The following is a 57,671-nucleotide window of genomic DNA, read 5'->3' as shown; positions in this document are numbered from 1 at the left end:
TTCTTTAGTAATAAAACGTAATAAAGGACGGGCTCCATAAATCGGATCATAACCTTTATCCGCTAGCCAATTGATGGCTTCTGAGGTTAATTGGAGTTCAATTTCTTGATAAGCCAAACGATGACGTAAATCTTTTAAGAATTTCTCTACTACACCTTGTAAATCTGCTCGAGTTAAAGGTTTAAAGAGAACGACATCATCAATTCGGTTGAGAAATTCAGGTTTAAAGTGGTTGCTTAAGGCTTGATTTACTTGTGTTTCTACTTCAGCTAGAATTTCTCCCTTATCACTCACTCCTTCTAATAATAAATGAGAAGCAATATTAGAAGTCATGATTAAAACAGTGTTTTTGAAATCTACAACACGACCTTTAGAATCAGTCAGACGGCCATCATCTAAAACTTGTAAAAGAATATTAAAAACATCTGGGTGAGCTTTTTCAATCTCGTCTAATAAGACAATGGAATATGGACTACGTCTTACAGCTTCTGTTAATTGGCCACCTTCTTCATAACCAATATAACCTGGAGGGGCCCCAACTAAACGAGAAACGGAATGCTTCTCCATGTACTCAGACATATCGATTCGAACCATGTGGTTTTCATCATCGAATAAGACTTCGGCCAAGGACTTGGCTAATTCTGTTTTACCAACACCGGTTGGACCTAGGAAGAGGAAGGAACCAATTGGTTTACGTGGATCTTGCAAACCAGCTCTTGATCTTAGGATGGCTTGTGTTACTTTTTCTACCGCTTCATCTTGCCCCATCACTCTTTGATGAAGCGTTTGATCCAAGTGCATTAACTTGGTTCTTTCTCCTTCAACTAAGCGACTGACTGGAATACCAGTTAATCTTTCAACTACTTTGGCTATTTCAACGTCAGTCACACGTTCTTGAGTTAACCGTTCAGTATCAGACTGTAAAGTTTCTTCTGCTTTAGCCTCTAACTCTTTTAATTCTTGCTCTAAATGCGGAATTTCGCCATGCTGTAAGCGAGCCGCTGCTTCAAGATCATAATTACTCTGAGCTTCTTCTAACTGTCTACGCGCATTATCTAAGGCTTCTCGCTTATCTCTTAAAGCGTTAGAAGCTTCTTTTTCTACTTCCCAACGCATTTTCAGTTGATTGGCTTCTTCTCTTAAATCAGCCAATTCTTCTTGAAGATTTTCTAAACGTTTCTTAGAAGCCTCATCAGATTCTTTTTTCAAGGCAGCCTCTTCAATTTCTAATTGCATTAACCGTCGGTTGACAGCATCCATTTCAGTTGGCATAGAATTCATTTCTACGCGAATAGTAGCAGATGCCTCGTCAACTAAGTCAATTGCCTTATCTGGTAAGAAACGATCGGTAATATATCGATGTGATAAGGTTGCAGCGGCCACTAAGGCATTATCATGGATATTGACCCCATGGTGAATCTCGTAACGTTCCTTTAGACCTCTTAGGATAGAAATAGTATCTTCAACTGTTGGTTCTTGGACTAAAACGCGCTGGAATCGACGTTCTAAGGCCTTATCTTTTTCAATGTTTTCACGATACTCGTCTAAGGTTGTCGCACCAATACAGTGCAATTCTCCCCTTGCTAGCATCGGTTTTAACAAATTACCAGCGTCCATCGATCCTTCTGTCTTACCTGCACCAACAATGGTATGAATCTCATCAATGAAGAGTAAAATTCTCCCTTCGGATTCTTTTACCTCTTTAAGAACGGCTTTTAAACGTTCCTCAAATTCTCCACGATATTTTGCTCCTGCTATTAAGGAGCCCATATCTAAGGAATAAAGTTCCTTATCTTTTAAGTTTTCGGGAACATCTTTGCGAACAATTCGATGGGCCAATCCTTCGATAATGGCTGTTTTACCTACACCTGGCTCACCAATTAGAATCGGATTGTTCTTGGTTTTTCTAGATAAAATTCTGATAACATCACGAATTTCTTCATCACGACCGATTACTGGATCCAGCTTATTATTTTTAACCGCATCATTAAGATTCGTTGCATATTTATCTAGAGACTCATAAGTCTCTTCTTGGTTTTGTGATGTCACACGATCTCCCCCTCTTAATTTCTCAATTCTTTCTCTTAGTAGGGACTCATTAATAGCCTTTTGGTTTAACCATTTGGTCAATGGATTATTTTTTTGCTTATATAAAGCTAGTAGAATCACTTCAGTGGCTAAGTATTCATCCTTATATTTCTTTGCTATTTGACTGGCGTCATTCAATAACTGAGTAAATCTTTGACTAAAGTGTTGGCCATATTGAATATTTTGACCGGCAACTTGAGGTAATTGATCAATTTCTCCTTCAATCACTGCTTGAAAAGCCGACCGATCAACACCTATATCTTCATATAATTTTGCAGCATAATGGTCTGCTTGAATAAATATACGCCATAAATGCGGGATATCAATCTCTTGATGCTGTCTTCTAATAGCAATTTGTTGCGCTTCAGCTATGGCGCTTTGCAAAGTGGTTGTCATTTTTTCTATCATATTCTCACTCCTTAAGGTCAGAATTGGTCAAATTATTTAATCTATATTAAAAGCTCTCTCAAAGAGCTTAAATTGAGTATAACCTATTGGTCAGGAATGGTCAATAGGTTGGAGCAAAATTTTTAGGAAAAAATAAACTTCTACTAAATTACTTAAATTATTTTAAAAAGTAATTAATTTCCACTTGTATAGAATCTAAATCAATCAATGAATGATCCTGATAATATTTCTTAATAGTCTTTTGACTCTGATCAATTATAAAATTTAATTGATGCCAGTCTGAGAGGTCAAGTGCATATTCTTCAATTAATAGAGAAATTCGTTGTAAGACTATATCCTTAATTCGATTCCTTTCGATACTGATTAAGAGTGGAAAGCCACTACGAATATCTGTGGCGATCATTGAGGAGGGTAAAAGAAGAATCAGTTTGAAAACCAATTGATTGATTTGGTCTTGGCTAACTTTTTCAATATAAGAACTTAAATCCACCCGATGGTCTAACCATTGTTTAGTTTTTTGCAAGCAATCACCTTTCTTATTATTCAAAAAAATCTTTTCTTTCTAAAGATAGTTTTTCTACGTACTCCCATATCTGATCGGTCTCTTTAAGAGAAGCTGCCTTTAAAAAGCTGGCCATCTTAACAATTTCTTTAAATGGAACCCGATGATAAGCAGGTTCGTGGTTGAAGTATGTATTTTGACTATAGGGTTGATCGATGATGGATTCCACAAATTCTACCGTATCTTGATAAGGAACAAGCGGATCATTTTCGCCATGCCAAATATATAAAGGGCGATTGGCTATCTTTTCGGCTTGCTTACTTAAATCTGACTGATAAATAATGGCAAATTCTTTATGTGTTTCTTTTAAAAGTTGATTATTCGTTAGACTTTGATTAGATGATGACTGGTTATTAATAATATTTTGATCAATCAACTTAGAAATGTGCGCACTCCCCATTAAGGAAACGGCTGCTGAAAGAAATGGGTGTCTACTGAGTAAAAGTAAAGTGGTCATTGCTCCCATTGACATTCCCGAAACTGCCACAAAATTATCCTTAGTCGTCGATTTAAAATGGTCGAATAATAATGGAAATTCTTCTATATTAGCTCGAAGAGCCATTAAAAAACCTTGCAATTCTAGCGACTTTCTATCCCCTCTTTTCCCATGTAAATAGGCATCTGGCATGACTACTCGAAAGCCTTGTCGGGCAATTTCCATACCAAAATGTAAATGTTCACCAGCTGAGTTGGTCCATCCATGATAGAAAAAAACAAGTGGTAAGGGCTGATTCACTTGCTCACTAGGAGATAGAGTCCGTCCTGGAAGAGGGCCAAATGGCCCATCTTCAATCACAAAATCAGAAACCATGACATCCATTACATCACTCCTAAAGCTATCTTGGCATAGCGTGATAATTTATCTAAAGACCAGGGTGGATCAAAAGTAATAGTAACTTCAACATTATTAACTTGAGGAACATCTTCGAAAGTTCCATTTAATTCATCCACAATAACATCTGCCATTGGGCACATTGGAGTAGTTAGAGTTAATAAAATCTTTAAAATCCCCTCTTCAGTTAAATCGGCTCGATAAATCAAACCTAAATTAATTAAATCGACCCCTAATTCAGGGTCAATCACATTCGATAAACGATCCACAATCATACGTTCTTCATCATTTAAACTTTTTGTGTCGCGCATTTTTTCTAAATCCATTCAAACGCCTCACTTTCTTTGTTTTCATTCTACATCAATTCAAGCTTTTAGCCAATAATCATGAATAGTTGCCCTTAAGCTTTCATCTTTGCTATAATCGAAGCAATCTCTAAAGGAGGCGAATTAATGAGCCAACATATGATTGCCATTGATTTAGATGGCACTACTCTAAACAATCAATCCAAACTTACTCCTTTAACGATTCAAACATTGCAAAAATTAGATCACATGGGTCATTTAGTTTGTATCGTTACTGGAAGACCTTATCGGACTAGTAAAGAAATTTATCAAGTCTTAAACCTCGTTACACCTATGGTTAATTTTAACGGTGCCTATTGTCACTTCCCTGACCGACCTGAGTGGCTAGCAAGTTACTACCATGAGTTAGATCGTGAAATAGTCTTTGATTTATTTAACCGGCAAGATGAATTAGGCATTCAGCTAGTTTGTGCCGAAGGTAAGGAGCGTCTTTATACTTCCTCAATGAATCTTCCTGAGTCACCCTATTATCCAGCCGAAGACGCAAGCTATCAAAAACTTTCTCGACAAACTCTCATTCATAATCCGATTGCTGTAACCCTTTTCACTTCGGAAGCAGACCAAATACCTATTCAAAAGAAAATCATGGCTAGCTATCCAAATCAAGTTTCTGTGCGAACTTGGGGGGGTGAAATACCCGTTTTAGAAGTGGTTAGTAAAAATTTACACAAGGCAGTGGGTGTTAAAACCATTGCTGACTTCTATCATATTCCTCGTCAAAATATTCTAGCCTTCGGTGATGAAGATAACGACTTGGAGATGATTGAATTTGCAGGTCATGGCGTGGCAATGAGTAATGCCATCCAACCCCTCAAAGATATTGCTAACGATATTACTGAGCATTCCAATGATCAAGATGGTCTGGCTCATTATCTTATCGATTATTTTAATCTTTCTTTTAATTAATAATAAGTTATTACTTTATTTCTGACTTCACTTTGATATAATTTATTTGAAGAGAATATTCTAATCTTGCTTATTGAAGGAGGCGTTATGATGTTGAAGCAACTTTTCAGTTTGAAAAAATTCAGAAGCTGCATTCAATCACTCTTTCTGAATAGAAACTCTTCCACTCAGCCTGCATTTCTTGGAGGTAACTTCTCAATTAAAATAATCAACTCACATACCCCCTAACCAATTTTTGGTGGGGTATTTTATTTTATGTCAAGTAAGTGCAGAGACTAATTTGTGAAAGGAGTGTTGGGATTGTCATTAACTCAAACTAAAAAGAAAGGTTAAGGTGATCCAAATGCTTAAAATGCACGTATCTCGCTCCTAGGCGTTAATAGGAATAAAGTAAACCATCCTTTTAGCAAAAGTAATCAGAAACTAAAAAAGAGCAAAGGAAGAATGTACTGACTCCCTAAAGTTGGATTTCATGGTCCAACTTCTTGGGGTCACTATATCCCTTGCTCTTTTACTTTGTTTAGAAATCGTCATCCTCATGCTCGATTCCATCATATAATTGATCAAATTCCATCGGCAGGTTGAAAAAGCTAAAGTCTTCAGATTCCTCTTCTAATGGTCTGTCTACTTGAACTTGTTTCCTCATAGCCTTTTGTTGGTCTCTACTAAAGAAATGACCTACCACTTTATTCGAACGAATAAAGTTAATAAAAGCTTTAGGGTCTGTTTGTCGAATGGCTTGCTCTAAGGGGAACATTTCATAGCGGTTTAAAACAACCATTAAGACATCTCGTTTATCACGCGAGTAGCCACCTTGTCCTTCAAGAATAGTTACTCCTCGAACAATTGACTTATAAATAGCGTTGACTACTTCATCCGTATTATTAGTCACTACTAAAGCTGTAAGGCGTTGCTCATTGGTATGAATGGCATCAATTGTTTTAGCTAAGGCATAAATGGAGATCAAGGTATAAAGGGCAAATTCCCAATCATATAATAAGCCAGAAGCTAAAATAATTAATGAGTTGATGGCAAAACCAATGAATGCCACATTCATATCAGTAGCACGAGAAATTACCAAAGTAATAATATCTAAGCCACCACATGACATACCATATTTAATAGTTATCCCAGAACCAATGCCACAAATCACTCCACCTATAATCGCATTAAGCAACGGATTAGAAGAAATGACTGTTAAAGGAATCATATTAGTTGCTAAGGAAGATACAAAAACAACAATTAAGGTCCAAATAGTAAACTGCTTTCCTAATTTCACCCATGAAAGAATAATAATCGGAATATTAAATAGAAAATAGATATTCCCTACTGTCATATAAGGACCTATAACTGGGATATTCACTGCAAAGTAGTTTAAAATTTGTGCTAAACCAGAAGTACCTGATGAGAAAATATTTCCAGGCATTAAAAAGAGTTTTAAGCCAATACCTATACATAAGGCAGCTGTTAAGGCCACCGTCAGTTCAAATAAAAAGTTTAGCCAAGGTCTTTGTTGTATATATTCAATGATCAATTTATTTTTCCTCCATTAAATCATTGGATTAGCAGATTCGCCTAATTTCTTTTCCAGTTCAACAAGTAATGCACGCGCAATACTAGAACCCATTACCAATACTTCATAAATTAAAGTAGGGTCTTGAGTGGCTCTTAGTAGGTTACGCAGGTAAATTTCACCATCTCCTGCCAAATAAAGGTTATAATAACCTGTTTTAGCTTCGTTTAATTCATTGATTGCTTCTAATGCTTCAGGGCGCTGATTATAATCTTTTAATAAATGAACATGACGGTAAATAATCTGAGCATCTAAATGAGCGCCTTTAGCATTTTGAATAATCACTTCTACAACAAGTCTACGCTCTTTACTCACCTTAAATTGAAAACGATATAGGTGGTTTCCGTCTTGAATTTCTTGGTAATTAGCAGGTAATTTCTTTTCTTTTAGTAAAGCATCAAATCTTTCTTTAAATTCTGACATTAATTTCCCTCTTTCCTCACAATAAGTGTAATCGAATTTAAGTATATCAAAGTTTGACTTTGAAACAAAGGATTGACTTTCACAATTAAATTGCATAGCTTATAGATAGAATCATAAAAAATGTATATTATTTGAAAAGAGGTAGGAAATGGATAGATTAGAAAAAGCTCAAACTGTTGAAGATTTAATCGAAATTATAAATCTTGAGGCTATTAAGCAGTTACCTAAAGCAACCGAACATTTTATTTCCGATTTACATGGTGAATTCGAAGCCTTTGATCATTTGCTACGGAACTGCTCAGGTGTTATTTCAATTAAGGTCGATGACCTTTTTCATGATACTCTAACTAAAGATGAAAGGTTAGAATTGTGTTTCAATATTTATTACCCAGAAGACTTGATATTAAATGCCAAAAAAACAAAAGATGAATGGATGACACTCCTAGATCAATTAGTTCAAATTACGCGCCATGTTTCTAGTAAGTATACCCGTTCCAAGGTAAGAAAAGCTCTACCAAAATCCTATGCCTATATTCTAGAAGAACTTATTTATCAATATGACGAAAAAGATAATAAGTCACGCTACTACCACACTATTTTTAACACCGTTATTGACCTCAATCTTGCTGACCACTTTGCCATGGCTTTAGCTCAGTTAATTCAACGTTTTGTGGTTGACCACCTCCATGTATTAGGAGACATCTACGATCGAGGACCAAATCCGGATAAAATCGTAGACCGCCTAATGGAAATTCCTTCGCTTGATATTCAATTAGGTAACCATGATATTATCTGGATTGGTGCCTATTCAGGATCATTAGCTTGTTTGACCAATGTTATCCGTATCCAGCTGCGCTATGGTCATAGTCAACTCTTGAAAGATTATGGAATTGACTTAAGTCGCTTAGCCAAATATGGCCATCGCTATTACCAAGACAATCCAGCCTTTCACCCTCGCGGAGATAATTCCGAATTAAGCCAAGAGGAAATTGATGAAATCACACTCATGCATCAAGCTATTTCGATTATGCAATTCAAAGTGGAAAGTCAAATTATCCAACGGCGTCCTGAATTCAATATGGAAGAAAGACTCTTACTGGATAAATTATCCGCTGACCGTCAAAGTGTCGTGGTTGAGGGCGTTGAATACCCAATTAAGAACGGTTGCTTCCAAAGGGTCGATTCTGCAGAACCCTTTGAACTGACTTTAGGCGAGGAATTAGTACTCTTAGACTTATTGCATCAATTCCAAAATTCTGAAAAGTTACAACGTCATATTAACTTTTTAGTCTCAAAGGGAACCATGTATAAGTGCTACAATGGCAACTTACTTTTCCACGGCTGTATCCCCACTCATCAAGACGGGGAATTTATGAAAGTCACCCTAGATGGTAAAGAATATAGTGGACGCAGTTTGATGGAAAAGTTTGGCGAATCGATTACACGAACTTTTCTAGATAAGAACTCTATGGATGATTTTGATACCGATTTAGTATGGTATTTATGGTGTGGTCCTGTTTCTACACTCTTTGGTAAACATGCCATGAAAACATTTGAACGTTACTTCCTTGAAGATAAAACAACCCATAAAGAAATTCAAAATCCATATTATGAGTTAAGGAATGATGAAGATTTTTGCCTAAAAATGCTGGCAGAGTTTGATTTAGAACCGACCGGCTATATTATTAACGGACACACACCTGTTAAAGCCGTTGCAGGTGAAAAACCGGTTAAAGCCAATGGAAAAATGTTAGTCATCGATGGTGGCTTGGCAAAACCTTATCAAAAAGTAACCGGCATTGCCGGCTATACCTTAGTAGATAATTCATTTGAAATTTATATCTGTGCTCACCAGCCATTTACAAGCAGAGAAGATGCTATTGCCTCACGCTTTGATATCCTACCAAAGAAATATGTAGTGACTGAAAAACCAAAACGTTATTATGTTGCCGATACTGATATTGGATTAAGCTTGACTCGGCAAGCTAATGAATTAAAGAAGAACTTACCTACATATCGCTCGGATATCTTTGAACAATAAAATAGTTTCTCATTTAAATGTAGAGAGGAGACCCTCAAAAGAACGTTTTAAACGCTAACTTTTGGGAGTCTCCTCATGTTTATTTTAAATGAAAAAAATTTTCCTAACAAAAAAAGAAAGCCTACAGAATAGGCTTTCTGGGTCTTTTCTAACGTCCGCGTTCTCTGATACGTGCTGCTTTTCCAGACAATGAACGGATGTAGTATAACTTAGCACGACGTACTCTACCTTTACGTGTTACTTCTAATTTAGCGACACGTGGTGAATGTACAGGGAATGTACGTTCAACACCTACTCCATTAGAAATTTTACGAACAGTATATGTTTCACTGATTCCAACACCACGACGCTTAATTACTAAGCCTTCAAAGATTTGAATACGCTCACGTTCACCTTCAACGATCAGGGCATGAACACGAACATTATCTCCAGGACGGAAATCAGGAACATCATCACGTAATTGAGTTTGGGTAATTTTATCGATTAAATTACTCATTTTCATTTCTCCTTCCAACAAATATTCTTAAATAGTCTTTCTATTTAGCGGAATATCGTTAATTCGGGTCAATAGACCACTTAAACAATTATACAAGAAATAAAACACTTGTAAAGGCTCAATTGCTTAATTTTGAGCCAAATTTTTAAATTCTTCTAGCCACTGCTCTTCTTGCTTACTTAAGCTACGTTTTTTTAACATATCGGGTCTTCTTTCAACTGTTTTTCTCAAACTTTCTTTTTGACGCCATTGGTCAATTCGCTCATGATGACCACTCAATAAAACCTCTGGCACTTCCATTCCGCGAAAATTTTGCGGTCTTGTATATTGAGGGTATTCTAACAAATGATCTTGAAAAGACTCACTGACAATGGATTCAGCATTCCCGACAACTTCCGGTATTAACCTTACTGTCGCATCAATCATCACCATAGTCGGTAACTCCCCGTTGGTTAAAACATAATCACCTAAGGAAACTTCTTGAGAGACATAAGAACGGATCCGTTCATCAAAGCCTTCATAATGGCCGCAAATAAAAACCAACTCATCTTTTGTCGACCACTCTTGCGCCATAGTTTGCGTAAAGGGTTCGCCAGTAGGATCCACCAAGATAATCGGTGTCTTTGAATCTAAGTCGAGACTTTCTAAACACTCCACTATCGGTTCAGGACGCAACAACATACCTGCTCCACCACCATAGGGATAATCATCAACATGACCGTGCTTATTAACGGCAAATTGGCGAAAATCAAGGGTGGAAAACTCAAGAATCCCCTTATCTTGAGCAGCCTTCATTAATGACTCCTGCATAGGGGCAAACATTTGCGGAAAAAGTGTTAATACTTTAACCTTCATCAACAAGTCCCTCCATTAACTCCACCGTTACTTTTCCTTGAGCTAAATCCACTTCTTTAACAACGTCATCAATAAAAGGAAGTAAGATATCTTTTTGCTTAGCTTTTTCAGCTTTAACCACCCAAACATCATTAGAACCTAAGGCCATGATTTCTTTAATCTTTCCTAATTTTTCACCTTGATTTGTATATACACTTAAACCAATAATTTGGTGGTGATAATAAGCCCCTTCTTCTAGTTCTTGCTGATCATCAGCAGGAATAGCTAAAGTTAGCCCTTTAAAGCTTTCAACTTGATTAATATTACTAAACTCTTTGAATTTTACAAGATAAGAACCCTTATGTTCTTGGAAGGATTCAACAGTCACTTGCTGGATACTTTTTCCGTCTTTCATTACAAATAAACGATTCTCTTTAGCAAAACGTTCCTCTATGAAGTCGGTGTCCATCAATAATTTTAATTGCCCTTTAATACCAAAGGTATTGACAATCCTTGCAACTTGATAATATTCCATATGTGTTCCTCCTGTAAATTCATTTGTAAGTTAAGGGTATAAAAAGTTGTGTTCTTTGTCTAAAGTTTTGAGTACGAGTTTACTCAGGGCACATACAAAAAGACACTAACTTAAGTTAGACTCAGTTTAGTGCCTTAAGATGGAATAAATAATAAGTTACCCTATTATTTTACTCTTCTTCATTATCATTGAGGTCATCAGCAATGACGATACGTGAGCGTTTTTGATCACGTAGACGAACACTGTAAACAATTGTTCGAATTGCTCGAATGACACGGCCTTTTCTACCAATAATTCGTCCTACATCATCAGGATGTAAGATTAAATGATACTCCATAAATTCTTCAGTATCATGAAGTTCAATTTGAAACTCCTCTGGGTGGTCTATTAAAGGTTCCACAATAGTTTGAATTAAACGTTCAATTTTTTCTGTCATTGAGAGCACATCCTTATCTTTTGACGCTATTGATTAGGCTATTTGCTTAATTTAGATTCGTGGAATTTTTGCATAATTCCTTGACTGGATAAAAGGTTACGAACGGTATCTGAGGGTTGTGCCCCATTTGCTAACCATTCTAAAGCCTTCTCTTCATCAATTACTAATTCTCTTGGTTCTGAAACAGGATTGTAAGTACCGATTTTTTCGATAATACGACCGTCACGTGGAGAACGTGCATCTGCTACCACGATACGGTAGAAAGGACGCTTCTTAGCTCCTGAACGCTTTAAACGAATTTTAACTGCCATGTATTTCACCTCCATAAGTTCTATCACAGTTATGAATAATAACAGAAAAAAAACAATCTGTAAAGGGTTTTTCCTTTACAGACTAAAAATTTATTTACGCTTGCGTTTTTTCTTCAACAGACGGGCAATTTTCTTTTGTTCTTGCTCTTTTTGAATCTGCTCTGGCGATTGTATTTTACCCAAAGAAGGTATGCCCATATTTGGCATTCCACCCTTTTGTCCTCCTTGTTGCAATTGATTCATCATTTTGTTCATGCCCCCCATTTTACCATTGGACATTTGACTCATCATTTCACGCGATTGGTTGAATTGCTTAATTAATTGATTAACTTGTTGTAAGGATTGACCACAGCCAGCCGCAATCCTGCGTCGACGACTTTGGGAAATGACATCTGGATTGGTTCTTTCATAAGGAGTCATGGATTGAACCACTGCTTTGACTCGATTCATCTCTTTATCATCGATATTAAAATCTTCCAGACCAGGAATTTTATTCATACCAGGGATCATCTTAAGTAGGTCTTTAATAGGCCCCATTTTACGAACTTGATCCATTTGATCAATAAAATCATTAAAATCAAAGGAAGCATCTTTAATTTTATCAGCCATCTTAGCTGCTTGTTCTTCATCAAAATCTTGTTGAGCCTTCTCAATAAGGGTCATCATATCGCCCATACCGAGAATTCGTCCTGCCATACGATCCGGATGGAAAGGCTCAAGTGCACTTAATTGCTCACCTTGCCCGGTATATTTTATCGGTTTGTCGATAATGGCACGAATAGAAAGCGCGGCTCCTCCTCGTGTATCACCATCTAATTTGGTAATAACAACACCGGTAATATCTAGCGAGTCGTTAAAGGCCGCTGCTACGTTTACAGCATCTTGACCGGTCATAGCATCGACGGTTAAGAGGATTTCATCGGGCTGAACAGCTGCTTTAATCTGACGCAGCTCTTCCATTAATTCTTCATTTACGTGAAGACGACCCGCCGTATCGATTAAGACCACTTCGTTACCATTTAAACGCGCCTGTTGAAGAGCTTCTCTAGCAATCTCGACCGGATTTGCTTGCGTTCCTTGACTGAAAACATCAAAACCAAGTTGTCGACCAATCGTTTGGAGTTGGTCAATGGCTGCTGGACGATAAACATCCCCAGCAACTAGCAAGGGTTTCTTTAAACCTTGCTCTTTTAAATGTTTCGCCAATTTACCCACCGTAGTTGTTTTACCAGCCCCTTGCAAACCAGCCATCATAATTACGGTTGGTGGTTGCTTAGAGATATTAATCGGAGTATGCTCGCCCCCCATTAATTCGGTTAATTCTTCATTAACAATTTTAACCACTTGTTGAGCCGGTGACAGTGAGTCTAGGACTTCTGATCCGAGCGCTCTCTCATTTACTTTCTTTACAAAAGTCTTCACTACCTTGAAGTTAACGTCCGCTTCCAGTAAAGCAAGTCGGATCTCACGCATCATTTGTTTTAGGTCGGCTTCGGTAATTTTTTCCCCTTTACCAACAAATGAAATAGAATTCTGTAATCGTTCGGATAATGCTTCAAATGCCATAATACTGCTCCTTTTTAGCTTTCTAATTGAATTAAATAGTCAATTTTTTCTAATATGTCATCTTGATCTGCCACCATTGAGCGGATTTCTTTTAAATGTTTCAGTCGGTCATTGCTTTTGGCTAAAATACGTAACTTTTCCTCATAGCTTTCTAATAATTTTTCTGAACGTTTTAGAATATCATGCACAGCCTGGCGACTAATCTCATAATAGTCTGCGATCTCCGATAATGATAAATCTTCTTCGTAATAAGATTGCATCATGGATAATTGACGATCCGTTAGGAGAGAACCATAGTAGGAAAGTAATTGATTGAGATAGATTGTTTTTTCAAGTGACATCTTAAGCTCCCCTATTGATTAATAACTAGCTAGAATAAGTAACAGTCTTTAAAAAAAATACTTAACATTCAATCGCGACTTTTAAATAAATTTACTCCTCCTATTTTAGCATGATTTCAGCCGTCTCACAAATCGATAAGTGAAAAGCTGGGATTAAAGAAAAAGATGTCTTCTATAAGTTGCTTTGGCTTTCTAAAACTTAGATAATGTCTTTCTTAAAATTATTTCTTTACTAGATGTTCCATGTTCAAAGGCCTTATAAAAACGGCTCGCCGCTTGATTCTCTGCCTGGATTAAAAAGTACTGATTTATTTCTTCTTGTAAGCAAATATTCTCAAATGCTTTAAATAATGACTGAGCCACTCCCCTGTGTCGATAGTCTGGCAGTGTATAGACCCAATTGACATAGGCCATCCTATAAGAATCTTGAATGCAAAGATAAGAATGAAACTCCAACCTACCCACAATCTGATGGTCCTCATAAGCTAATAAAGAACGACTTAGTTCGTTGGGTTGATTGGAAACCACTTTAATTATCGCTTCTTCATCTATATCATCCGTTGTCATCCTATCCGGTTCTATTGCCAATGCTTTGTTCAAATAAATGATAAACTCTTCTACGTTTTCTTTTGAAAGTTCTTTGATTTCCATTTTTCTCCCCTTAATCTATAAATATACTATGCTGAATCATCTCTCTATTTTATTAAAAACTATCTGTCCTTAAGACTGTTGTCCATAAACTAGATTCAATCAAGACTTCATCTGATAGCTTAAGCTTAACAGAATAGTCTTTGTTAAACAGTAAAAATAAAGATAAAATAAAAAGAATAGAGCAAAAAACGAACTCCATTCTTTAAGATTCCATTTATTCAACTATTCAGTCTGTTTTAAGAAGTACACCGAAGATCAACACCTACTTAAATTAGCCAAAGTAAAATAACTCTTCAAATTTTTTATCTAAAGCAATGCAAATAATAAGCGCTAATCTTGCGGATGGATTAAATTGTCCTTTTTCGATAGCACTAATAGTTTGTCGAGAAGCCCCCACTAATTTGGCTAATTCTTCCTGAGTCAAACTTTTCTCTGCTCTAGCAACTTTTAAGCGATTTAGTAAAACTAATTCTTCTTTTTTTCCCATATTTAAAAAACTCCGTAACTACTTAATAATGAGGCAAAGCCTAATATAATAGCTAATATAGCTATGATCCCACTTACCAAATAGAGCTTTTTATCTGGCATTTTAGAATACTGATAAAATGAAGCCGCAGCTACTTGAGCCATTAAGATTATCATAATGTCTATGGCTGATTCATTAAAGATAACCCTCAAAACAATAAGAAGTAACATTACAACCGATACTCCTACCCACCCAATTTGAAAAGCTTTCGTATTAATGGCTTCGTCCCTTTCGTCTTTTTGTGCTCGCTGTGCTTTTTTTAAAACATCCTCTTTTTCCATAGTTTGCTCCTCCTTTAACTATTATCTAAATAATAACATTCCAAAAGAGATATGTAAAGTATTGTTTTCACCTTGTAAAGTTTAATTGCTTTTGTGTTTTCACATTATTGTCTTTTATGTGGTAGATTGCAAAATTCTATCCATATCGCCTAGTATTTTAACCATAACCCTATAGCATTAGCTGGGCTTTCAAACAAAAACAAAAGAACAGAGTTAGAACTAGCTCTATCCTTAACGGTCAATTGATTCAGTTGTTCAGTTGATTTTAAGAATTAGATCGAAGATCACTCAGAAATTAAAATGGGTATTGAATTTGATCAAGGTGACTACTTTTAATCATTAGTTCTTTATACAAACGATAAGCCAAAATTTCGCCTAAATAAGCAAAGGCTGAAGACAAAGGCATTACAACAAGGATAGCGTTAAGAGGTAAGATGAGTATGAAAAGACTCATCATTTTTCAGTTAATATGGACTAGACAGTTCGCAAGTCGAGGGAAATAGATTATTCCTATTAAGACAGGTCATAACATTTTCTTAACTAAATGTTCTGGGGCTTGTAGAAATAATGTGATATCAAGTGGCGTCAATAAGCTGATCACTAACAGTTTTCTTTTTGTGTTCTTCATAAAATTCTCCTTGTTTAGTCTGCCAACTTCCTACTCTCTATAATATACGTACCATTCAGATACACTACCCCCTTTCAAGATTGACTGTCATCTTTAAAAGAGTTTATAAATCAGCCAGTTTGACAGCTTAAGTTGTTTAATTTACTTTTTCTTGGCAAATAAAACAAAAAAAACAACTACTTCCTAAGTCTAAAAGTAGATTTAGAAAAAAGTTGTTTTAAGGATTATAAATAGAATGACTAAGGATTAACTAATTACCTTTAAATAAACTTGCTTCATTGAAATAAACGATTTAGGGCATAAAATGCCCCCACCCTTTTCCAATTGCATAGCCGGCACCATAGAAAAAAGTAACAATCAGTAACCCATAAACGATCATTTTTAAAATCTCTGTTATTTTTTGGTATTTTTCCAATTCATTTGCATCTTTTTCAACTTTTTTCATCAGATCAACATCCCCTCTTAACATATAATCTATAGATATTTGATAAAAATTACTAATCTTAATCAAGGTTGGAATATCAGGAAAGCTTTTTCCTACTTCCCAACTAGACAATGTTTGTCGTGTGACATTCAACGAATCAGCAACCTGCTGCTGAGTAAGTTTAAGTTCTTTTCTCTTTTCCTTTAAGATCTCATTGAGCATCGTCTTCACCTCCTAAATTTAAGATAGGCTTTATCAGAGTTTTGGCCTAGCAATTTGAAATTGCAAGTGATCATATTTTGGCAAATATTCTTTGCATGGCGATTATATCAGGGATTGCTTTGAATTTATATCATTCAAATGAATTGTTAAGACTTTCAACTGTCCTATTTATTTTTAGCAAATAAAATGAATTTCCATATTTAAAAGAGACTCGAATGGTTCTCTTTTATAGTTCTTAATATTTTTCATAATTTTCTGACTAAAAGCAAAAGATTATTTAAATTTAAATTAAAAGTTTTATTTTTATAACTTCTAACATAATTCTATTATAAATCTCTAATTTTCATTTTTTCAATTTGGGAAGAAATTTTTAATTGCTTTCTCATAGCAAAATATATAGCTAATAGAATAAAGGTAGGTATATTGTTTACTAAGAGTGTCGATACAAAATCCATTAAACTTTTCATGTTATCGGATTGTTCCAGGGGGGTGATGGTTAAAATAAGTGATAAAGACATAGAATAGACAAAACTTAAAGAGGGCAGTATCAAGCCAAACCATTTATTTTTAAGTTTAGATAATAATATTTGTAAGATAATAATTAATGCCCCATATACAATAAACATAATCAAAGCAGCTCTCATATCATTCAACTCCTTTCATCTTTTTATACTCTGAAACCAAAATTTTAGCTGTTTCAAAATCAAGCTTATCATTAACAGCCAATCGTTTAATTAAAGAGATATAAGGTTCATTTGCAATATCATCGCTCATTTGAATTTTTTGGATAAGCCTATCTAACCTTAGTCTTACTGTCGGATAAGTAACCTCATATTGTTTAGCGATTTCTTTTAAAGAGCCAGATGCTAATATAAATCTTTTGATAAAAGATAAATCTTCTTCTTCAAGATTTGCCATCCATTCAGGAATAATATTAATTTTCATTTCACCCTCCTTCTTTAATTAAGTTAAAGTTATCATTTAACATTATTAAAGTCAATCTTTATCCTATACTTTTACATTATTTAAATTAGGTTTATATAAAAACTGTTTTTAGTGATAAAATGAAGCTTAACTCAACAATTGATTCTAGTGAGACTACTATTTAGGAATTAAACTAAAAGCTAGCTTTAATTTTAGTAGAAAGTTTAACTATTAGCCTGAGATAATTATTATATCGGCCTCTCTTAAAAACAACTTCATTATTGCTAAAAAAGAGTAAGTTATAACACTTCATAACTTACTCCTTTTTTTATATTTGATTAAAGAAAGCTAGTCACACTAACTCATAACTCTTTGCAATTTGGTTAGAAAAAATATATTCTCAGCAAAAATTCTGCGAGTGTTGTATTAAATAAATAAATTGATAGACCATTAACCATGGCACTAAAAATATAAAACAAAACCGAAAACGATTAATTTCTTTACGACTTTTTTATTATTCTTCTTCATATTATTCCTTTTTTTCTAACATTTTACAGCCTGAGTCGCTTGAACACTAACCATTCTTAAAAGGATAATCTTAATAGATTTTCACTTGCAGGATAGGTGAAATTCCATATTAACAACTAACTATCTGAAATTTTTTAAACCCATTCAAAACAATATAATTCTATTATATATTCTTTATTTACTTAAGACTGAATTTATTCTTAATTCTCTTGCTTCTTGAATAAAACGTGTATTAGAGAGTTTAGAATTAAAAGAGTGTATCCTATCAATACAATAATATCAATTAAAGTCTCTAAATTTAAATATTGAAGCAAAAAATAAAGGAACAAAATTTGAATTAGAATGATAAAAAATTTATAGTTTTTCCAAAATGAAGTATCAAACTTTTTGTTTTTCATTAATACCCTCCTCTATGAATCTGTCCCTTGAACCAATTAAAATTGAATTGAAATTATTTAAATCGACCTAAATTTTTTTATAAATATTTGTCTTATTTTAAACGGTTTTATTATCATTATAGCAAGGCTACTTCAAAAATTAAAGTTTCGAAATAAATTAATTTATTTTAATTAAGGTGCCCACTGATATAAAAAGGTAATATCACTTTGTCGTATTCAAGAATTGTTACTATATTCGATTACCTGTTTATAATTTAATTACCAGGATCGTCTTCATTCTATCCTCCAACGTTTTATCGTAAACAGGTCTACTTAAACCTATAATAAATGATAACTTTAAAATAAGAATTCCCCTCATCCAAATACGGGTGAAGGGATCCATCATTCTATATTCTTATTTTTAGTTAAAATTTATCATGGAGTTTAAGGATATCTAGCAACATTTCATCCCTATATTTTAATAAGGATTCCCGATCATTTCCAATTTCTTTTGGTCTGTTTTTAAGCGATTCTGCGACCATTTTCGGAATTTTCTCCTTGGCTTCTTCGGGAATTTCAGTCCATGTAGCAAGGTCTTCTAACCAGCTTTCTAACGATGGACCGATATGTTTGAGGACAGCTTCAATTCCACCTTCTCCTCCGCCTAGTTCAAAGACAAGACCCGGTCCCATAATTCCCCAACGAATGCCTGGTCCAAAGGTAACTGCCTTATCAGCATCTTCCATCGATACTGCACCGTCTAAGACCATTGAGATAAGCTCTCTAAAAACAGCCGCTTGAATTCTGTTAGAAACAAAACCTTTTAATTCTTTATTCAATACAATCGGTTCTTTATTAGAAGACTTAAAGATTTCTTTAGCCACTTCAATCGCCTGATCACTCGATTTTTCGCCTTTAGCCAATTCAATTAGCGGAATCAAGTGCGGGGGATTATAAGGGTGTGCTCCGATAATTCGATCGGGTTTTTCAGCAAATTTAGCGATTTCTGAAATAAGCAAGCCAGAGGTTGAAGAACCCATTACTGCTTTTTCTGGTGCATATTTTTCAAAGTCTTTAATAAATCCTTGTTTTATTTCATAATCTTCAGGTAAACACTCTTGAACATAATTAACATCTGCTAGCGCTTCTTCTAAGTTTCCTGTATAAGAGATTCTGCTTAAAATTGTATCTCTTTCTTCTGATGTAAAAACATTTTGAGTAACTAGGGTATTTAAAGCATTATCAATATATTTTTTTACTTTTTCTTCTTCTTCTTCCCATTTGTTATAAGAAACTACATTATATCCTCCAATAGCAAAAACAATGGGGAAAGAACTACCTATCACACCACCAGCAATAACGGTAATCTTTTTATCCATATAAAACGCTCCTTTAAATACAAAAACCAACCCTATAACTGATTTCATTAACTAGTTATAAACAAGACTATGTTCCATATCGTTTTAACGAACAACCCCATTGAATGTCATTAGTTATCTCCTATACTTTTCTTGAAGCCCCCTTCCTAAACCAATTCATTAAAGCAACGAACTTTCTATCCATGCACATTCAATTTATTGGTCTTCGTTAACAAATTTATCTTAGAATAAAAATAGAACTTTTTCAAGAATTCTGAATTCGTTGTTTTTTAATATCATACCATTTAAAACACCCAGTCTTTTAAGGGTGATTTGAAAGCATTTTTACTGTCAATTACAATCCATATAAACTATCTTTATTTTTAATGACCATTTAAATTATAAGGAGGCACTCTGTTGAAGATCAAAAAGGTTAAAAAAATCTATTGTATCCATTTTTCCTTCTTATTCATCCACTTGTATCCTACTTCAAGAGAACATTAACATACTCATCGTTTTTCGACTATGTGATAGGTAGTGGAGTAATTTTTTAACTATTATATGGACCCACAATGGCTAATTGTTGACCTGGCTTGATTTTTAGAGTCACTCCGTTAATGATCGAATAATCTTTGTAACTAAAGTGGACATCTTCTAATTCGATCGAACCTGATAAATATGTCTTGTCTTTTAGATGATCTTCTGTTTTTTGTTCCAAAATATGAACAATTTTGCTTAGAGAACCTTTCATTCTTGAATAATCTGAAATCTGTTCGAAAAATGCCCCGATTAGGTTTAATAATTGAAGTTTTTAACTAATTAATGGAATTCTTATTTCATCCGTTTTTTATTTTTTAATTAGGTTAAAAAGACGATATTGCTATCTCTTTAGCTTTGTCTGTGAATTTGTTTATTCTACAAATAGGGATTTGTTAAAGAATTTTATCTCTCTCCTAAATTAAACATTATTTTCTAAAAATGGTTGAACCAGATCCATCCACTCTAGAGGAAGATATGCCGATAGGTAGCCATGACTATACCTTTGGCTTCATATAGAGTACAATTAGGATGCATTTTTCGAAATAGCTTCGCTGATTCCTTGACACAGCGCATTTCTTTTTCACCATAAATATATAAAACCTGTGCTTTACTATCTATAATAGACCTTTTTAGCTTATATCCTCCCATATATGTTTGGTACATTGTGATTAATGTTTTCATGGGAAGTCTTGGCATATCTACCATATAATAGTTTTCTAGTTCTGCTGGGTAAGCCATATTTGGATACATTTTTTTCATTAAACTAAGTTGAACTTTACTAGCTAATTTACTAAACATAAGTTTACCAAAAAGTTTTACAATTATCGTACTAACTCTTGCTAATTTTGGCTGAGGAATGCAAAGACTTCCATCTATGATTGCTTTCTGTGCTATTTCATTGTCTAATGATAATAACTCCATAACAATTTGCCCACCCAAAGAAACACCACCTACAGCATACAATTCTCCATCACAATTATTTCTTATATAATCCATAATTTGCTGTGAAGAATTTTCAGTCGAGATATAATCTTTCTGATATTCTTCTCCATGACCATCAAGTGTTGGTAAAATGACATGGTAGTTTTCGGATAACATACGCGCTTGGCGAAGATAATTCCACCAAGAATTACCTCCACCATGCACCAATAATATATGTGGACACTTTCGATCGCCAAATTCATGAAATTTCATATTTCAGTACCCTCTTTACTTCTATTTTGTAGGAAGTATATCATTTAGATTTTAAACTAAATCTTAATAAATTAGTAGAAACTTTCACCTTATTTTCTCCTTCTACCGTTTTAATTAATATAATTTTATAAGTGTGTCAGCCAATCGATAGAATATAAAATTCCTTCTTGTATTAGCCAAGTAAACACAAAAGTAGAAACAGCTTTTGTTGGGATAAAAATTAAAATAAACTTTTTAAAAGACAAAGAAGTCAGCCCAGCAATCATACATAGAATATCATCAGGCGCGGCTGGTAAGAAGAATAATGTTCCTAATATCCAAGCAAAACGATTAACATTTGATGTCCAAGCCATATATCTCTTATAACACTTTTCCGAAATAAAGCAGAGTATAAAAAATTTTCCGTACTTACGTGCCAGAAAGAAAGCAATAATCGATCCAATGGTAATCCCTATATAATTATAAATAAAACCAATTAAAGTTCCAAAGACAAAATTTCCTGCTACTGAAGTCATCCCACCTGGTATGATGGGAATAACTACTTGAAAAATTTGTACTCCAATGAAGAAGAGCGGCCCCCAAAAACCTAATTGACGGAGGTGAACGGTAAACATTCCACCTTTATTTTCAGGCTTAAAATACGTGCCACAAGAAATAAAATAAATAATAATCATTGAAAGAATTAAACCGACAAGGGTTATTATCTGAACTATTTTCCGATACTTTTTTACCCGTGAGCGTAAATCTAACTCTAGCATAAATAATAAACCCCATTTCATCTATAATTATTATATGATCCAACTGATTACTTAAACCTAGTATAGAGTCCTAATGTGATAAGAAAGTGATAATGTTTGTATTCGCTTAAATTATTTAGGGAGATTTGAATTTAATTAAAAGACTTAAAATTAATTAAAATAGGTTAATTTCTCAATTTCTACGGAAAACTTTTCTTCTTTAAACCTTTATTATTCCAGTTTTTTTACCCTCTTCTTAGACAAAATAAAAGATGTGCTAGAAAACCATGCGGATGTCTAGCACATCTTTATAATGTTAAACTTAGATCGTTCTAATTAAATCAATAATGGGTCTATCTAAAATTCTTTTTAATGAGAGGTAATAGATAAGTATATTAATTAGATAGATAACCAAAGAAAATCCTAAAAATAGTAAATAGTAATAGTTATTAATCAGAACCCCCAGACTTAGAGTGGAGGATAACAATGAAATACTAATCATAACGCCAAGCGTCACAAAAATTGAAAGCATAAACGATTTTATTTGTTCGAAGAAAAATTCCTTTAGATAGAGTTTTTTTAATTCTTTTGAATCCATTCCACAAGAATAAAGCATGCCAATTTCTTTTTTCCTATTCATTAAACTCATATTAATGGATGAATAGCCATTGGTTAAATTTAAGATAAATATAATCAAACCTATCGCCACAATAATTTTTATTAAGGAGTTTAGACTTTGAACTCGATTTTTTTTGACTTCTTCTCCTGAGATTATCTCGTATTGGTCATCATAAGCTACCTGCTGATTAATCTTCGCTTCAATATAATGCTTCACATCATTCACTTCTGCTTCAGCGACATTTATTTTTAATTTATAGGGATAGCGAGCGACTTCCGAATTAGCATCCTCCATCAAGCGATGATAATTAGCAAAATCAGTATAAAGCTTAACTTGAAAGGGTAGCGTCCGCGACTCATACATACCAGGATCATTAATGGTAGTAGCGATTTTAATTTTTGACCGATAGTTTTCACCAATGAATATATCCATTTTTTCAACATTTTTGAAATAAGGGATTTTTTTTGCCTTGGCAATTGGTGTTTGAGGATCCTCTTGAACCCGATTGTCTAAAATGAATTGCCCCTTCTCTCCTCCCATCTTTTTTAAATCTTTTTCTTCTAAAGCAATCAAGAAGCCTTCAAGATAATCTGAGTCCATTTTTTCTAGTTCTTGTTTTAGTTTTTTGCCTAAACCAACTTCCTCTGCCTGGTTGGATAAGGCTAAATTATTTTCAATAGATAAGTACTTCGCTTTCGAAATATACCCTTTATTATGCGGTATTTCTTTTAAGATATCTTTTAAGACTACAGGAATTTCATTATCTTTACTATAATAATCAACGATAATATTATACCCTTCATCAAAGTAGCCAAAATTAGTATAATAACGCGAAATTGACACAACCAAAAGGAATAAAGAAATGATTATAATACCTATAGCTGAAATATATGTCTGCGATTTTATACTTGCTAGGTTATTCAATCTTAGCTCTTGCCAAAGATTATCAGCTTTTTTTTTACTTGTTTTACCCAAGCTAATATTACCCTTTATTCCGTCAATAATACTGATTTGAGTGATTTTTCTTGTTGGAGTTATGACTGCAAATAAGACCACTGAAAAAGTAATCAATAAGATGACCAGACTTAAAAGAGGATTAATTTGGATTAATTCTATTTTTGTCACTTCTTGTGCTTTTTGAATATTAATAAATAAATCAGATAAGATTGCAAATCCCAGGAAATGCCCAATTAAAATTGGGATGATAGATAGCCAAATAGCTTCCTTCACTAACAGCTTATATATTTGTAAATTGGTAGTTCCAATCGACTTATACACTGAAAGCTCTTTTATTTTTCTAAGTCCCCATACCCAGAATATATTTTTGATGAAAAAGATAAATAGAGCTAAACAGACAATTAAGGAAAAAATGATCATAGCTTTTGACATAAATTGTTGTATCGGATCATTTTCAACCCCGAAATATGCAATCAGTCTTTCATTAAACTCTAAATCTAGAGTGCGATCTAATGTTTGACTCATTTGTTCTTGTAGAGTCTCTCTATTTTTATAAGCCTCTTCAAAAGAATCAAATTTAATTGAAGCTTGCAGTGGTTGATCACTAATGGCATAGGTCAATGCATGGGTAATTTTACTATATTTATTATAGACATCTTCATAAACACCTACGATTTCATACTCTTTAGTATTTATTACATTAAATGTTTCTTCATTAGTTACCGTACTTAACGGACCTACTTCTTTTTGATTAACCACTCGACTACCCAGTTTAATTGATAGTCTATTCCCTAATTTAAGCTGATGCTTATCAATAAAGGATTTGGAAAGGACTATTTGTGAATCATTTTCAGGAAAGTGTCCTTCAATCATCTCTGAATAGCTTCGCATTTGATTGATTGATTCATCTTGATAATTGATAGCTAAAATATCCTTTTCATATAAGCCTGAATCTGGTTGAACTGATGTTCCACCAGCTAATTTTACTGTTTCTATCGATTGAAGTTGCTTAATTTCTTGACTGTTTAATTCTTGTTTAATCACAGCATCGGCGTAATTCTGAGCCATAGTAGACTTATAATGAATTAAGAGATTGTTGTAGCCATAATAGATGACCACCGAAAAAAATAGACTCACAATAAACAGCGAAATAAAAATAGGGAAATTTCTTTTATTCATTGCGCTCATCCCCCTCAATTTTACCATCGACAACTGTAATCACTCTATTGGTTTGAAGAGCGATTTCCTCATCATGGGTAATGACTATGATCGTTTGTTTTAAACTTTTGTTAAAGAATTTTAAAATATCGATAATCTCTTGCGAATTTTTACGGTCTAAATTACCTGTTGGTTCATCTGCAAGTATAATCGAAGGTTTATAAATTAAGCTTCTAGCAATAGCCACTCTTTGTTGCTGGCCACCTGAGAGCTCACTAGGGAAACTGTCTAACTTATTTTCAATCCCCAATTTTTGAACTATATCCTTAAACCCCCCCTTGTCAATTGCTTTTCCGTCTAATTTTAAGGGGAGTTCTATATTATGTCTGACTGAAATATTGGGTATGAGATTATAAAACTGATAGATTAAACCAACTTTTCTCCGTCTGAACAAGGCTAATTCTTTCGCGCTGTAATTAGCGATATCATTTCCCTCTATATAAACTTTGCCCTCACTTGGAAAATCGACGCCACCCACAATATGGAGTAAAGTAGACTTGCCTGAACCACTAGGACCAACTATCGCCACAAATTCTCCTTTGTCAATGGTTAGATTGACCCCTTTTAAAGCTTGAACAAGATTATCTCCATTTCCGTATTCTTTTTTCAAGTTTTCTACTTTTAAGATCTCCATAATAGCCTCCTATTAGTTAGTAAATTAATAATAGTCTGGCAATGTGATAATTAGGTGACATTATAGAATTTAATTTCAAATTTTGCCCCATTCTCAACATTTGAGACATTTATTTCTCCTTTATTCTTTTCAACGATACTCTTAGCCATGGCCAATCCAATTCCAAACCCATTGGAATCAGGGGTCTTATAAAATCTTCTAAAGATTTTTTTCAAGTTCTCTCTAGCTATCCCACCGCCATTATCTTGAATAGTAAGCGAGGTAAATAAAGGATTTCTCCTTGAATCAATCTTTATATGATTACATAGGGGACGATTATAGGCATTTTTTAAAATATTCGTCACGGCTTCAGCCAGCCAGTAAAAATCACCCTCTATAAAGAGAGTTTCGAGAGAATCACTCACTTCAAAATGAACATTCCTTCTAAAATCAACTGTTTCTGAAGCATATTCCACTAATTCTGCTAAATTTATGGTCTCTTTTTTCATGGGGTCTTCTTTTGCATCAAGACTCGAAAGCTTTAATAAAATATCTGAAAGTGTATTCAGTCTTAACAATTGTCTTTTTAAAATTAAAAGTTCCGACTTACTGGCTTCTTGGACTTCTATGGTTTCCAAAGAAAACTGCATACTTGTTATAGGTGTTTTAATTTGATGGGCAATATCTTCAAGGTATTCTATCTGCCTTTGAGCGTTATCGACAGTCTGTTCCCGAGCTTCCACCAAAGCAATAAATAATTTGTATAGACCATCTTCTAACATCGAAAAATCATCTTGCTTCATAGGCATGGTATAATTTTTTTTGTTCATATTTTCGATTAATTGAAGCAATTCATTGATTCTTTGCTTCTTTCTATATTCAAGCCAATAATATAAGCCTAGTAGACTGAAAATCCAAAGTATATATATCATTTAATCCATCCTATATCCTATGCCTCTAATTGTAGTAATTACATCCTTATCAAGCTTTTCTCTGATTCTCTTAATGGTCGATGTCAATGTATTGTCATTAACGTATTTATCCCTATCCTCCCAAAACATTTGCATCAGATGACTTCTTGTATAAACCCTATGTGGATTTTTCAAAAACAATAGAAGAATCTCGTATTCAAGCGCTGTTAGATTAACGGACTGGTGATGATAATGAACTTGCGATCTTGTAAGGTCAATTTCAATGTCTTTGTATGCTAAAGTTTTATTTTCCGTCAAAGGAATCGTTCTTAAAACGGCATCCAGTCTTGCCCGAAGTATCGCTAAAGAAAAAGGCTTAATCAAGTAATCATCCGCCCCACTATCTAGCGATCGTATAATAAAATCCTCATCATTCTTCACACTTGTAATAATGACACGAATATCTTTAACTTTTAACTGTTCAATTAAATGATGCCCCTCTTTGTCTGGTAAGTTGATATCTAATAAAGCAACATCATAAGTAATATTTATTTTTTCTAAAGCTTCATAATAGGAATGAGCGATGTCTGCAAGATAATCATGGCTCAGTATATAATTTTGAATTTGATTTGCTATTTCTATATTGTCTTCAATAATCAAGACTTTATTCACTGCTAAATCCCCCCATCTTTTCATAAATAATTATACAAATTATAAATCATAAAGACACCCTATCTTTTTAGAATGAAATAACCCTCAAAAATTAGATTTGGATCTAACTTTTGAGGGAATTATAAGATAGAAATCCTTTCAATTCTCAACATAATCTGCTCCTTCAGTTATTTAAGTATATCTTTAGTAAAATTATAGAAGTAACTAACTTTTTGAATATTTGTATGAAGTGTGTTCAACTCTAATTAAATCGAAGGTTTAATATCATTTATAAAAAATCTCCAATCGTAATCGTATATAGAGGAAGTAGGTACAATTTATCAATTAAATATATTATGATCTTCTTATAATAACTGCATTCCTAATTACAAATAATCGTGGAAAAGAAGATATTAATAGAAATTCTTACGACAGTGAAACACAATTCCTTTTTAAAATAAATTAAAATCAGGAGGTTGATGACAAAGACCCACGTATCTCGACAAAAATAACGTCCTGCGGTTGCTTCCCTGGCATTTTAGCTGAACGGTACAATGCAAGGAATCAATAGTATCAACACAATCGATTGCTCATCAAAAATGCGTGGATATGATGAGCTAAGAGATGAAATACTGGTCTAACAATTACCATTTTATGGTATAGGTTGTACAATTAATTTGACTCTATCTATGGTAACTCATAGACAAAGAATTAACATTAAAACAATTACTAGATAAAATAATAACTTTAGGAAAGGAATTACTAAATATGGTTGAGTTAACTTATGGAATATTAGAATATACTAAAGCATATAATATTGAAGATTCTAGTAAAATTTATCGCATTATAGAAAGATAGGACAATTCCTTTATCCTTATCAATCAATTTGGAGAAATCTTTATAGCAGACAACAACGATTCAAATGAAGAATATGATGTTGACGATTATATTCGAATTGCTGTAAAAGAAAAAAGGTATATTTAAAAAAATTATGCAAAAGGTCTTCTTAAATAAATAGAGCTATTAGCTCTATCAAAAAAACTTTTCTTATAACTCTGATGAACAATTACTCGTTGCAAACGTTGATAAAATTTTCCCTTTAATTTCTGCAGATCAAAAATTTACTCTCTCTTAAGTTGAGAGATATTTATTAACTTTTAATTGTATGGCAGAAGATATTAGATTAACCCTTTCAAAAAAAAGATTTTATTGAAAAATCTAAAACGATTAAATCTTAACTATTAGAAAAATTCCCCAATATCAAGATTTATGAATCTTCTGTTTTTATAAATAATAAGATAAATGTCATTTTCATTTTTTATTTTTTATTTTCTTCAGATAAAACTGTCGTATCTAATTCATTATGACCTGTCAGTCTACATAAAGCATTGATCTGTCTTTGCATCTTTTTTGTTGTTTTTTGTTATCTGATAAATCTAATATTCCTAAAATCAGACTTACATAAAATAAGCCTACTAATATATATGGAAAAGCTATACATTACCTCCAAAATAAATTATTTATATGAATTTTATAATAAGAATTTTAATTTTCAATTAGAATTTGTATCATATGAGTAATCGTTAAAAAGGCAGTAATTCCGATTGGTTAAAAAAAGCTTGATCTGAATTTATTTTTACAGAGATATCGTAATTAAGATAATTATCTTGCTTAAAATTATCGATAACTTCTTTTTCGAATATAGACATTGATGATTTTGATAACAAAAATAGGAGGGTAATTCCTTCCTAGACTTTTTTAAGTTTGACTTATAGAAGTGAGAAAAAATCAACTTTAAATGATCCATAAATTAGTAAAGCTAAACAATCGAGAAATCCCTAACCAAAAAAATTTTAAATACTAACATCGCAAATGATAAATTCGAAAGTATAAATTCATTTCTCTATTTCTTGATTAATGGCAATATTTCATCATTCAGCTAAGTCAGTCACTCATTTTAGATTTTTAACTATTAAATCGGATTACCTGTTTATAGGATCATACAAACGTTTTTTTAGATCATCACTAGCAAGACCTAACTGATCTAATTCAATATATATTGCCATACAAAATGAACGAAATGCCGACCATTGGTAATATTCTTTATTATTTCTTCGCGGAAAATTTTCTCGATTAATCCACACTTTGAATTTATCCTCGTGTAAAATGTTATGAACAAATAATTCTTTAATAATATAGACTAGACGGTCCTCTTCATCATCTACCGGTTTTATTTCTATCTTTCTAAAGTAGTTCATAATCGCTTTCCAGATAGCTTCCAGATTCGTTTTATTAAATAAGGGGTGTTTAACGATTGCAACCATTAAATCTGCAGCATGTGCAAAGGTGTGAACCCACCCAAAACAATCAGCATATCCCGAAAAATCCAACTCTTTGTAAAAGTAAGTCAAGGTATCATTTTCAATTTTTTTAAACGCTTCTTTGTCTAAAAGTTTATAGTATATTGAGCCTTTTTCATTGTCGTATGTAACAATTAAGGAGAGAAGTAATAAGGAAAAAGAGCGTTTTAAAGTAGCTTCCCCTTTTTTATCAATTTCAAATAAAATAAAATCTTTCTCTAACAATTGGTCAATCATATACCTAACTTGATCTATTGAAAATAATTCTTTTGCCATTCCTCTGACAAAAGTCCTATAGATTAATTTATCTCTAATTTCTGAGTTAGGATGACCTCTATTATTAATTAACCATTTTATTTCATCCAAATTATAGTTTTGTGAATTAAACTTCATCTTCTCTAATAACTGTTCTTGCATTACTGATCTCCTTTTATAAGCTATACTCCTTATATTTTGTAGAGGTAAAGTTTAAATCAATTAGATTTTATAAAGACACACTAAATTTTTAGAAGGAAACAATCTCAATTCTCAAAACTTATGTATTCTACCCCAGGTAAATGTAACTCTTTAACTCGTCTTCCCATTTTATAAATAAATAACTTCATCAAATAGATTTAAGTAATCAGGATTCGTATTATGACTGACTAATATGATTGTTTTATCTAATTGCACTAATTTTTTAGTGAGATCGATTTCGAGTTCAGAATTCATCGCGGAAAATGGTTCATCCATTAATAAAATAGGCATTTGAGAAAGTATAGCTCTTTGCAATTTGATCATTTGTTTCTGTCCACCGCTAAGTTGACTACAATTATCACTCTTTAAAATTTTATTTTTGTGCTTTTCAGGTAAACTAATTTCTTCTTTTATTGTAAAACTATCAAATAGTGTGACATTATTAGCATAATTATCCGAAAAAACATTAGAAAACTGACTATTATAAAAAATAATTTCTCTTAATTGACGATAAGACAATTCTCTATTATCAATCAATATTTTTCCGTCCAAAGGTTGGAGATTACCAAATAGTATATTGAGTCAAGTGGACTTTCCTTTTCCACTCTCTCCAACTATTAAATACTTCATGTCTTTTTTTAATTTCATGTCTTAAAAAAAGCGAATGGATTCATTCATTTCCAATCACCATGTGTTTTATTATGTTTTTACCTTGCTTATCAAGTAGGGCTTCTTATCCTATCCATCTTTCCTTTCTGATTTTTGGTACAAAAAAGACGATAGATTTTAATTTCTATCGTCCTTTTACGATAATTACCCTACTTGAGTTTATATGTTTTTATCTATCAACTTTTGATTTGCTGCTAATAACTCTTCATAATAATCATTATATGCTGGACTAAACTTTCTCATCAAAGGAATAGCTTTTTCATAATAACCTGAATCTTGCATATGCTTCTTCATTTTTTCTTGAATACGATATATTGGGTTATTTAGATAAACACTACTTTCCTTAAAAGACTGATATCTTTCTAACATTTCTTTTTTTTCCTCTAACCATTCGTCTGGATTATAAATAGCCTTTGTTTTTTCCTCATTTACCTCTTCAATGTCTGTTAGTGAAATGGTTTTTGATGCTTGGTCTATTGCTATCTTCTCATCTTCATCTAACTCAAAGTCAGGCATAGTATCTAAAAATTCAATATAGTCTTCATAATATTTTATCTTATCCTCTTTCAACGTATCTGTTAAAAAAGCTTTGTATGATAAAAAGAAAATTTGACCAATATATCCTGGAAATACTCTTACTAACTTAGAATAAATCGATTCCTGTTGATCGATTAAAATCAATTGTTCTTTTAAAGTGTTTATATCTAATCCCTCAAGGAGTAGTTTCAATATTTCAACTCTTTTATTATCTAATTGTGATTTTATTTCTCTATCTCGAATGATAGTGGCTAACATTGACTTATTGGGTTCTTGTAAAATACCTTCAATTTCCTCTATTGAGCAACCTTATTTTCGATAAATAGATATTTTCTTCAGAATATCAACCTCTTCATCAGTGTAAATCCTGTAATTATTCGACTCTCTTTCTGGACTAATAAATCCTTTTTCTTCATAATATTCTATGGCTTTACGTATTAGACCTGTTTTTTCTCTCACTTCATTCATCAACATAGTACATACCTCCTTTTAAATCAAATATATCAGCCCCCCTAAGGGACAGGTCAAGAGATATTTAATAATTTGAAATAAGAGATCTGTAGTTTCTTTAATTAGAAGTTCTGATAGTTTTTTCAGTCCTTATTCTTTTATTATTAGAAATAAAATAGTGATGCAATGATCGATACTTTGAATAAAAAGAGGTTATTTTCTCTTGTTCTTTTTCAAAAAGCTGGTTATCAAATCTTTTAAAAATAAAGTACCATAAAGTTCACTATCTAACCCCATGGTGCCTTATTTTAATGGATTAACTTCGCATCCCCTGATAGGATCCTCTTCTTTCAAGCTCATGATCAATAGCGTTTAAGACCTCCCACTTCTTCAGTGACCATTGAGGTCCAATCAATCGCTCACGCGGTGCATCGCCGGTTAATCGGTGAATAATAATATCCTGAGGGACATACTCCAATTGGTCACAGATTAATTGCACATATTCCTCCTGTGTCATAAATCTTAACCGCCCCGTCTGATAATCTTGGACCATTTTAGTGCCTTCCATCAAATACAAGAGATGAAGCTTTAAGCCTTGAATATCTGATTCTTTTACTACTCGTTTCAAACTCTCCATCATCATGGCGTAGTCTTCACCAGGCAAACCATTAATTAAATGGGTACACACAGGAATATGATGTTTTCTCAACTTGGCAACACCATCTAAGTAGCATTGGTAATCGTGTCCCCTATTTATATGGACGCTGGTCTGGTCATGAACAGTTTGCAGTCCTAATTCTACCCACATATAATACTTTTGATTCAATTCTGCCAAGTATTCAACCACATCATCAGGCAAGCAATCTGGACGCGTCGCTATCATTATGCCTACCACACCCTCTTCATGAATGACTTGTTCAAACCGCGCTTTTAAAACATGTAGGGGAGCATGCGTATTGGTAAAGTTTTGAAAATAAGCGATGTATTTTTGAACTTTAGGCCATTTTTTGTGCATTTGCTGGATCCCTTTTCCTAATTGAATAGGTAGCGGATCCAACCGACTTTGAGCAAAGTCGCCCGAACCAGATTCCGAACAAAAAGTACAACCGCCAAAGGCAACTGTACCATCACGATTAGGACAAGTAAAGCCACCGTCCAGTGAGACTTTAAAGACCTTTTCGCCAAAATGATCCTTTAAATGCTTATTCCACGTTTGATAACGTTTATTATTTCCATTCATCTTTTTCATTCCTAACTTTTCATTTAAAAAAGACTGTCATGATGAATTCATGATCAGTCTAAGTATTTTATTTCGATTTGACATAAGTAATTCCGTTAGCTGCAGGCCCTCTGGACTGACCAACCACTCCGACCAGGACAATAATTGTCACTAAGTAAGGTGCAATCTGTAAGTAAACAGATGGAATACTCTCAATATAAGGAATACGTGACCCTAAAACTGCTAGGGATTGGGCAAAGCCGAAGAAAATAGCCGCTCCCATTGCGCCAAGCGGATTATATTTACCGAAAATCATGGCCGCCATCGCCATAAACCCTTGCCCGGCAACCGTCGAAAGTGAGAAGTTCAAGGTAATGGTATTCGCTAGAACACCCCCACCTAAACCACCAAAAAAGCCTGAAAGTAAAACACCGGCATACTTCATGCCATAAACATTGACACCTAGTGTGTCCGCTGCTTGAGGGTGTTCGCCGACTGAGCGTAACCTTAAGCCAAAAGGTGTTTTGAATAAAACGAACCAAGCGATACCCGCTAGTAAAATACCAGCATAAGCGGGGGCTGAAGTAGCTTTAAAGAAAATCGGTCCAATAAAAGGAATATCCGATAAAATGGGGAAAGTCGCATAACCAAAGGACTCTCTAATGGAAGGTGTTTCACCTTTACCATCAAATAATACTCTAACTAGAAAGACACCCAAAGCTGGCGCGATCAAGTTGATAACGGTTCCTGAAATGATATGGTCAGATCTTAAATGGACAGTGGCCAATGCATGGATAGCTGAAAGGAGGATACCTGCCAGACCTCCTGCTATCAAGGCCAACCAAGGGGTCAGATCGCCAAATTGATCCGCAAAATTTAAGTTAAAAACAACTGAAGCTAAGGCACCAATAACCATGATTCCTTCTAGCCCCACGTTAACAACCCCAGAACGTTCTGAAAAAACACCACCAATGGCTGTAAAAATTAGAGGAGCTGAATAAACAAGGGTTGAAGAAACGATAAGTGTTAGCAGATTAACTGACATTAGACTTCGCCTCCTTCTGAATTAGCTTTAGTGGCTATACTTTGTTTTTGTGGGAATAATTTATCTTTAAAATAAGTAATAATAAAGTTCGCTCCAATAAAGAAAATAATTATCCCCATGACAATATCTACGATTTCGGAAGGAATTTTAGCAAATAGCGCCATGGTCGATGCCCCTGTTTCTAAAGCACCAAAGAGAATAGCTGAGAAGATAATACCGATTGGATTATTAATTCCTAGTAAAGCGACAGCCATTCCGTTAAAACCAATAGCCGGTGCCACACCATTTTGAAGGTTAATGAATCCAAATTCACCCAAGCCATTCATTACGCCCCCTAAACCAGCTAAGGCACCAGAGATGAGCATGGCAAGCACAATGTTTTTCTTGTCAGACATTCCGGCATATTTAGAAGCATAACGGTTGAGACCCACTGAGGTTAATTCAAAACCAGTCGTCGTGCGTGACATTAAGATGCCAATGATTACCGCAGCAATCACTGCTAGGAAAATCCCACCATGTAGGGTGGAGTTTTTAGTTAATTGACTGAGCCATTCCATTCTTAGGCTGGCATTTTGACCAATTGAAGGCGTTCTATCTGCTCGATCGGTTAAGACATAGCGAATTAAATAATCGACAAAATAAATAGAGATATAATTTAACATGATGGTTACGATGACTTCGCTGGTGCCAAAATAGGCTTTTAAAACGCCGGCGATAGCTGCCCACAAGGCTCCGGCTAATGCTCCGGCGATAATAGCCAAAGGAATGACTAGCCAAGCAGGTGATTCGGGCATCATCAAGGCCACCCCTACGGATACAAACCAACCCCATAGGGCTTGACCCGAAAGACCAATATTAAACGATCCAGCCGTATAAGCCACCGCAAAACCCAGTCCAGTAAAAATTAAAGGAGCTGCTGCTCGGAAGGTTTGACCGATGGAAAACGGATTACCAAAAGCTCCTGTAATTAAAAATTTGTAACCTGTCACTGGATCATATCCAAAGGCCAACATTAAAAGGGCTCCAAAAACCAAACCAATAATGACCGAGGCTACGGAAGTAAATATTTTAGTTAATCTTGACATTAGTTACCTTCACTCCCTTCTTTCTTATTACGATTAGCCATTACTTCTTCAAAAGGCGTCCCGGCCATTAATAAACCTAATTCTTCTTCATTAGTTTCAGCAGCCGGGATATCGGCTACAATCTTACCATCAAACATAACTAATATACGGTCAGATAAGTTCATTATTTCATCCAACTCAAAACTCATTAGCAGAACTGCCTTGTTTTTATCCCGTTCATTGATTAATGCTTGGTGAACAAATTCAATAGCCCCTACATCCAACCCACGTGTAGGATTCGCTGCAATTAAAATATCGGGATGCATCTCCAATTCACGCGCAATAATCGCTTTTTGTTGATTTCCTCCTGAAAGCGAACGGGCATTGACCTTTTCGGAGACCGTTCGGACATCATATTTTTTAATTAGTTCTTTTGCCCGCTTTTCTATTTCTTTAAAGTTCAAGAAATTAGACTTTGAAAAGGGCGAATGATAATAATCTTTCAATACAATATTGTCTTCTAATTTTCGATCGAGAATTAAACCGTATTTGTGACGGTCTTCAGGAATATGAGCCAGACCTTTTTGCGCAATTTGACGGGTTGTATAGTGGGTAATATTCTCACCATTTAAGTAAATCTCACCTGAGTTAGGTGGGATTAAACCAGTGATGGACAGAACTAATTCAGATTGCCCATTACCATCTATCCCTGCAATCCCAACAATTTCACCGTGTTTCACTTCAAATGAGAGCTTGTCTACAGCTACGATGCCTCGATGATCTTCAATATGGATATTTTGAACTGACAAAGCTACATCGGTCGGGTGTGCTAATTTCTTTTCGGTTTTAAAGTTAACGTTTCTTCCTACCATCATATTCGCTAAATCCACCGTTGAAGTTTCAGCCACATCAACGGTTTGAATTGACTCTCCTCGGCGAATAACAGTACAACGGTCAGCCACTTGCTTAATCTCTTTTAACTTGTGCGTAATAATAATTATAGACTTGCCTTCATTAGACAATTTATGCATTGTTTCCATTAGCTCGTCTATTTCTTGCGGCGTTAAAGAAGCCGTCGGCTCATCAAAAATTAAAATATCTGCACCACGGTAAAGGGTCTTTAGAATTTCCACTCGTTGTTGCATACCCACTGAAATATCTTCAATCTTAGCATCAGGGTCTACTGACAAACCATATTTTTTAGAAAGCTCAACAATTTTTTCGCGTGCTTGAGCCTTATCCACCACCAGTCCCTTGGTCGGTTCTTCACCTAGAATAATGTTTTCAACTACGGTGAAGGCTTGAATCAACATAAAATGCTGGTGCACCATGCCGATTCCTAACTCGACTGCTCTTTTTGGAGATCCGATTGTCACAGCCTTACCGTTCATATAAATCTGACCGGAGCTAGGTTCTAGTAAACCGGATAAGATATTCATTAAAGTTGATTTGCCTGCCCCGTTCTCACCAAGTAAGGCATGAATTTCTCCTTTTTTAAGTTCTAAATTAATCTTTTTATTTGCAAAAAAATCGCCAAACTTCTTGGAAATATCTCGCATTTCGATAACAGCATGATCCATGTTAATCGAAACTCCTTTCTCCATTGCTAATGTTCATAGTCCCTCATATTATATCGGATAATAGCATAAATTTCAGTAACAAATTTATTTTAATAGACCATGTTTTTTTAAAACTATTTTAATCATCCTTGGTCTAAAAATTAATCTTCATTTGATTCAATTAAGACTTGCCTTGGCTTACTCCCATCTTGTGCGGAAACTAAACCTTGTGCTTCTAGGTCATCAATCATACGGGCTGCACGATTATAACCAATTCTAAATTTGCGTTGGAGTTGTGAAATAGAGATAGTATCCTGTTCCTTAATCAACTCCACTGCTTCAAGATAATATTCATCATCAGAGGCTTCTGAGTTTAAGACACTCTCTTCACTGACGACAATATTTTCATCATAATTGGCTTGTCTTTGTTGCTTGATGAAGTCAGTAATGCGCTCTACCTCTTCATCAGATATATAAGCTCCTTGAACTCGGATCGGTTTATTCTTGCCCATGGGTTGGAAGAGCATGTCACCACGACCCAGTAATTTCTCAGCACCGACCGAATCTAGAATTGTGCGTGAATCTGTTCCAGAAGAAACAGCAAAGGCTAAACGAGAAGGAATATTGGCCTTAATAATTCCAGTAATAACATCAACCGAAGGTCTTTGCGTCGCTATAATCATATGGATACCGGCTGCCCTCGCCATTTGAGCTAAACGGATAATGGCATTTTCAACATCATTAGAGGCCACCATCATGAGGTCTGCTAACTCATCAATGATAACGACTATCTTCGGTAATTTCTCGTAGCCAGTTCCTTCTTCTTTGTTCCAACTCTCCACTTGTTCGTTATAGCCATCAATATTTCTCACCCCGCTTGTAGCAAATAGTTCATAGCGTCTTTCCATTTCTTCCACCACATTATTTAAAGCTCTAGCTGCCTTGCGTGGATTGGTAACCACCGGTGATAACTGGTGGGGTAAGTCGTTGTAGAGGGTTAATTCGACCTTTTTCGGGTCAATCATTAAAAATTTAATGTCTTCAGGTTTTGCCTTCATTAAAATAGAACAAATAATTACATTCACACCAACCGACTTACCTGAACCTGTTGCTCCAGCAATTAATAAATGGGGCATCTTGGTTAAGTCAGCCAGACAAACTGAACCTGAAATATCTCGTCCTAAAGGCACTTCTAAGAGTTTATCAGATTCCAAGCCCGCATCGACAATTTCACTAAAGGCGACTGGGCTGACTTGGGTATTTGGAACTTCAATTCCTATTAGCGATTTGCCGGGTATAGGGGCTTCCATTCGAATATCACGTGCTGCTAGTGCCAAAGCAATGTCATCAGATAAGGACACAATCTTACTTACCTTAACTCCCACAGCAGGTTCAATTTCATATTTAGTGACTGAAGGACCCAAATTGGCCTTCACTATCTTGGCATCGACCCCAAAACTTTCAAAAGTCAATTCTAATTTTTTTATATTGTCATTAATACGTTGATATTCTTCCGACTGGTCGACTACTGGTAATTTTTTTAGTAGCTTTTTCCCAGGGAACTGATAGGTTTTAGATTTCTTTTGTTTGGTTTTGGTTTGCTTTTGTAGTTCTTCCTTACTTAAAACCTGATCTAAGTCATCGTCAGTTAGAGCTTGCCTTTGATTACTAGCGTCTTGCCAATGACTAGCAGTAGCTAAGACATCTGCTTTATTAGGCGTTTGTTTAGAAAGTGCCTCATCAGCCATTTCGTCTTGTGCTATGGCTGTTTCAATTTCTTCTAGGCTTTCTACTTCCTTCGTTGGTAAAGGATTCAGCTGCTCTTTTGTCATTGAATCAATCGATTGACTATCAGCTTGAGAATGCGCTATTTCTTGATCGTGCATCTGATCAAAGAAGTCTAAATCCAAGACACGTCCTTCTTCTTGGGATAAACGTTTGGAGTTTAAAGATTTTTGCTGACAATCTTCTTGACGATAAGGCTTAAATTCATATTCTGTGGTGGGGTTAAAAGCGGGTTGGTCTTCTCTTTCGAAGGTTGGCATATAAGCTGTTCGATTGTTAAATGAAACATCCTTTGGAGGAAGACTTTGTGTTTCTTCTGTTTTCATAAAGAAGGAATAGAAACGACTAAATAGTGTTGTAAATACATTTTGCTTTTCTTGCTTTGATTCATTAAGTTCGTTGCCTTCAATATTCATAACCTCATCAGGATTTTCTTCCAATGGACTAGCAGCGATGATGCTTCGTTCATCGTTAAGATCATCACCTTTATCTTGGTAAACCTCTTTAAGTTCTGAAAAATCAGGAAAAAGTTCTTTAAAAAGATTAGTCATTTGGCTAAATAATTGCTGAATGGCTTGCCAACCGGTAATTAAAGGGCGATCTAAAAGAAAAATTAAGCCGATAAAGAAACTAACAAAGAAGAAGAGATAAGATCCCCATTTACCAAATAAATATCCGATACTGACATAAAGACCTGCTCCGACCAATCCACCCCCTAAGCTAGAAATACTTTGTTGAGATAATAATTCCTTACGGTAGATTCGAAATGCATGCTCAAACGCCGACTGCTGAGTATTATTTTGTAAGTAATCGTAATACTCAATAAAGTGTAAAGACCCTGCTAATGCGATTATAATTAAAAAACCACCTAAGAGTGGTCTCAAAGGTACATTAATTACTCTTCCTTTTAGCATCATCATGGAGCCTAAGAATAAACTGGTATATAAGAGAAGTCCGTAACTTTCACCTACCATTAAACGAAAACCATTAGTTAGCATTAAACCCATAATGCCCCAATTGAAAATAGCGACTAAACTTAAGAAAGTAATTAATATACCTAAAAATAAGTAGATTGATTGGTACTTCATTTGATTGGGTGATTGACTCTGACGCTTGGATTGTTTTTTCTTTTGAGCCATTCACATCACATCCTTTCAGAACTCTCGTGCATGGGTTATTATATCATTTATGATAAATGATATCGAACAAATTATCGTATTTCTAAGTTTATTAAAGGCTTATACTAATTAAAATTCAACTTCTAGAAATACTCTTTTATATGATTACTAACTTGATAAACCACAAATTTTAGCTTAGAATGTATCAAGTCATTGTATTTGTTGTAAAATAACACAAAATAATATATCGTTAATTATATCAATTAGATGGAGCGTGAAAAATGAAATTTATAAAAAAATATTGGAAGTTAATTTTTCTTATCTCGATGGTTTCATTGATAGCAACAGGCTGTATTCGCTATGATGCATCGGGTAACCCAACTGGACCTATCTATGAATATTTAGGAGTACCAACTGCTAACTTCTTAGACTTTTTAGCAGATATTTTTGGCGGTTCTTATGGGATTGCAATCATGATAGTTACCCTAATCACTCGTTTGTTTATGCTTCCATCGACTTATAAGATGACTAAATCATCAATGGAAAGCTCAGCTAAAATGAAATATGCCCAACCTGAAATTGCAGAAATTCAAGAAGAAATGAAAGGAACAGATAATCCACAAGAAAAAGCTGCTCTGCAACAAGAGTTAATGCAAGTTTACGGAAAATATGACATTAACATGTTATCGAACGTTTCTGGCTGTTTACCATTATTAATTCAAATGCCAATTATTTCAGCTGTTTATACAGCGGTTCGTACATCTGATAAAATTGCAGAGTCCTCTTTCTTAGGTATTCACTTGGGTGGAAAGAGTTTACTATTAGTTGGTTTAGTTGCAGCAACTACCTTCTTATCTAGTTGGTTAATGCAAAAAGGAACAGCTACACCCGTTTCCGATAATCCTCAAGCCAATCAAATGCAACAATCAATGATGTATATGAACCCAATTATGTTAGGTTATTTCACTTATATTTCTAACGCGGGAATCGGACTATATTTCTTCACTGGTTCTCTTTTCACTTTAGCTCAACAATTCTATATGAATCAGGTTGCACGACCAAAAATTCAAAAAGATATTGATGAAAAAGTCAAAAAGTATCAAAATATGCCGCGAGTAAAGCGACAGAAAAAAGCGAGACAAACGAAAAAACAATTAGAAAAAGTAAATGCTGACCGTATTGTGCCGGTTAAAAATCCAAAAGCTAGAAATGCTGGAAAGCAAAGAAAGAATAAATAAATCTACATAAAATGAGCCTCACCACATTATTGTGCTGAGGCTCGTTTTATTTTTCTTCTTTAGCAAGTTCTTTGGCAATCCTTTCACTTTTATAAATTAAGTGTTGGTCCGTTAAAATCGGAAACTCAACATAGAAGATCGATCCTCTTTGATAGACAGACTCCACCCGAATTTTTCCGTGGTAGCCTTCTACTAATTGTTTAGCGATACTTAACCCTAAGCCATTACCACCTTTGGCACGCGCTCGTGCTTTATCCACTCGGTAAAACCTTGAAAAAACACGCTCTTTATCTTCTGCTGTCATTCCTTCTCCAAAATCTTGGACAGCAATTTCAACCTTATTCATGGTTTGACTGACTGAAATATGTATCTCCGGACGATCTGTCGAATATTTCACAGCGTTATCAAGTAATATTACTAAGATCTGTTCAAAGTGATGATGATAAATATTGACATAAACTTTTTTACTTTTCTCATTATCTAAATAAAAATGAAAGTTTGGATATAAAATTTCAAAATTATGGTGGACTAGAGAAGCTGCAGTGGTGATTTCGGTTACTTCGTCTTTGTAATCCACGTCTACATGGTCTGCTCTTGAAAGGTCTAACATTTCTTGGACTAATTCCTTCATTCGTGTAATTTCTTGCAGCGAAGCAGAAATAGATTCATCTAAAACCTGCTGATCTTCCTTACCCCAGCGATTTAGCATCTTTAAATGTCCTTCAACAATCGCTACCGGCGTTCTTAATTCGTGCGAAACATCTTCCACAAACTGTTTTTGACCCTTTACATAAAGCTCAATCTTATCGAGCAGTTTATTAACATGTAAACTTAAATCGCTCCACTCATCATTGGTTCGCGGTCGAACAACACGAACCTGAGAGAGAGTATCTCCTTCTAATAAATCTAAAGTGTTAATAACATAAGTTAAGGGCCTTAAAAAATAATGAGCGATTAAAAAGCCACATAATATTGAAATCAAAGTCGTTATTAGAAAACAACGAATCAAAAAATAATTTAACTTTTGAACATACGCTACTTTTGCCTCAGGTAGAACAATATATTGAACAATGCCTAATAATTCTTGATTAATACGACTCGAAATCCGACTAGAGCCGATTAGATAATTCTTTCCTTTTATATTTTGCCTTTCAAGCTCTTTACTAGATGATCCAATAGGATATTGAAAATGCTGACTTTCATTTAATAACTTTTGTTCGGGACTATATAGGCGAATGATAGTTTGGTCGTTAGAATAGTGATCTATTAAAAACTTAACTTTTGTCTCACTATCTTGTTCATTTTGGTCAAGGAATTGTTGAGCTTGGAAAGGCTGATCTTGGTCGGATAGCCCCTTAATTAAAAATTCAAATTGCATCTGATGACTTTCCTTTGATTGTTCATCGTACATTTGAATCGTTAACTGGCGATAGATTAAAAGTGAAATAAATGACAGCATAATCATTGCTAAGGATAAGAAAATACCCCATTTCCATTTAAGCGAAAGGGGTTGGTCTTTCTTAAAAGTAAAGACAGAAGATGATTTAGTTTCTGATGACATAGCCTGTACCACGAACCGTTTGAATATAAGATTCTTCTCCTGGAATATCGATTTTATTTCTCAAATAACGGATATAAACATCCACCACATTAGTTTCAACCTCGGATTTATAGCCCCATACTTGTTCTAATAAGACATCTCGTGGCATAACCATATTGATATTTTCCATTAAAAAGACTAATAATTCGTATTCTCTTTTAGTTAAATCAATTAACTCACCTTGTCTTTTCACCATACGGCTTGATTTTTCAACCACTAAGTCCCTAAATTTTAGATAAGGTTGATTTTGAGTTCTTGATTCATCTTCAGTCTCGATTCGACGGAAAAGTGCTCTGAGTCTGGCTAATAATTCTTCAATGGCAAATGGTTTAACGATGTAGTCGTCTGCTCCTTGGTCAAGACCTGAAACACGATCAATGACAGAATCTCTAGCCGTCATAATAATAATAGGTACATCTTTAACTGGACGAATACGGCGTACAACTTCCAACCCATTTAATTCAGGTAACATTAGGTCAAGTAAAATAACATCCCACTTTTCTTCTAAGGCCTTTTCCAAACCACTGCGCCCATCATAACAGATAGCTGTTTCATAGCCTTCATGTTGAAGCTCAAGCTCAACAAAGCGAGCTAAGTTCTTCTCATCTTCAACAATTAAGACACGTTGATTTACATTTTTTACCATGCGAACTTCCTCCTATAGACTTAACTTACTAACCAATTAACGTTTATTAAGGTCTTAGACTATTGGTCTACTCTTTCTTCACGCGATTCATCCCAAATGAAATGGTAGCTGCCAACTTTATCCACACGTTCATAAGTATGCGCTCCGAAATAATCACGCTGTGCTTGAATTAAATTAGCTGGAAGTACTTCACTACGATACGAGTCATAATAAGCAATTGCGCTTGAAAATCCAGGAACAGCAACACCCGCTTGAACTGATAAAGAAACAATTTCGCGAACACTTGATTGATACTGATTAGTGATTTGAGTGAAGAAATTATCTAATAAAAGGTTATCTAATTCTCTATTACGATCAAAAGCATCAGAAATATCTTGCAAAAAGCGCGCACGAATAATACACCCTGCACGGAAGACACGGGCAATTTGGCTATAATTTAAATCCCATTGATATTCTTCGGAAGCGCTGCGATATTCTGCAAACCCTTGAGCATAGGACATAATTTTTGAAAAATAAAGTGCCTGACGAATTTTCTCTATCCACTGTTTACGATCCTTTTGGAAGCTAGAAGTATCATGCGAAGGTCCTTGAATAATTTGAGAAGCCTTAACACGTTCTTCTTTTAAAGCAGAGATAAAGCGCGCATAAACCGATTCTGTAATTGTAGGTAAGGGAACGCCTAAGTCTAAAGCTGATTGCGAGGTCCATTTTCCAGTCCCTTTATTACCAGCTTTATCAATAATCATTTCAACCATTGGTCGCTTGCTTTCAGGGTCTTTTTCCTTAAGAATCTTGGCGGTGATCTCGATTAGATAGGAATTTAATTCTCCTTGGTTCCATTCCTCAAAGACTTGAGCAATCTCATCTGCAGACATTCCTAATAATTTATCCATGATTGCATAGGATTCGGCAATTAATTGCATATCACCATACTCAATACCATTATGAACCATTTTAACATAATGACCGGCACCATTTGCTCCCATATAAGCTACACAGGGTTCTTGATCAGCTGGTGCTTTTGCCGCAATTTCTTTTAAGATAGGCTCAACTAATTCATAGGCTTCTTTTGGTCCACCAGGCATTAAGGCAGGACCATGTAAGGCACCTTCTTCCCCACCAGAAACTCCCATCCCAATAAAATGTATGCCAGAGTCAGCTAAAGTTTCTGCTCTTCTCATAGTATCTTTAAAGAAGGTATTCCCTCCATCGATTAAAATATCTCCTTGGTCTAAAAGAGGTAAAAGTGATTGGATTGTAGAATCAGTCGCTTGACCTGCTTTTACCATTAACAAGATACGACGAGGCTTTTCAATTGATTGAACAAAGGATTCCAAGTCATAGCTAGCTACTAAATTTTTATCTTTATTTTCGTTTATGGCTGCTTCTGTTTTAGACTGTGAGCGATTATAAATTGCTACACGATAACCTCTACTTTCAATATTTAACGCTAAATTCTTTCCCATTACAGCCATTCCAACTACACCAATTTGAGCTAATGTCATCTAATTATCTCCTTCACTTTCATGATTATCTCATTCTAACAAACTTTTAACTTGAATTAAAGTTAACTTAATAAAGACAAATTGCATTTTATAGGCGTTTGCGTTACACTATTTTTATCAATGGATAGGAGGTTCCAGCCAATGAAAGCCAACAAAAAAAAGAAAAGTAAATACGATCGACGTATAAAAATCTTTTCGATTATTATGGTGATTACCATGTTAGCTGGTGTCATTTTTAGTCTCGTAATTTCTTTTTTTCATTATAAAGGATAATAGGAATGAAGTGGATTCTGCCACTTCATTTTTTATTGATTCGATTTGGTTTTCCCAAACCATTTTTCCATTCCACCCTTTAGAATAAAGACTTGGTCATATCCATTCTTTCTTAATATATTAGCAGCTCTTGAACTTAAAAAATAATTATCATCCACTAAATAAACAGGAATATCTTTTCGAATTTCACTAAAACGCATTTTAAATTGCGACATTGGAATACTTCTAGCTCCTAAAATATGACGTGCATCAAATTCTCCCGCTTCACGAACATCCACCACTTGGACTTTGCGAATAATTTCATTTAATTCTCCACTAGCGACCAATTGGGCTGATCGTTTGCGCATTATCCAAAGGCTTACCCAGAAAATACCATAAACTAAAAGAACAGTTACAATTATCCACAAAAACAGTTCAAATATACTCATCATTATTTCCTACTTTCTTTTACTAAAATTAAATAAGCTGCTCCTAAAATTCCGGCGTCATTGCCTAATTCAGCTAAGCTTATTTGTGTTTGATCTTTGATAGGTTGAAAAACAAATTTTTGATATTGTTTTTCAATGGATTCCTTAAGGGAGTCTCCAGCCTTGGAGATACCCCCTCCGATAACAATCTGTTGCGGATTGAGAATGTTTGCTAAGTATGAACAAGCTAAGCCTATGTATTTTGAAAAGTTTTCAAAAATTTCCAGAGCAAAGTCATCATTAGCTTTTACTGCTACCATTAAATCCTCAGCTTCAACCACTTGGCTAGCTTGGAACATTTGGTACAAAGAAGATTGGCCTTGATAATCTTTAGCAAGAAGTTGACCCAAGTTATTGAGACCTTTGGCTGAAGCAATCGCTTCTAAGCATCCCTTTTTACCACATGAACAAGGAAAACGATCGGTAAAGTCCACTGTTATATGGCCAATTTCTCCCGCTGAACCCGAAGCTCCTTTAATCAAACGATTTTGGCAGATAATTCCTCCTCCAACTCCTGTTCCTAAAGTTAACATTGCTAAATCACTGCAACCCTTGCCTGCTCCTTGCCAGAGTTCACCAAGAGCAGCTGAATTAGCATCATTAATGATCATAAAGGGAAGGTTGATTGCTCTTTCAAATTGGCTTTTAACGGGATGAGGGTGTACCCAATTTAAATTATAGGCTCCCTTAACTGAACCATCTTCTAAAATAGTGCCCGGACTACCCATTCCAATGCCTAGGTAATCTTCTGCTACTTCTTGTCTTTCTTCTAATTTGTTTTGAATAGATTCGATAATCGAAGGAACAATTTTTTGACCTTTATTTTGAGTCATGGTTGGTATTGACCATTTTTCAATAATTTGACCTTTTTGTGAAATAATGGCCATTTTAACACTCGTTCCACCCAAATCGATGCCGATAATCTTTTTCATATACAGCCTCCTAGCGATAGTTAAAAATTTTACCCATAATTAAGAGAGCAGTCAAAATAAATATTCCCCAAAAAACCCCTGATCTTATCTTCTTATCAACACTGGCATGCAATCGGTGACCTAGACCTAAGACTAAGGTCGTCATACCACCGTATACCGCTCCACCAAAATGTCCCCACTGATCAATCCCTTGAGAAGAAAAACCAGTAATGACATTCAAAATAATTAACAGTGAAAAATTAATGGCTCTTTGCCTTAAAACAATCATATTGGGATACATTTTCGCTAAGACAATATAAGCTAGAAACAAGCCGAAAATACCTGTCGAAGCACCTGCTGAAACATTGTCATTAAAGGCAAAAGAAAATACATTGCCCCCAAAACTAGCAAGTAAATAAATTATTAAAAAGCGTCCGTGTCCAAGAATTTTTTCTAAGTCTTGCCCTATAAAATAAAGAGAAAGGTTATTAAAAAGCAAGTGTTCAAAACCAATATGTATAAAGCTTGGTGTAATTAATCGCCACCATTCTCCACCATAAAGAATTAATTCATTGGACTTCGCTCCCGTTTTTATTAAAGCCTCTAAGGATGTTGTTGTTTGAAATCTTATTAACATATAAATGAAGACCATTAAGTTGATCGCTACTAAGGAATAAGTAACGAAGGGTAAGGCTAAAATACGTCTCTTTTTCATATTTGAAACTCCTTTAATAATTTGAAGTCCATTATACACTAAGTAGCTATTTTTTCCTATTGAGCCTAATTCAGTTAAAAATAAAAAGTCTAGGTCATTAATGGCCCAGACTTTCATAAAAATTATTTTTTAACTTCACGGTGTAATGTTACCTTACGATCTCTTGGGCAGTACTTTTTAACTTCCAGACGATCAGGATTGTTACGTTTGTTTTTATTAGTTAAGTAATTACGTTCACCGCATTCAGTACATTCTAAATTGATGTTTACGCGCATGATTTTCCCTCCAAACTAAAAAATATTTACTCTTCCAAGAACAGCACTATAAGATTATACCATTGTTTCTAAAATTTAGCTATGGTTTTTTATTGATAATAATAAGCTCCATGAGTTAACTGGCTAGCAATTTCATGAATGGTCATATCAGAGTTCAATTGATATTCGCCTGTTTGAATTAATGAAGATAATTGCCATTGTTCGATAAGGTTTTGAAACTCTTGAGCGGAGGTAATATATCCTTCTGTTTCTAATCGCTGAGAAATCTGACTAGCATTCTCTCCTTGACGAATTACAAAGGCTCCTTCAGCAGAAGCTTGGTTATTATCTTCACTTGCAGTTTCATCATTAGAATCTATGGATTCATCTTGTTCTTCAGTATTATCACTCTCATCTCTCAGTGACTCTAAATAATCAATTGATTCTCTTTGTTTAGCAACCTTTTCTGTTAAGGATTCGTTATCGGTGGTCACTTTTTCTAATTGTTTTTTTAAGTTTTCATTATCGCCTGTTAGTTTTTCTAAACTGGCTTCACTTTCTTTAACCTTGTCTTTTAATTGCCTGGTTTCTTGCCCATCAAGTAAGCTAGGTAAGGTCACTCCCTCGATTGGCACATACCCTTGAACAAAGGTAGCATAAACAGCCGTTAGTAAACTGGCAATTAGAAGCCCCACCCCTAATGATCTTAATTTTTCTTTTTTCATATTAAACCTCCTAACTAGCGGTTTTCAATATATTCATCGATCACGTATTGAATGGTTACGAGCTCTTCATCAACCTCATCTTCAATTTCTTTTAAGGTATAACCTTGTGAATAGTAACGAATGATGTCTTCGCGATTGCGATCATTGACATCATAATTGACACGCGGTTGAACCACTTCTTCTGCAACTTCAAGAGCTTCATGCTCTTCAACTGCTTCAATTGCTTCAAATTCTTCAGCATCTTCTTTGGGTGCAAAATAAACATCTTGAGCTGTTAAAGGCTGCATAAATTCTTCCTCAACACTTTCAATGGAAGTATCTTCCACCTTGAGTTGATTAATCGAATGTTGTAACTGTCTGATTTTTTCTGCGTGATCTTCAAGCTTTTTATTTAAGCTTGCATTACCTGTAGAGTCTTTGGTAAACAAAGACATCACCAAGACAATAATTGCCAGCACCAATAGAGCCAGTACTAAAATCCAAATATCCATTATTTCACCTCATCTATTTTTTCTCAGTTTAGCAAACCTTTGTGAAGATTTAAATAAATCTTTCTGAAAATTTAACCCTAATTAAGGCGAAGTTAAATTTTTCTTATTCTTATAATCAATAATAGTCTCTCTAGTGGCTGATTTCAATTCAAAGTAAGCATTATACACGTCCCGTGCTATTCGAGTGGCTTCACCACCGTATGAAGACTGGTTAAGGTAAGGGACAATCACGCTAATAGCTATCTCAGGATCATCAAAGGGTGCATAACCAATGTAAGTACCATTTATAACAGGATCATTTTTTGCATATTGAATAGGTCCTGCATAGAAGGCTTCTGTCGTTCCCGTTTTCGACCCTACTTGAAAAGGATAATCCTGCAAATAAAATGAAGCAGTTCCTTCTTGGGTATGGGAAACCATTCGCATTCCTTCTTGAATTCTTTGCATTTGGGCAGGTTCATTTTGAATGACATTCATTAACTTTGGTGGAATAGTGGTAACAATCCCACCTAATTGACCGTTTTTATCAGTTCCGCGAACTTCTTTAACCAATCTAGGTGAATAACGTTTGCCGTTATTAGCTATTGTAGAGACATATTGAGCCATCTGTAACGGTGTGTATAAGTCGAATTGACCATACGATAAATCAAGTGCTGAAACTAACATATTACTAGCAGGTGTATATCCCGTTGATTCATTGGGGAGGTCGATACCAGTCTTAGTTCCCAAGCCAAATTCAGCAAAGTTCCTTCTCAAAATATCGATGGTCCGAGGATTAATATTCAATCGTCCCTCTTCTTCATAATTGTATTGCCCACCGATACGCATGGCTAACTTAATCATGTAAATGTTTGAAGAACGTTGCAATGCAATCATATCATCAATAGGAATTTGCCCTGTTCGATTGAATAGGGATGTTTTCTCTTGAGAAGCTTGGAATTTTAATGGTTCATCAACAATTACATTATCTGTTAAAGAAATAACGCCTTCTTTATAACCCATTGAGATCATGGCAGGCTTGACACTAGACCCCATACCGTAGGATGTGTTAATGGCTCCTAAAGCGTCATCAACAATTTGCTCACGATTATAGGTATCATTTTTTTTATCATAAGCATATCTCTTACCGGAAATACCTAATACTTCACCATTTTTTGGATTTAAGGCTACCACATAAACTCGATCATTTAATCCCTGTTCGGCTCCCATATTAACTAAACTGCTTTCAACAATCTCATCTAACTTAGCTTGAAAATCTGTATTGATAGTTAATACCAGATTGTTTCCTTTTGAACCTTCGTAGACTTTATCATTTTTTAGAATATCATCTTTAGCATCTGTCACAATATTAAAAACTGATTTAGAACCTTTTAAAATCGATTCATATTGCTTTTCTAAATAAGAAATTCCGATTCGATCATTCATAGCATAACCTTTAAGCAATAATTCCTTAGCGTCTTCTCTTGGAATACCGCGCTCTTCAGTCGAAACTTGTCCTAGGATAGAACGGAGCATATCCTTTTTAGGATAAACTCTTTGCCAATCAGTCCCAATTTGAATGCCGGGTAAGTTTCTTAAGTTTTCACTCACCCTAGCTATTTCTTCTTGGGTAACATTTTTATTTTTTATCGTAACGGTCGATAACTCGTAAGCAGCTGCCATACGTTTATAGATGGCAATAATTTTTAATTCGGCTTCCGAAAATTCTAAATCTTCGTCTTCAACTTTGGCTAATTGGGCTTCATAAGCCTGACTGCCTGATAAAAGCAGTTCCTCATCATTTAAACGTTTACGAATTTCGTCGATATTATTTACGATAAAATAATCTTTCTTATCTCTTTCGGTAACTCCTTGAGTTGGTAATTCAATTAAAGAGGCTAACTGAGTAGCAATTTTAATAAGATCTCCATTATCTACCCTCGAGGCACGATCTCTGGTAAAGAGAATAGCTCGTTCCGGTTGATTACCGACAATCACATCACCTTGGCTATCATAGATCATTCCACGAGGCACAGCCCCCGTTGAAATGGTTGATTCGGTTCGTTGAACCATTTTAGTAAGACTTTCTCCTTTATATAGTTGCAAATAGCCCAGACGAATAAAAAGGGCTGTAAAAGCTAAAAAGGCTGTAAAAAACAAAAGATTTAATCGCCTAGGTATATGTGAACGCTTCTTTTTTTTATTTTTATTTAATTTTTTAGGCATCTTCATCATACTTTCTGTAATCTATTTCTAAAGTCTAAGTTATTATAGCAAACTATACCTCAAGTTGAAACTTTATCCGTTAAGTCATAAATTAACATTTATTATTTTGTGATTTTATCACTATTTTTTGCTAAGATAGATAAGCAATGTTTCAAGAAAAAGGAGTTTTTTCGTGAAAATTAAAAGTAGAAAATATTTTATTTTAGTGAATATATTTATTAGCTTCTTAATAGCAAGTATGTTAGCCTATTTGATGAAATTTATTCCCATAGGAGATCAACAAGAACGTACCCTGCTCACCGTTGATTTAAGCCAGCAATACATCGATTTTTTCAGTTTGTATCAACGAGCACTCACAGAAAATCCTAGACTCTTCCTTTATTCTTTTGAAAAAGGAATTGGTGGTGAGATGATTGGCTTATGGGCGTATTATTTAATGAGTCCCTTTAATCTGATTTTACTATTTTTTAAAACTGAAAATTTAGATTTCGCCATTCTATTTTTAACCCTCATAAAACTGCTAGCCATTTCGGCCAGTTTTTATTATTTTGTTGAAAAAAAATACACCATCCAGCCAGTCATGAATATAGCTTTTAGTCAAGCCTATACCTTCATGTCTTATACCATGGCCTATCAACTGAATATCATGTGGTTAGATGGATTATTCTGGTTACCACTAATTGCACTAGGTCTAGATTATCTACTCAAAGAGAACAAACCGCTTCTTTATGTTTTTAGTTTAGCGATTGCAATGATCAGTCATTATTACATAGCTTATATGATTTCGATCTTTTTAATGGGTTATAGTCTTTTTGTCATTTTCGAAGATGAGAAACACCTTTCAATCAAAAAAGTTTTTTCGCAATACTTTTCTTTTATAAAATATTCACTGCTTTCAACCGGATTGTCAGGACTCTTTTTACTCCCTACTTTTATTTCAACTCTGAGCAGCAAAAATGCTCATAAGAAAGGATCCTTCGATTTTATTTTTGATTGTTCAAGTGAACACTCCTTGATGGATTTACTGGCCAAAAACTTTATCGGTGCTTTTAATTTTAATCAGTTATCCAACGGTTCAGCCAATTTTTATGTGGGCATGACTGTGGTAGTTCTTCTTATCTTATACTTTCTCTCAGCTAAGATAAGAATGAAAGAAAAACTAATCAGCTTTATGTTATTAGTCTTTTACTTTGCCTCCTTTACTTTCACTAATTTAGATAAGGCATGGCACCTTGGTCAATTTCCGATTTGGTATCCTTCTCGTTTTTCATTCTTAGTTTCATTCTTTTTATTAATTTTAGCGATTCGCTCTTATAAATACGTTCATAAGATCAGACTCTATCAAATACTCACCATAGTTTTTTCTTTAACAGTCTTTTGTTTATTTTATTTTTTGAATGATAATTATAGCTTTTTAAGTGATGCAAAAATCTTTTATAGCCTCATCTTCATGCTCTTAATTAGTTTTATTTTCTATCTTAATCGCAAGCCCAATAAGGGTTTGCTTTTCCTAATACTCCTTCTAACATGTGGAGATATGACTCTAAACGGTTACTTCATTTTGTCATCTAATGATCATTATGTGCAACCTTCTCGATTTAAAGATTATATTGCCTTATTGGATGAGATGATTGCCCCTGTTCAACCTAAAGAAAATGAATTCTATCGCATCCATAAGACCTTTAATCGAACAAAAAATGAATCCTTTTTCGCTAATTATCCTAGCGTCAATCATTTTGGATCAACCTTAGAGGCTTCTACTAGCCAACTGTATGGTTATTTGGGAATTCCACACACTAGTAATTCTATTTATTACACCAGTGGGACCCTGTTTACCGATGATTTTTTGAATATTCGCTACCTCATCGATATCACCTCCAATACAAATATGTATGCCACGGTTGAAAGTTACGCTTTATATCGAGAAGTCAGCGATTTTGATATTCGAGCGCATCAAAAACTCAAAAAAGAAAAGCGCTATGTCTACTATAAAAATCCGAATGTTTTGGGACTAGGAATGGAAGTATCTCCTGTGGTTATAAAAGCTAAGTTTAAAAAATATAAGCCCATTGAAAATCAAGAAATCTTATTAGACTTGCTGAACTTTGACGGTGAAAAGCTACAATTCTTTGAACAAAAAAAATTCAAAAAAATTGATTATCTAAATCTGAATGTGACCAATAAAGGAGATGGGGACTTCTATACCTATAAAAAAGAAAATCCCAAAAGGGATGCTTCTTTTGCCCTATCCTTTGATACTGAATCAAACAATCCCTTTTATTTTACTTTTCCCAATCATTTTTCTAACAACAGAGTTGAACTTATACTAGATAGTAAGCCTTATGAGTTTTATTCGCCTACTAACAGCCGCCAAATTATGGATGCGGCTTTTAAAAAATCAGGTAAAGAACATTCACTTAGAGTTAAGTTAAAGAAAAACACTTTTAAAGCCAACCTTATAAATCTCTATGAATTCAACCTTAAAAACTATCAGCAGTTAATCACAAAAAGAAAAAACAAGTCTCTAAAAATTACTTCTTTTGAAGAAAATACTTTGGAAGGCCAAATTAATATTGAGCAAGAAGAAGGATATTTGCTGATGACATTGCCTTATGATCCTTATTGGCATGTTAAAGTGGACAATCAGTCTGTAGAAGCCCTTCCAGTTTTAAATGATACTTTAATGGCTATTCCAATGACCAAAGGTAAACATACAATTAAGATGACTTATTTCCCCGACTCTATCTATTATGGTGGCTTGGTTAGCTTTCTAGCTATTGCTTTATTAATAGTAGATCAAAACAAATTTCGCCATAAAAATAAATAATTCATGTTATAATAAATATAGGCGTCCAACTTGCATAATGCTGAATAGTTGGATAAGATAGCTCTATTAAATTATAGAATAAAGGATGTTTTATTTGAAAAAATTATTTTTTATCCTTAAAAATGGCTTGAATAATCCACGCTTTTATATCGAGAGCCTCAATGTCAAATGGAAGCAAGTATTAGTCCTTCCTTTAATTATCACCATTTTAATGGCTTTGAATTTTGGAAAAGCCCTTTTTCCAACACTGCGATCCATTCAAACAGATATTAATGAAAGCATTAATTATCTACCTGATTTCCACATTAATGCGGGTGAACTCCAGCTTAATGAAGGCGAGAAAGCTCTATATTATGAATCACGACAATTTCAATTAATTATAGACGATCAGTTGACCAATCTTTCTGAAGGAGAAGGTTTAATTTTAAAGTCAGTAGATAATAGAGACCCTCAATTGACGAGCACCTTCAACTTGTTACTAGTTAAAAACCAAATACTGGTCTATACACCCGAAAATGGTCAGGTTTTTGCCTTTAATCATGATATGGTCACTAATAAAGAAAATCTAGCGGCCGTTTTGACTTATGCTAGTCAATTTAGTTTAACTCAACTCTTCTTTACTATAATAATGACTTGGATAGCCGCGGTCTTCGCTCACTTTTATTTTCTAGTTATTACCTCTTTATTAACCGGTATCTTGAACATGCGTTTAAACTTTCCTTTACCTTTTATGGTGCGAATGAAGTTAGTTATGGTTTGTTCTTTTGTGCCAATCTTAATGATAGAAATCATTAAATTATTATGGTCAGGCTTTTATGTTCCTTTCTATCTCTTTGTGGGCCTAACACTCTTTATTATCTACCATACTTTTAAACAACATACTCTCTTCATGCATCAATTGTTATCTCATATGGATATCAACATTATCAAAGAAGAAGATATTAAAACAGATGAAGACAAAAAGGACTCCTAATTCAGGAGTCCCTTAATTTGTCTTATTTTTTCGTTCTTGTCTAGCTCTCAATTTATTTTTACGTCGGCCAACTGAGCGTTTATGCTCTTTTATTTCTTGCTTCAGTTTATTTTTATAGCCCGGCTTGACTTTAGTCTTCTTAGCGCGATTAATTAATTGTTTTACCTTAGGATCTTGTGTTTTTTCTTGTGTATTTTTGCGAACGGAGCGTCGACTCCGATGATCAACTTCTTTTAACTCACCCTTACTATATTTGACTTCAGTAAATTTAATACCCTTGGCTTCTAAGCTCTCAATAGCCGCTTCATCGTCAGGCCCCATAAAGGTATAGGCTGTGCCGGTTAAGTCATTTCGCGCTGTTCGACCGACACGATGGACAAAAAATTCTAAGTCCTTTGGCAATTCGGTATTAATAACGTGCGAAATACCTGGAATATCAATTCCTCTGGCCGCAAGATCAGAAGCCACCACATATTGAAACTCTAGATTTCGAATTTGTTTCATTAAACGATTTCTTTCTCTTGGTTGCATGCCACCATGAATGGTGGCTATCTTTAAGCCCTTGCTTTTTAAAAATTCACTTAAGTCATCGGCATAATTTCTAGTATTACAAAAAACAATTGCTAAATAGGGCTGACCCATTGTTAATAGATTATAGACCATTTCCTCTCGTTTGATCCCTTTGATATCAATTAAGTAATTTTCCACTTGGTCAGTTAGCACTTGCTTCGGTTTAATCGTAATCTCTTTGGGTCCAGTCATGTATTTATTTAAGAACACTGCTACCTGCTGAGGAATCGTAGCAGAAAAAACCATCATTTGCAGATTCTCTGCCATTCTAGAAGCAATTTCATCGACAATTGATAAAAAACCCAAATCAAAAGTCATATCCGCTTCGTCCACAACCATCGTCTTAGCTGTTTGTACCCATAAAGCATTGGCTTGCATCAGATCAAAAATTCGCCCTGGCGTTCCAATTACTAGATGCGGTTGTTGGTTGGCTAATTTATCTATCTGTCTTTCCTTATCCGTTCCACCTATAAAACGTGAAATTCTGATACTCTCACTTTGATCACCTACTAATTCCGTCGCAAATTCATAAATTTGATTGGCTAATTCACGACTAGGAGCTGTAATAACTGCTTGAACTTTTTGATCGCTAGGATCTAATTGCTCCAATAACGGAATAAGAAAGGCATGTGTTTTTCCTGACCCAGTTTGAGACTTTACAATAAGGCTCTCGCCTTTTAAGGCAAGAGGGATCACTTCTTCTTGCACCGGGGTCAACTTTTTAAATGATATTCTATCCAGTGCTTGCTTAATAAATGCTTTTATATTTAATTCATTAAAATTCATATATTTCTCCTCTATATATTCTTTTGCTTATAATAACGTCATTCGTAAAAAAGTATACCATAAAGCTATCTGATAAAATATGACGGATTCTTAATCTTGAATCCAAGATCTAATTTGATATAATAAAAACTATGTAAAAATGGAGGCATCATAAAGATGAAAGAATATCGCTTAATTATGACTATTTTTGGGGCTAGTGGTGACTTAGCCCACCGTAAATTATACCCTGCCCTTTATCAATTATATAATAAAGGCTTTTTAGCTGACCATTTTGCAATAATTGGGACCGCTAGACGAGCATGGGACGATGAATTCTTTCGTCAAGTGGTTAAAGAAAGTCTTTCACAAGCTAAACAAGCGAATGAGAACATTGAAGATTTTCTCTCGCATTTTTATTATCAAGCTAATGATGTAAAGGAAAGTCGACAGTATAACCAACTTAAAAAGCTATCTCTTTCTCTCTCAGAAAAATATCAAACTCAAGGAAATCAGATTTTTTATATTTCTTTATCTCCTAAGTTATTCCCAGTTATTACCAGTCAGTTAAAAAATCAAGGCTTACTCACTGACCAGGGATATAATCGACTAATTATTGAAAAACCTTTTGGATATGATGAAAAAACAGCTGAAGAATTACAGACTCAGTTAACTCAGTCCTTTGATGAAAATCAAATTTATCGAATTGATCATTATCTAGGTAAGAGTATTGTCAATCAAATTCTACCCATTCGGATGAACAACTTTCTCAGCCAATTCCTATGGGATCCAGCCAATATCGACCACATTCAAATCACTTTAGATGAAGAAATTGGAGTCGAAGATCGTGGAGCCTATTATGAAACTAGTGGGGTCAGTCGCGATATGATCCAAAATCATGCCCTGCAATTATTAACCTTGATCACTATGGACCTACCTGCTAATAGGAGTAATGAGGCTTTAAGGCAGAAAAAAATTGATCGATTGAAACAATTGAAACACTATGCTGACTTAGAAGTTTTAAAAAAACATGTGGTACGTGGGCAATACATACAAAGTGAAGACCAAAGTCACGTAGCTTACCGTCAAGAAAAAGACGTTGCCAGTGACTCGACAACCGAAACCTATATGGCTTTAAAAATAGCCATTGAGCAAGATAAATGGGCAAACACCCCCATCTATTTGCGCTCAGGTAAGCATCTTAATAATAAACAGACCGATATTAAAATAATCTATAAGAAGCAAGCTGAAAATGTTCCAGCTAACTATTTACAAATTGAATTAGCTCCTCATGCTGGCATTCGTTTGTGCTTATCCCAGTCTGATTCTACCCATCGTAACGAAATTAAAGAGCTCAATTTATGCTATCATCTTCCACGAGAACTTACCAAGGTTATACCAGGTGACTACGAAAAATTACTTTTTGACTGTATGAACGGCGACCTGAGTAATTTCGCTCACTACCTAGAAGTCAAGTATGCTTGGCAATTTATCGATTCCATTCATGCTCTATGGCAAGAAGAAAAAGATCCCGATTTGGCTTTCTACCCTGCCCAGTCTAACGGACCAGAAGCAGGTGACTATCTGATCGAAAAGGACAATCGCTCATGGTTTAATGAATAACAAAACAAAATAAAGATCCTTTCACTTTAACCTGTACTAGGCACTGCCCCCAAATAGTGAGGCAAACATAAAAACACCTCCGTTGAATTCGTGTGAAATGAATTTAATGGAGGTGTTTGATTAGGGTTAATCACCTAGCTTACTCTGCAGAAACAAAATCGAAATGTATTGAAATGAAAAATGAAGGCCGGACTAATAAACAAATAATAGATGAATGAAACATTAAGAACACATCTCAAGTAAAAACTTGCTGGCCTTGGGACCGTTAAAGTCAAACCTAGCGCTTCAATCAAGCTGGAGGTAAACAATAGACTTATGGCAAAGGATTCGAAGAACTTAGCGAGATAGATCCACTCAAAATCAAATTAAAACGTCAACAAGCAGCCTAACAAAGGTATTTTTTATTCTGTCCCATTTATGGGGTGCAGTGCCACGTTAAAGGGAAAGAACTTTTTATCGATTAGATTATTAAATGTTTTGATCTTTTAAAAACTGAGCATTAACTTTAATCATTTGATCAATTAGCTCTTTTTTCTCTTCATCATCAT

At 34.6% G+C, this 57,671-nt stretch carries 54 protein-coding genes and 1 pseudogene (2 of these 55 cut by a window edge); 7 read left to right on the top strand and 48 right to left on the bottom strand.

All coding sequences use genetic code 11. The features are described 5' to 3' along the window. From clpB to ACQV2S_RS01995, 4 genes are all read right to left on the bottom strand, one after another. A protein-coding gene (gene clpB, locus ACQV2S_RS02010; RefSeq protein WP_428873926.1) for an ATP-dependent chaperone ClpB crosses the window boundary here: on the bottom strand, window positions 1-2,496 show its 5' portion. It extends 117 nt beyond the left edge of the window; 2,496 of the gene's 2,613 nt are visible here — the first part of the coding sequence; its start codon is at window positions 2,494-2,496; the stop codon falls past the left edge of the window. Between the two features lie 157 nt (window positions 2,497-2,653). Continuing rightward, entirely contained in the window at window positions 2,654-3,019 is a 366-nt protein-coding gene (locus tag ACQV2S_RS02005) for a hypothetical protein (protein WP_428873925.1), read from the bottom strand. Window positions 3,020-3,035: 16 nt separating this feature from the next. Further along, window positions 3,036-3,878, bottom strand: coding sequence for a serine aminopeptidase domain-containing protein (locus ACQV2S_RS02000; RefSeq protein ID WP_428884932.1), 843 nt, complete (start codon window positions 3,876-3,878; stop codon window positions 3,036-3,038). After that, window positions 3,878-4,216 (bottom strand): metal-sulfur cluster assembly factor, encoded by a 339-nt coding sequence (locus ACQV2S_RS01995; RefSeq protein ID WP_428873923.1) that lies wholly within the window; start codon window positions 4,214-4,216, stop codon window positions 3,878-3,880. The genes ACQV2S_RS02000 and ACQV2S_RS01995 overlap by 1 nt, the downstream gene beginning before the upstream one ends. 126 nt (window positions 4,217-4,342) lie before the next feature. On the opposite strand from ACQV2S_RS01995, the gene ACQV2S_RS01990 reads away from it, so the two are divergent. After that, the gene (locus ACQV2S_RS01990) at window positions 4,343-5,161 is read left to right on the top strand and encodes a Cof-type HAD-IIB family hydrolase (protein WP_428873922.1); all 819 of its coding nucleotides are present in this window, start codon (window positions 4,343-4,345) and stop codon (window positions 5,159-5,161) included. A 520-nt stretch (window positions 5,162-5,681) separates the two neighbouring features. Here the strand turns inward: ACQV2S_RS01990 and ACQV2S_RS01985 are convergent. Both ACQV2S_RS01985 and ACQV2S_RS01980 read right to left on the bottom strand, forming a co-directional pair. Then, window positions 5,682-6,695: a YitT family protein gene (locus ACQV2S_RS01985; RefSeq protein WP_428873921.1), complete on the bottom strand. Its 1,014-nt coding sequence runs from the start codon at window positions 6,693-6,695 to the stop codon at window positions 5,682-5,684. A 15-nt stretch (window positions 6,696-6,710) separates the two neighbouring features. Beyond that, window positions 6,711-7,157, bottom strand: coding sequence for a hypothetical protein (locus ACQV2S_RS01980; protein ID WP_428873920.1), 447 nt, complete (start codon window positions 7,155-7,157; stop codon window positions 6,711-6,713). A 148-nt stretch (window positions 7,158-7,305) separates the two neighbouring features. Here ACQV2S_RS01980 and ACQV2S_RS01975 point away from each other — a divergent pair, with 148 nt between their 5' ends. After that, window positions 7,306-9,198 carry a fructose-1,6-bisphosphatase gene (locus ACQV2S_RS01975; RefSeq protein WP_428875445.1) on the top strand — a complete coding sequence of 631 codons (1,893 nt, stop codon included), beginning with the start codon at window positions 7,306-7,308 and terminating at the stop codon, window positions 9,196-9,198. Window positions 9,199-9,346: 148 nt separating this feature from the next. Here the strand turns inward: ACQV2S_RS01975 and rplS are convergent, their stop codons facing one another. The 30 genes and pseudogenes from rplS to ACQV2S_RS01825 all read right to left on the bottom strand — a co-directional run bounded on the left by rplS (window position 9,347) and on the right by ACQV2S_RS01825 (window position 39,359). Next, complete coding sequence (gene rplS, locus ACQV2S_RS01970) at window positions 9,347-9,694, bottom strand: 50S ribosomal protein L19 (protein ID WP_428873918.1); 348 nt, start codon at window positions 9,692-9,694, stop codon at window positions 9,347-9,349. A gap of 126 nt (window positions 9,695-9,820) precedes the next feature. After that, complete coding sequence (gene trmD, locus ACQV2S_RS01965) at window positions 9,821-10,549, bottom strand: tRNA (guanosine(37)-N1)-methyltransferase TrmD (protein WP_428873917.1); 729 nt, start codon at window positions 10,547-10,549, stop codon at window positions 9,821-9,823. Then, window positions 10,539-11,063, bottom strand: a complete 525-nt coding sequence (rimM, locus tag ACQV2S_RS01960) for a ribosome maturation factor RimM (protein ID WP_428873916.1) — start codon at window positions 11,061-11,063, stop codon at window positions 10,539-10,541. The genes trmD and rimM overlap by 11 nt, the downstream gene beginning before the upstream one ends. A 169-nt stretch (window positions 11,064-11,232) precedes the next feature. Next, a complete protein-coding gene (locus tag ACQV2S_RS01955) occupies window positions 11,233-11,499 on the bottom strand; it encodes a KH domain-containing protein (protein ID WP_428873915.1) in 267 nt (88 codons plus the stop codon). Between the two features lie 38 nt (window positions 11,500-11,537). Then, window positions 11,538-11,810, bottom strand: a complete 273-nt coding sequence (gene rpsP, locus ACQV2S_RS01950) for a 30S ribosomal protein S16 (protein ID WP_428873914.1) — start codon at window positions 11,808-11,810, stop codon at window positions 11,538-11,540. A gap of 90 nt (window positions 11,811-11,900) precedes the next feature. Continuing rightward, window positions 11,901-13,376, bottom strand: a complete 1,476-nt coding sequence (gene ffh, locus ACQV2S_RS01945; protein WP_428873913.1) for a signal recognition particle protein — start codon at window positions 13,374-13,376, stop codon at window positions 11,901-11,903. A 14-nt stretch (window positions 13,377-13,390) separates the two neighbouring features. Next, window positions 13,391-13,717: a YlxM family DNA-binding protein gene (gene ylxM / locus ACQV2S_RS01940; protein WP_428873912.1), complete on the bottom strand. Its 327-nt coding sequence runs from the start codon at window positions 13,715-13,717 to the stop codon at window positions 13,391-13,393. A gap of 192 nt (window positions 13,718-13,909) precedes the next feature. Continuing rightward, window positions 13,910-14,368 (bottom strand): N-acetyltransferase family protein, encoded by a 459-nt coding sequence (locus ACQV2S_RS01935; RefSeq protein WP_428875470.1) that lies wholly within the window; start codon window positions 14,366-14,368, stop codon window positions 13,910-13,912. Between the two features lie 271 nt (window positions 14,369-14,639). Continuing rightward, a complete protein-coding gene (locus ACQV2S_RS01930) occupies window positions 14,640-14,855 on the bottom strand; it encodes a helix-turn-helix transcriptional regulator (protein ID WP_428873910.1) in 216 nt (71 codons plus the stop codon). Between the two features lie 2 nt (window positions 14,856-14,857). Further along, entirely contained in the window at window positions 14,858-15,175 is a 318-nt protein-coding gene (locus tag ACQV2S_RS01925) for a DUF6442 family protein (RefSeq protein WP_428873909.1), read from the bottom strand. A gap of 920 nt (window positions 15,176-16,095) precedes the next feature. Then, on the bottom strand, window positions 16,096-16,449 hold the full coding sequence (locus ACQV2S_RS01920; protein WP_428884931.1) for a helix-turn-helix transcriptional regulator: 354 nt from the start codon (window positions 16,447-16,449) through the stop codon (window positions 16,096-16,098). A 326-nt stretch (window positions 16,450-16,775) separates the two neighbouring features. After that, window positions 16,776-17,093 carry a hypothetical protein gene (locus tag ACQV2S_RS01915; RefSeq protein ID WP_428881736.1) on the bottom strand — a complete coding sequence of 106 codons (318 nt, stop codon included), beginning with the start codon at window positions 17,091-17,093 and terminating at the stop codon, window positions 16,776-16,778. A 1-nt stretch (window position 17,094) separates the two neighbouring features. After that, window positions 17,095-17,394 carry a DUF2089 family protein gene (locus ACQV2S_RS01910; protein ID WP_428873905.1) on the bottom strand — a complete coding sequence of 100 codons (300 nt, stop codon included), beginning with the start codon at window positions 17,392-17,394 and terminating at the stop codon, window positions 17,095-17,097. Between the two features lie 1,309 nt (window positions 17,395-18,703). Continuing rightward, window positions 18,704-19,657 (bottom strand): 3-hydroxyacyl-CoA dehydrogenase family protein, encoded by a 954-nt coding sequence (locus ACQV2S_RS01905; protein ID WP_428884930.1) that lies wholly within the window; start codon window positions 19,655-19,657, stop codon window positions 18,704-18,706. 529 nt (window positions 19,658-20,186) lie between these two features. Continuing rightward, a complete protein-coding gene (locus ACQV2S_RS01900) occupies window positions 20,187-20,354 on the bottom strand; it encodes a hypothetical protein (protein ID WP_428884929.1) in 168 nt (55 codons plus the stop codon). 240 nt (window positions 20,355-20,594) lie between these two features. Further along, a pseudogene (locus ACQV2S_RS01895) lies at window positions 20,595-21,370 on the bottom strand (alpha/beta fold hydrolase). A 125-nt stretch (window positions 21,371-21,495) separates the two neighbouring features. Next, window positions 21,496-22,128 (bottom strand): TVP38/TMEM64 family protein, encoded by a 633-nt coding sequence (locus tag ACQV2S_RS01890; RefSeq protein ID WP_428875818.1) that lies wholly within the window; start codon window positions 22,126-22,128, stop codon window positions 21,496-21,498. A gap of 301 nt (window positions 22,129-22,429) precedes the next feature. Next, window positions 22,430-24,862 carry an FtsX-like permease family protein gene (locus ACQV2S_RS01885; RefSeq protein WP_428875817.1) on the bottom strand — a complete coding sequence of 811 codons (2,433 nt, stop codon included), beginning with the start codon at window positions 24,860-24,862 and terminating at the stop codon, window positions 22,430-22,432. Continuing rightward, complete coding sequence (locus ACQV2S_RS01880) at window positions 24,855-25,535, bottom strand: ABC transporter ATP-binding protein (RefSeq protein WP_090288724.1); 681 nt, start codon at window positions 25,533-25,535, stop codon at window positions 24,855-24,857. Before ACQV2S_RS01880 ends, ACQV2S_RS01885 begins: the two co-directional genes overlap by 8 nt. Window positions 25,536-25,585: 50 nt before the next feature. Then, window positions 25,586-26,446, bottom strand: coding sequence for a sensor histidine kinase (locus ACQV2S_RS01875; RefSeq protein WP_428875816.1), 861 nt, complete (start codon window positions 26,444-26,446; stop codon window positions 25,586-25,588). Then, a complete protein-coding gene (locus ACQV2S_RS01870; protein WP_428874698.1) occupies window positions 26,447-27,097 on the bottom strand; it encodes a response regulator transcription factor in 651 nt (216 codons plus the stop codon). A 1,961-nt stretch (window positions 27,098-29,058) separates the two neighbouring features. After that, window positions 29,059-29,853, bottom strand: a complete 795-nt coding sequence (locus tag ACQV2S_RS01865) for a DUF2785 domain-containing protein (protein WP_428884928.1) — start codon at window positions 29,851-29,853, stop codon at window positions 29,059-29,061. A gap of 168 nt (window positions 29,854-30,021) precedes the next feature. Then, complete coding sequence (locus ACQV2S_RS01860; RefSeq protein ID WP_428873837.1) at window positions 30,022-30,468, bottom strand: ATP-binding cassette domain-containing protein; 447 nt, start codon at window positions 30,466-30,468, stop codon at window positions 30,022-30,024. A gap of 252 nt (window positions 30,469-30,720) precedes the next feature. Next, window positions 30,721-31,356, bottom strand: a complete 636-nt coding sequence (locus tag ACQV2S_RS01855; RefSeq protein ID WP_428884927.1) for a hypothetical protein — start codon at window positions 31,354-31,356, stop codon at window positions 30,721-30,723. 51 nt (window positions 31,357-31,407) lie between these two features. Beyond that, window positions 31,408-31,572, bottom strand: a complete 165-nt coding sequence (locus tag ACQV2S_RS01850) for a MerR family transcriptional regulator (RefSeq protein WP_428884926.1) — start codon at window positions 31,570-31,572, stop codon at window positions 31,408-31,410. A 292-nt stretch (window positions 31,573-31,864) separates the two neighbouring features. Next, entirely contained in the window at window positions 31,865-32,797 is a 933-nt protein-coding gene (locus ACQV2S_RS01845) for a TIGR01212 family radical SAM protein (RefSeq protein ID WP_428884925.1), read from the bottom strand. 58 nt (window positions 32,798-32,855) lie between these two features. Then, window positions 32,856-33,812, bottom strand: coding sequence for an ABC transporter permease (locus ACQV2S_RS01840; RefSeq protein WP_428873775.1), 957 nt, complete (start codon window positions 33,810-33,812; stop codon window positions 32,856-32,858). After that, window positions 33,812-34,897, bottom strand: coding sequence for an ABC transporter permease (locus tag ACQV2S_RS01835; RefSeq protein ID WP_428873777.1), 1,086 nt, complete (start codon window positions 34,895-34,897; stop codon window positions 33,812-33,814). The genes ACQV2S_RS01840 and ACQV2S_RS01835 overlap by 1 nt, the downstream gene beginning before the upstream one ends. After that, on the bottom strand, window positions 34,897-36,456 hold the full coding sequence (locus ACQV2S_RS01830) for an ABC transporter ATP-binding protein (RefSeq protein WP_428881727.1): 1,560 nt from the start codon (window positions 36,454-36,456) through the stop codon (window positions 34,897-34,899). Before ACQV2S_RS01830 ends, ACQV2S_RS01835 begins: the two co-directional genes overlap by 1 nt. Window positions 36,457-36,596: 140 nt before the next feature. Continuing rightward, window positions 36,597-39,359 (bottom strand): DNA translocase FtsK, encoded by a 2,763-nt coding sequence (locus ACQV2S_RS01825; protein ID WP_428884924.1) that lies wholly within the window; start codon window positions 39,357-39,359, stop codon window positions 36,597-36,599. Window positions 39,360-39,619: 260 nt separating this feature from the next. Between ACQV2S_RS01825 and yidC the strand changes: the two genes are divergently transcribed. After that, a complete protein-coding gene (gene yidC, locus ACQV2S_RS01820) occupies window positions 39,620-40,576 on the top strand; it encodes a membrane protein insertase YidC (protein WP_428873780.1) in 957 nt (318 codons plus the stop codon). Between the two features lie 46 nt (window positions 40,577-40,622). Here yidC and ACQV2S_RS01815 read toward each other — a convergent pair whose 3' ends face one another. Genes ACQV2S_RS01815 through gndA form a run of 3 tightly spaced genes read right to left on the bottom strand, consistent with a single transcriptional unit; the run spans window position 40,623 to window position 44,327 of the window. Next, complete coding sequence (locus ACQV2S_RS01815; RefSeq protein ID WP_428873781.1) at window positions 40,623-42,137, bottom strand: ATP-binding protein; 1,515 nt, start codon at window positions 42,135-42,137, stop codon at window positions 40,623-40,625. After that, the gene (locus ACQV2S_RS01810) at window positions 42,121-42,822 is read right to left on the bottom strand and encodes a response regulator transcription factor (protein ID WP_428873782.1); all 702 of its coding nucleotides are present in this window, start codon (window positions 42,820-42,822) and stop codon (window positions 42,121-42,123) included. Before ACQV2S_RS01810 ends, ACQV2S_RS01815 begins: the two co-directional genes overlap by 17 nt. Before the next feature lie 59 nt (window positions 42,823-42,881). Then, window positions 42,882-44,327, bottom strand: coding sequence for an NADP-dependent phosphogluconate dehydrogenase (gene gndA / locus ACQV2S_RS01805; RefSeq protein ID WP_428874692.1), 1,446 nt, complete (start codon window positions 44,325-44,327; stop codon window positions 42,882-42,884). A 141-nt stretch (window positions 44,328-44,468) separates the two neighbouring features. On the opposite strand from gndA, the gene ACQV2S_RS01800 reads away from it, so the two are divergent. Further along, window positions 44,469-44,600 (top strand): hypothetical protein, encoded by a 132-nt coding sequence (locus ACQV2S_RS01800; RefSeq protein ID WP_428873784.1) that lies wholly within the window; start codon window positions 44,469-44,471, stop codon window positions 44,598-44,600. A gap of 32 nt (window positions 44,601-44,632) precedes the next feature. Here the strand turns inward: ACQV2S_RS01800 and ACQV2S_RS01795 are convergent, their stop codons facing one another. The 7 genes from ACQV2S_RS01795 to ACQV2S_RS01765 all read right to left on the bottom strand — a co-directional run bounded on the left by ACQV2S_RS01795 (window position 44,633) and on the right by ACQV2S_RS01765 (window position 50,368). Further along, window positions 44,633-45,031 carry a rhodanese-like domain-containing protein gene (locus tag ACQV2S_RS01795; protein WP_428873785.1) on the bottom strand — a complete coding sequence of 133 codons (399 nt, stop codon included), beginning with the start codon at window positions 45,029-45,031 and terminating at the stop codon, window positions 44,633-44,635. Beyond that, window positions 45,031-45,999 (bottom strand): ROK family glucokinase, encoded by a 969-nt coding sequence (locus ACQV2S_RS01790; protein ID WP_428874691.1) that lies wholly within the window; start codon window positions 45,997-45,999, stop codon window positions 45,031-45,033. Before ACQV2S_RS01790 ends, ACQV2S_RS01795 begins: the two co-directional genes overlap by 1 nt. Window positions 46,000-46,009: 10 nt before the next feature. Next, window positions 46,010-46,693 carry a rhomboid family intramembrane serine protease gene (locus ACQV2S_RS01785; RefSeq protein ID WP_428875812.1) on the bottom strand — a complete coding sequence of 228 codons (684 nt, stop codon included), beginning with the start codon at window positions 46,691-46,693 and terminating at the stop codon, window positions 46,010-46,012. A gap of 122 nt (window positions 46,694-46,815) precedes the next feature. After that, window positions 46,816-46,968 (bottom strand): 50S ribosomal protein L33, encoded by a 153-nt coding sequence (gene rpmG, locus ACQV2S_RS01780; protein WP_090290502.1) that lies wholly within the window; start codon window positions 46,966-46,968, stop codon window positions 46,816-46,818. 89 nt (window positions 46,969-47,057) lie between these two features. Further along, the gene (locus tag ACQV2S_RS01775) at window positions 47,058-47,672 is read right to left on the bottom strand and encodes an endolytic transglycosylase MltG (protein ID WP_428873788.1); all 615 of its coding nucleotides are present in this window, start codon (window positions 47,670-47,672) and stop codon (window positions 47,058-47,060) included. 14 nt (window positions 47,673-47,686) lie between these two features. Beyond that, window positions 47,687-48,163, bottom strand: a complete 477-nt coding sequence (locus tag ACQV2S_RS01770; RefSeq protein WP_428873789.1) for a terminase gpP N-terminus-related DNA-binding protein — start codon at window positions 48,161-48,163, stop codon at window positions 47,687-47,689. Between the two features lie 81 nt (window positions 48,164-48,244). After that, window positions 48,245-50,368: a peptidoglycan D,D-transpeptidase FtsI family protein gene (locus ACQV2S_RS01765; RefSeq protein WP_428881721.1), complete on the bottom strand. Its 2,124-nt coding sequence runs from the start codon at window positions 50,366-50,368 to the stop codon at window positions 48,245-48,247. 172 nt (window positions 50,369-50,540) lie between these two features. Here ACQV2S_RS01765 and ACQV2S_RS01760 point away from each other — a divergent pair, with 172 nt between their 5' ends. Both ACQV2S_RS01760 and ACQV2S_RS01755 read left to right on the top strand, forming a co-directional pair. Then, complete coding sequence (locus ACQV2S_RS01760; protein ID WP_428875811.1) at window positions 50,541-53,195, top strand: YfhO family protein; 2,655 nt, start codon at window positions 50,541-50,543, stop codon at window positions 53,193-53,195. Between the two features lie 94 nt (window positions 53,196-53,289). Continuing rightward, window positions 53,290-54,168 (top strand): DUF1189 family protein, encoded by an 879-nt coding sequence (locus tag ACQV2S_RS01755; protein ID WP_428873792.1) that lies wholly within the window; start codon window positions 53,290-53,292, stop codon window positions 54,166-54,168. Between the two features lie 12 nt (window positions 54,169-54,180). Here the strand turns inward: ACQV2S_RS01755 and ACQV2S_RS01750 are convergent, their stop codons facing one another. Beyond that, complete coding sequence (locus ACQV2S_RS01750; protein ID WP_428873793.1) at window positions 54,181-55,524, bottom strand: DEAD/DEAH box helicase; 1,344 nt, start codon at window positions 55,522-55,524, stop codon at window positions 54,181-54,183. 156 nt (window positions 55,525-55,680) lie between these two features. Between ACQV2S_RS01750 and zwf the strand changes: the two genes are divergently transcribed. Continuing rightward, the gene (zwf, locus tag ACQV2S_RS01745) at window positions 55,681-57,123 is read left to right on the top strand and encodes a glucose-6-phosphate dehydrogenase (protein ID WP_428874687.1); all 1,443 of its coding nucleotides are present in this window, start codon (window positions 55,681-55,683) and stop codon (window positions 57,121-57,123) included. Between the two features lie 468 nt (window positions 57,124-57,591). Here the strand turns inward: zwf and ACQV2S_RS01740 are convergent, their stop codons facing one another. Beyond that, window positions 57,592-57,671: the final stretch of a DHH family phosphoesterase gene (locus ACQV2S_RS01740; RefSeq protein ID WP_428873795.1), read on the bottom strand. The gene runs 901 nt beyond the window's last position; the window shows 80 of its 981 coding nt (coding positions 902-981); its start codon lies beyond the right edge, outside the window; it ends in the stop codon at window positions 57,592-57,594.

It is taken from the genome of Facklamia sp. P13064 (assembly GCF_050409425.1).
Taxonomy (GTDB): domain Bacteria; phylum Bacillota; class Bacilli; order Lactobacillales; family Aerococcaceae; genus Facklamia.
The sequence above is the reverse complement of the archived record's forward strand: the minus strand, read 5'-3'. Positions and strand labels throughout refer to the sequence as shown.

Coding starts and splice junctions, on each gene's coding strand:
- ACQV2S_RS02000 (WP_428884932.1), bottom strand. CDS start 3,878: ATGGATGTCATGGTTTCTGATTTTGTGATTGAAGATGGGCCATTTGGC.
- yidC (WP_428873780.1), top strand. CDS start 39,620: ATGAAATTTATAAAAAAATATTGGAAGTTAATTTTTCTTATCTCGATG.
- ACQV2S_RS01875 (WP_428875816.1), bottom strand. CDS start 26,446: ATGATATATATACTTTGGATTTTCAGTCTACTAGGCTTATATTATTGG.
- ACQV2S_RS01885 (WP_428875817.1), bottom strand. CDS start 24,862: ATGAATAAAAGAAATTTCCCTATTTTTATTTCGCTGTTTATTGTGAGT.
- rpsP (WP_428873914.1), bottom strand. CDS start 11,810: ATGGCAGTTAAAATTCGTTTAAAGCGTTCAGGAGCTAAGAAGCGTCCT.
- ACQV2S_RS01915 (WP_428881736.1), bottom strand. CDS start 17,093: ATGAGAGCTGCTTTGATTATGTTTATTGTATATGGGGCATTAATTATT.
- ACQV2S_RS01910 (WP_428873905.1), bottom strand. CDS start 17,394: ATGAAAATTAATATTATTCCTGAATGGATGGCAAATCTTGAAGAAGAA.
- ACQV2S_RS01765 (WP_428881721.1), bottom strand. CDS start 50,368: ATGCCTAAAAAATTAAATAAAAATAAAAAAAAGAAGCGTTCACATATA.
- ACQV2S_RS01855 (WP_428884927.1), bottom strand. CDS start 31,356: ATGTTAGCCACTATCATTCGAGATAGAGAAATAAAATCACAATTAGAT.
- ACQV2S_RS01770 (WP_428873789.1), bottom strand. CDS start 48,163: ATGGATATTTGGATTTTAGTACTGGCTCTATTGGTGCTGGCAATTATT.
- rplS (WP_428873918.1), bottom strand. CDS start 9,694: ATGAGTAATTTAATCGATAAAATTACCCAAACTCAATTACGTGATGAT.
- trmD (WP_428873917.1), bottom strand. CDS start 10,549: ATGAAGGTTAAAGTATTAACACTTTTTCCGCAAATGTTTGCCCCTATG.
- ACQV2S_RS01815 (WP_428873781.1), bottom strand. CDS start 42,137: ATGTCATCAGAAACTAAATCATCTTCTGTCTTTACTTTTAAGAAAGAC.
- ACQV2S_RS01795 (WP_428873785.1), bottom strand. CDS start 45,031: ATGATGAGTATATTTGAACTGTTTTTGTGGATAATTGTAACTGTTCTT.
- ACQV2S_RS01955 (WP_428873915.1), bottom strand. CDS start 11,499: ATGACAGAAAAAATTGAACGTTTAATTCAAACTATTGTGGAACCTTTA.
- ACQV2S_RS01890 (WP_428875818.1), bottom strand. CDS start 22,128: ATGCTAGAGTTAGATTTACGCTCACGGGTAAAAAAGTATCGGAAAATA.
- ACQV2S_RS01790 (WP_428874691.1), bottom strand. CDS start 45,999: ATGAAAAAGATTATCGGCATCGATTTGGGTGGAACGAGTGTTAAAATG.
- ACQV2S_RS01775 (WP_428873788.1), bottom strand. CDS start 47,672: ATGAAAAAAGAAAAATTAAGATCATTAGGGGTGGGGCTTCTAATTGCC.
- ACQV2S_RS01785 (WP_428875812.1), bottom strand. CDS start 46,693: ATGAAAAAGAGACGTATTTTAGCCTTACCCTTCGTTACTTATTCCTTA.
- ACQV2S_RS01865 (WP_428884928.1), bottom strand. CDS start 29,853: ATGCAAGAACAGTTATTAGAGAAGATGAAGTTTAATTCACAAAACTAT.
- ACQV2S_RS01830 (WP_428881727.1), bottom strand. CDS start 36,456: ATGGATCATGCTGTTATCGAAATGCGAGATATTTCCAAGAAGTTTGGC.
- gndA (WP_428874692.1), bottom strand. CDS start 44,327: ATGACATTAGCTCAAATTGGTGTAGTTGGAATGGCTGTAATGGGAAAG.
- rimM (WP_428873916.1), bottom strand. CDS start 11,063: ATGGAATATTATCAAGTTGCAAGGATTGTCAATACCTTTGGTATTAAA.
- ACQV2S_RS01935 (WP_428875470.1), bottom strand. CDS start 14,368: ATGGAAATCAAAGAACTTTCAAAAGAAAACGTAGAAGAGTTTATCATT.
- zwf (WP_428874687.1), top strand. CDS start 55,681: ATGAAAGAATATCGCTTAATTATGACTATTTTTGGGGCTAGTGGTGAC.
- ACQV2S_RS01880 (WP_090288724.1), bottom strand. CDS start 25,535: ATGGAGATCTTAAAAGTAGAAAACTTGAAAAAAGAATACGGAAATGGA.
- ACQV2S_RS01995 (WP_428873923.1), bottom strand. CDS start 4,216: ATGGATTTAGAAAAAATGCGCGACACAAAAAGTTTAAATGATGAAGAA.
- ACQV2S_RS01840 (WP_428873775.1), bottom strand. CDS start 33,812: ATGTCAGTTAATCTGCTAACACTTATCGTTTCTTCAACCCTTGTTTAT.
- ACQV2S_RS01905 (WP_428884930.1), bottom strand. CDS start 19,657: ATGGATAAAAAGATTACCGTTATTGCTGGTGGTGTGATAGGTAGTTCT.
- ACQV2S_RS01750 (WP_428873793.1), bottom strand. CDS start 55,524: ATGAATTTTAATGAATTAAATATAAAAGCATTTATTAAGCAAGCACTG.
- ylxM (WP_428873912.1), bottom strand. CDS start 13,717: ATGTCACTTGAAAAAACAATCTATCTCAATCAATTACTTTCCTACTAT.
- ACQV2S_RS01800 (WP_428873784.1), top strand. CDS start 44,469: ATGAAAGCCAACAAAAAAAAGAAAAGTAAATACGATCGACGTATAAAA.
- ACQV2S_RS01825 (WP_428884924.1), bottom strand. CDS start 39,359: ATGGCTCAAAAGAAAAAACAATCCAAGCGTCAGAGTCAATCACCCAAT.
- ACQV2S_RS01845 (WP_428884925.1), bottom strand. CDS start 32,797: ATGAAAAAGATGAATGGAAATAATAAACGTTATCAAACGTGGAATAAG.
- ACQV2S_RS01835 (WP_428873777.1), bottom strand. CDS start 34,897: ATGTCAAGATTAACTAAAATATTTACTTCCGTAGCCTCGGTCATTATT.
- ACQV2S_RS01810 (WP_428873782.1), bottom strand. CDS start 42,822: ATGGTAAAAAATGTAAATCAACGTGTCTTAATTGTTGAAGATGAGAAG.
- ACQV2S_RS01920 (WP_428884931.1), bottom strand. CDS start 16,449: ATGCTCAATGAGATCTTAAAGGAAAAGAGAAAAGAACTTAAACTTACT.
- ACQV2S_RS01930 (WP_428873910.1), bottom strand. CDS start 14,855: ATGGGAAAAAAAGAAGAATTAGTTTTACTAAATCGCTTAAAAGTTGCT.
- ffh (WP_428873913.1), bottom strand. CDS start 13,376: ATGGCATTTGAAGCATTATCCGAACGATTACAGAATTCTATTTCATTT.
- ACQV2S_RS01925 (WP_428873909.1), bottom strand. CDS start 15,175: ATGGAAAAAGAGGATGTTTTAAAAAAAGCACAGCGAGCACAAAAAGAC.
- ACQV2S_RS01980 (WP_428873920.1), bottom strand. CDS start 7,157: ATGTCAGAATTTAAAGAAAGATTTGATGCTTTACTAAAAGAAAAGAAA.
- ACQV2S_RS01975 (WP_428875445.1), top strand. CDS start 7,306: ATGGATAGATTAGAAAAAGCTCAAACTGTTGAAGATTTAATCGAAATT.
- ACQV2S_RS01990 (WP_428873922.1), top strand. CDS start 4,343: ATGAGCCAACATATGATTGCCATTGATTTAGATGGCACTACTCTAAAC.
- rpmG (WP_090290502.1), bottom strand. CDS start 46,968: ATGCGCGTAAACATCAATTTAGAATGTACTGAATGCGGTGAACGTAAT.
- ACQV2S_RS01850 (WP_428884926.1), bottom strand. CDS start 31,572: ATGTTGATGAATGAAGTGAGAGAAAAAACAGGTCTAATACGTAAAGCC.